Here is a 57,671-nt window from a genome sequence, read left to right as displayed (position 1 = left end):
ACACCAAACTGACCAATCAATTGTGAGTCTTTGCTTTGATCTTCAGACAGTTTTGAGAAGAAATCTGCCGTGCCAGATTTCGCAATAGTACCCAGATGCTCGATCACATCATCACGGCTCATGCCGATACCATTGTCAGAAATCGTTAAGGTATTTGCGCTCTCATCAAATGACAGTTTTACGCCAAGGTCAGCGTTACCCTGATACAAATCTGGGTTAGATAGCGCCTGAAATCGCAATTTGTCTGATGCATCTGATGCGTTAGAAATCAGCTCACGCAAAAAGATCTCTTTGTTGGAATAAAGAGAATGGATCATTAAATGCAGTAGTTGTTTTACTTCTGATTGAAAACCACGAGTTTCTTTATTTTGAGATACAGTTTCGCTCATGTTTGCTCCATAACATCTAATCTAACAAACCATCTCAGGGAGAAAAGTAAACACCTCAACTCCATGAAATAGCGTTTCTAATATGTCATGTAACATGTGGCTGACAAATGTAAATTCAAGGTCAATCCAACTAAAAACAGTGTTTTTTTACAAAAATTTAATTATCCTACCCGGCTAAAAGCATCTAAAACGTCGTGCATATCCTACGCGCATAGCATGAATTTGTGATATAAATCACCATAATTTCAACATCATCCATCTAAGAAGAACTAAATGACTAGCATTGGCACCAAATTTCTACTTGCTCAAAGGTTTACTTTTGACCCAAATAGTAATTCGCTTGCTGACCAACAAAACGACAACGACGTTGTACGTTTAGGAAGCAACGAAAGTCGCATTCTCCTGATGTTGGCAGAAAGACCCAACGAAGTGTTAACCCGTAACGAACTCCACGAGTTTGTCTGGCGTGAGCAAGGTTTTGAGGTGGATGACTCAAGCCTTACTCAAGCGATCTCTACCCTGCGTAAGATGTTGAAGGACTCAACAAAATCTCCAGAGTATGTAAAAACCGTACCAAAGCGTGGCTACCAGTTAATCTGTTCTGTAGAACGATTGAATCCGCTTTCCTCTGTTGTTAACTCAGACTCTGAAGAGCTAGCTTCAGACGTTGAGACAGATAAAGCAAAAAGCACGGATATTTCTGACGAGCCACCAGCAGAGCCGATCTCCGAAACAAAAGTAGAGCACGAGTTTCGTAGTGAACAAGCTCAGGTTCAGCCTCAAAAGAAACCAAATATGTGGTTGCCACGGCTGATTTTATTGGTAGCTATATTGTTTCCAGTTGGCGTACTGCTATTCACGAATCCCGCGGAGTCCCAATTCCGTCAGGTAGATATTTATCAAAATGTACCTGTGCTAACGCCTGTGAATCACCCGCAAATTAATGACTGGTTGCCGTCTATCAAGCAATGTGTGGAACGCTACGTTGACCATCACACAAAAGATTCATTGCCTGTGCAGGTCATCGCAACCGGTGGCCAGAACAACCAACTGGTGCTGAACTATATCCATGACATCGACCACTCTTATGAGAATGTCACTTTGCGTATAGTTTCTGGTCAAAGTGACCCAGCCGATATCTGTAAATAAGGGGAGGCCATTATGAAGATAAAATTTGCATCTGCGGTTTTGGCCGTATCCATGCTTTTCAGTGGCTGGTTATACTGGGGCAGCGACCTCAAAATTGAACAGGTTCTGACTGCAAACGAGTGGCAATCTGCCATGGTGACACTCATTACTGATAAGTTGCCGAATGACACGGTAGGTCCGCTGCGTAAAGTCAATGTCGAGTCCAACGTGAAATATTTGCCTAATGGCGAATACATCCGTGTAGCGAACATTAAGCTGTTCGCCCAAGGTTCTACGGCGGAATCAACCATCAACATATCAGAGAAAGGTCGCTGGGAAGTGAGCGATAATTACCTGCTCGTTTCACCGTCTGAATTCAAAGATATTTCATCTTTTCAGTCGAGAGACTTCTCTGAAGAACAGCTTCGCTTGATCACTCAAATATTCAGGCTGGATGCCGAGCAAAGCCGCCGTATTGATGTGGTTAACGAGAAAACGCTGTTATTAACTAGCCTGAATCACGGTTCTACGGTACTGTTTAGAAACTGATTTTCTGATTAAAGGGGGCTAAATGTCCCCTTTGTTGTGCACATGGACTGGCTAGATACCCTCACGCTCTTTTTGGGCTCTCTTATCGCAAACACGTTAGCGTCACTTTCTGGTGGCGGCGCAGGTTTGTTGCAATTCCCCCTACTGATTTTTTTAGGTTTGCCTTTTTCTGTTGCTCTTGGCACTCATAAAGTCGCGTCCGTTGCCTTAGGTTTAGGCGCAGCCAGTACGCATTTAAAAGCTGGCACAATAAAACTTCCCGTAGCGCTGTATTTAATACTGGTCGGCAGTATTGGGGTCATTATTGGTGCCAATATCATCGTTCATATTCCTGATGGTATTGCTGAGAAGATGTTGGGCTCCATGATCCTTGCCCTAGGCATTTACTCACGGCTTAAAAAGCAGTTAGGACAATCCGAGGTAATGATGCATCGCGATCGAGCCGGTTGGATCGTTGGTGGTTTTGGCATCATGCTGATTGGAATCATTAATGGTTCACTCACCGCTGGTTCTGGACTGCTGGTTACTCTATTTTTGGTTCGCTGGTTTGGGTTTGATTATAAACAGGCGGTCGCTTACACCATGATTTGCGTCGGGTTGTTTTGGAATGGCATTGGAGGCGTCGCTGTCGTTCAAGCCGGTGCCCCTATTCACTGGGCATGGTTACCCGTATTGCTGTTAAGTTCATTTTTAGGCGGAAGCTTGGGCGCTTGGGCAGCCACCCGATATAGTAACCGCGTGATAAAAATTGCGTTTGAAATTCTCACCTTTGCCGTTGGGTTTAAACTACTGGTTTAATGCCAAGCTTAAGAATTAACGGGCTATTCTAGTTAAAAGGAAAATAAAATGGAAAAAGCTGTGATTAACATCTACTACTGTCGTCAGTGCAATTGGATGTTACGCTCAACCTGGCTTTCGCAAGAGCTGCTGCATACGTTCAGCGAAGAAATCGAATCTGTTACCTTGCATCCTGATACCGGTGGTCGATTCGAAATCTTCTGTAATGGACAGCAAATCTGGGAGCGTAAAAAAGATGGCGGTTTTCCGGAAGCAAAGGTATTGAAACAGAAAGTCAGAGACATTATTGCACCGGACAGAGATTTGGGACATTCGGATTCAAAATAAGGGAGTGCTGTACTCCCCTAATCATGTAAACAAAACCATTCTCTCAGTCGGATCTCAAATACTATATCTCTGTCTGAGCCAACACTTCGCCCTCTGGCGTCTGTACTGTCAGTGTCTTGCCATTCATCAAGCCGTAGCTTCGAGGTAAGTCATTGCGCGGAAACGTCATAGAACCAGGGTTGAAGATAGTAATCCCATCTTGTGACTCTGCGACAGGTATGTGAGTGTGACCATGGGCGATCACATCCCCTTCTTTCAGCTCTGGGCGATGGCTACTGTTGTATATATGACCATGAGTTAAAAACAGACGCTGACCGGACTCAAGCAACACCCAAGCATAATCCATCATCATCGGAAAGGTTAGTAGCATCTGATCCACTTCACTATCGCAGTTACCTCGAACCGCAATAATCTGCTTGCTGTACTGATTTAAAAGCTCAGCCACTTGTGCTGGGTTATAACCTTCTGGAATCGGGTTTCTTGGTCCGTGGTAGAGAATGTCCCCCAACAGAACCAAATGATCCGCTCCAGACTTAAAAAACAAATCGATGGTTTCTCTCGTCGCAGGTAAAGAGCCATGCAAATCTGAGGCAAAAAATAGTTTCAAAGCATTATCTCCTCATAAAAACAGAGGCTATTCTACGCCATTCTGACTACAGCTCAACTTACTGGTTACGAACAAAATCGATCAGCATTGGCAGTAAATAAACCCACGCAGCGTAACCAGCCCCAACAAGTATCACCAACCAAAAAACCATTGAGATAAACTTTGACTTTGCTAAATGATTCAGCGGATCCGGCTCCCCACACCCAGGGCAGGTATGAGCTCGTTTAGAAATCTGTTTCTCACAGACCGGACAAGCAACTAAAGGCATGATAAAAATCCTCGACTATAAGCGTAAGGCACAAAGGATAAGTGCCAACGGACACATATGCAACATCACAAGTAATCAATGCATTATAGATGGATAACTGTCGCCGATCTGAGAGAAGTAAAGCTGAGCCTCGATTTACCTTTCGACTTAATCTCTTACCATGCCATTGATTACGATATTGTTGTAACTGACCATACCAATCACCTCGCCGTCTTCAATAACCGGAGCACGACTAATACCAAACCGTTCAAACAATCTGGCGCAATATTTCACGTTCATGTCCGGCCCAACACACAGAGCTGGCTTGGTCATAATCTCATAAATATTGGTTCGTTGAGGTGCACGGTTATTCGCCAGCACTTTTTTGGCAATATCATTCATTAATACTATGCCGAATTCATCATTGTCATCGCGCTTTTTAACCACCAGCGCTTTCACTTGATATTTTTTGGCTAGTGTAATCCCTTCGTACACCGTCATCAGCCCATCTACCATAACGTAAGTTGCAGCCATGACGTCTCGAACCCGTACTATTGCCTGATTACTCATAACTCGTCCTCTACAACCTTAGCCAATGTCTCTACCTGATGGGCGACGCCGACCGCATCTTCAATATCAATTTGAATCGCAATGCCCTGTCCGGATTCCTTGTCAAATTCACCGACATCGCTGATGGTTTCTAAAATGTGTCGAGAGAGATGCTCCTCGACCACAAACAGCAGAACATCTTTTTGTACTTCCAAGGTCAATCCAAAAAAAGTTCGCTTCTGGTTTAACCCTTGCCCTCGAGCATTATTAATTACCGTAGCACCCGTTGCTCCAGCATCCCGAGCAGCATCAAGTACCTTATCTGTTCTGGCATCCTCAACAAACGCAAGTATCAATTTAAAGCGCATTTTCTTCGTCCTCCGAGGTGTCTTTATTAAGCCATTGAGTAATTTGCGCATATCCCATGACGGATATCATCGGAAACAAACTGGCAAAGGCAATCAAACCAAAGCCATCTATCATAGGGTTTCTCCCGGGCACAGTAGACGCCAGGCCTAATCCCAGAGCGGTCACGAGCGGTACAGTAACAGTCGATGTCGTCACACCGCCAGAGTCATAAGCCAAAGGGACGATCATCTGAGGGGCATAAAAGGTCTGGGCGACGACTACGATGTAACCAGCCATGATGTAATAGTGAATAGGGTCCCCGACAACAATCCGGTAACTGCCCAATGCAATACCAATCGCCACACCTAATGCAACCGCGACACGCAGACCATTCACGCTAATACTGCCACCGGAAACTTGATTCGCCTTGATTGCCACCGCAATTAATGACGGCTCTGCAATCGTTGTACTGAAACCAATAAAAAATGCGAAGGTGTACACCCAATAATAGTCGATCCACTCCAGTTGCTGCCCTACTGATACTTTGAACTCTCTGACAAAATCCGGAGTAGTAAGTTGTACCGCCATGGTTTCGCCAAGCGGAAACAATGCCATTTCCAACCCGAGCAAGAACAGGGACAAACCCAAAATGACGTAGGCAAAACCAAACAGCACTTTTCTGAGGTTATTCACCGGACGGCGAAGTACCGCGAGTTGAAAACCAAAAATGATGGCAGCAATTGGGATAACATCGCGAATGGTGGATAGAAGCGTGTCAAAAAAGTGCTCGAACGAAATCATGCCACGACCATCCCATAAACCATGACAAACATCATTGGCAGCAACGAGGCAAAAGCAATCAATCCAAATCCATCGACCATGGGGTTACGTCCTTTAATTGCTGAAGCGAGACCGACTCCGAGCGCGGTCACCAATGGAACGGTGATCGTCGATGTCGTTACTCCTCCCGAGTCGTATGCCACGCCAATAATCGACTCAGGTGCAAACCAAGTTAACACTACGACGCCCACATACCCACCTATGATCATGTAATGGATAGGCCAGCCTTTCAGAATCCGAAGTACACCAACCACAATAGCGATGCCGACAGACAACGCCACAGTTACCCGAAGCCCAGTACCATACTCCTGGATCGCCAACTCCGAGTTGTTAATCATTCCTCCCTCGGCCGCCACCCGAGCAGCTTTATCTGCAACGGCAGTCAGTGCAGGCTCGGCAATTGTGGTGCCAAACCCTAAACAAAACGCAAAAACTAAAAGCCAAAAAACGCTGCCTTTTTTCGCAAACGCCTGAGCCATGCTCTCGCCTATCGGAAAAAGACCAAGCTCTAATCCAAAAATAAAAAACGTCAATCCTAGTACGACAAGCAGTAAACCAAAAAGAATAGAGACTAGGTTAGGCAAAGGTTCCTGTAATACCACCAGCTGAAAAAAGGTGATGACTAGGACAATGGGCATCAGATCGCGCGCACTATTAAGGAGGGCTCGAAAAAGAGCAATAAATGCTTCCATATCTTCTCCTTATTGAATGCTTTTGAATAATCTAGCGATAATTAACTGAAATGATTTAACCGACTCATATCAGTCTGACATAAAATTCTTGATGCAAATGTGAAGGAACCAATGTCACCAATAACAACTAGTTACAATTTTTCAATATGTGAAGTTGGTGCGGAGCAAAAGCTTTCTAATCGAATGGAGATTTACGGCGAATACACGGGAGAATATGATCATGCAGCAAACAAAGTGACTATAATGTTTTCATGTTTTTGTCATTCAATGAGACGCCATGAAGATATTATTAACAGGCGGAACAGGATTTATTGGCTCTGAGTTGCTCAAGCTACTCACCACTCATCACGTGGTGCTATTAACGCGTTCACCACAAAAAGCGAAACAGCATCTTCAGCATGCTGATGTCGGTAATATTGAATATATAGACTCTCTTGACCAACTTGCCGATCTTAATCATATTGACGCGATCATCAATCTCGCGGGCGAACCAATCGCAGATAAGCGTTGGACTCAAAAACAGAAGGACAAAATTTGTAAAAGTCGCTGGAAAATAACCGAACAAATTGTCGAGCTTATCCATGCGAGCACAAAGCCACCATCCGTGTTCATTAGTGGATCGGCTGTGGGCTATTATGGCGACCAACAAGAGCACCCTTTTGATGAATGCCTTCATGTTAACAGTGAAGCGTTTACGCACCTTGTTTGCGAAAAATGGGAACAGATTGCTAAACGTGCAGAATCCGAGGATACACGGGTGTGTTTATTGCGGACTGGCGTGGTTCTCGGCCCTAACGGTGGCGCTTTGGCAAAAATGTTACTCCCTTATAAGCTAGGATTAGGCGGACCACTTGGAAACGGCAACCAATACCTGCCCTGGATTCATATCCTGGACATGGTGCGTGCCATCATGTATTTACTGAATACCCCTCATGCCCATGGCGCATTTAACATGTGTGCCCCGCATCCAGTAAGCAATCGCATTTTCAGTGCGACATTAGCAAAAACCCTGAAACGACCGCACATACTGTTCACACCTCAGTGGCTCATGGAGTTGGTGATGGGAGAATCAGCTTGTCTGTTGTTTGACAGCATTAGAGCAAAACCGAAAAAACTGACAGAATTGGATTTCCAGTTCAGCTATTCGAGAATTGAACCCGCACTTAAGCACTTGCTTCATGAGCGAAGCTGTTGAATGATAAACGTTAATATACGTTTATTCTGAGCTTAATTTATGAACAAGTCGATTCTTATCACTGGTTGCTCAACCGGTATTGGTTATGTGTGCGCTCATGCCCTGAAAGCACAAGGCTTTAATGTTATTGCCTCATGCAGAAACCCTGACGATGTCCAGCGACTGCAGGCCGAGGGCTTAACCTGCATACAACTCGACCTCAATGACCCCATCAGCATCACGCAAGGCGCTGAGCAGGCGATAAGTTTAGCTCAGGGGAAACTGTACGCTTTGTTTAACAACGGCGCATACGGTCAGCCAGGAGCGTTAGAAGACCTTCCAACCGAAGCGCTCAAAGCTCAATTCCAAACCAACTTTTTCGGCTGGCATCAACTGGTACAAGAGATTCTTCCACACATGCGCGCCCATGGCGAAGGCCGCATCATTCAAAACAGCTCAGTACTTGGCTTTGCCGCAATGAAATATCGCGGGGCTTATAATGCGTCAAAGTTTGCTCTGGAAGGTTGGACAGACACCTTAAGACTTGAACTGGCCGACACCAATATCAAAGTTGCGCTTATAGAGCCGGGCCCTATAGAAACTCAATTTAGACAAAATGCGCTTGCCGCCTTCGAAAAGTGGATCGACACAGAATCCAGTCCACATCGCGTCGCCTATGAAGCTCAGAAACAGCGCCTGGATAATGACAAATCAAACAATAAGTTTGTGCTACCAGCAGAAGCATGTATTGACCCGGTACTACATGCACTCACCAGCGATTCACCCAAAATCCGTTACCGTATTACCACACCAACCAAGCTGTTCGCAGTGTTGAAGCGGGTGTTACCAGCTCGACTGCTCGATAAAATTTTGCGACAAGCAGCATAAAATTCTTTTGTCGTAGTGTAATTTCATCGTAACAATGTGATGTCATTATGAACATGTAGGTTAAAAAAACCTCACCTGTTCGAATCAATATCTAGGCAAACCTCACGCCAAAATGAACGCATTTTGTGTACAGGTTTGATTAGATTTGGTATCGCCACCCGATCTGTTTTGTAGCAATACTTTGTTCCAATGCGAGACAATAATGACATTAAATCAGCTTAACTGGCTTAGTGTGGGTGTAGTGGTGACCTTGTTCATCCTATTCTGATACCACACCCTGCATAATAAAAACGATAATCACAGTGCAGGAATCGCCACTTTAATACGCTATTAGGACAGCGCTGCTTGGGCAGCGTTTTTCCTTTCTACGCAATCTAAATCTCACCAATTCATACATCTCGATGTTATTTAGCGATACTGCTTGATTTTCCACTAAATCAACTCCATATCTACAAGCAACGACAAGAAACAAAAGCAAGGATACTCTGATGCAATCCCCATTTATCGTTGAGATCACAGAACAGAACTTTCGCGAAACGCTTGAAGGATCAATGAACACGCCCGTTCTGATCCACTTTTGGGCTAATGCTCAGCCAGAAAGCGCACAAATACTCCCTGAGTTACAAACTCTTGCTCAACAGTACAATGGTGCTTTTACCCTTGCTCTACTTAACTGTGAAGACCAGCCAGCCTTAGCGTCTCAGTTTGGCGTTCAGGTACTTCCGACGATTGCATTGTTTATTAATGGTCAAGCTGTCGATGGATTAGGTGGTCCTCAACCGATAGACGCCATCGCAGCCATGCTTCAAAAGCACCTGCCAAGCCCAGATGAGCAACTACTTAAACAAGTTACTGAACTATTGGCACAAGGTAAGCACGCAGAGGCTCTGAGTATCATCCACACACTGCCTGCAGAGCTGCAATCTCGTGGCGATGTCAAACTTGCTACGGCAGATTGCTTGTTGGAAACGAAACAGTTTGATGTTGCTCAAGAGCTATTAGGATCTATTCCACTTGAGTATCAGGATAATTACTACAAGGGCTTAATCGCTAAGCTAGAATTGCATCTTCAAGCGGCTGACAGCCCAGAACTTCAACGCTTAGAACAAGAGTACGCAGCAAATGCAGACAACCTGGAATTGGCGTGTGAGTTAGCCGTTCAGTACAACCAAGTTGGTCGTGATGAAGAAGCATTAGAACTCCTTTGGAACATTCTTAAGGTGAACTTAGGTGCTCAGGATGGCGAAGTGAAGAAAACCTTTATGGATATTCTTAGCGCGTTAGGTCAAGGAAATGCTTTAGCGGGTAAGTACCGCCGTCAACTGTACTCGATTTTATACTAAGTTCGTCAAAATATAGATTTGAGATAAAGGCCGGAGTATTTCGGCCTTTATTTTGTCTCACATCAAACTACTTCACCTGTTCTCACTTCTTAAATTGTCTAATCGTGATAAATGAGTAAAAATGAATCAGACTTTATGCATTTAAGGGAATATTCCATGCCAATTGATTCGTTGATTACTATCGGTATTTTTGTTGTCCTTGCCATTATTATTCTTTCATCCGCGATAAAAACCGTTCCTCAGGGGAGCAACTGGACCGTTGAGCGATTTGGACGTTATACCCACACACTCAAACCCGGGTTAAATTTAATCATCCCTTTCATCGATCGTGTTGGTCATAAAATAAGTATGATGGAGCGCGTATTAGATATCCCGGCACAAGAGGTTATTAGTAAAGATAACGCCAATGTCACTATTGATGCCGTCTGTTTCGTACAAGTCGTCGATGCCGCAAAAGCTGCCTATGAAGTTAACGACCTGGAGCATGCGATTAGAAACCTCACTCTCACTAATATTCGTACTGTATTAGGCTCAATGGAACTCGATGAGATGCTCAGCCAACGCGATATGATCAACTCAAAGCTCCTGCTCATTGTTGACCAGGCTACCAACCCTTGGGGTGTAAAAGTGACGCGTATTGAGATAAAGGATGTACAGCCACCAGCTGATCTGACCGCCGCGATGAACGCCCAAATGAAAGCCGAGCGGAACAAACGTGCAGAAATCCTGGAAGCGGAGGGCGTTCGTCAAGCCGAGATCCTAAAAGCAGAAGGCCACAAGCAATCACAAATACTGAAAGCTGAAGGCGAAAAGCAGTCTGCTATTCTTCATGCAGAAGCTCGTGAACGCGCTGCTCAGGCAGAAGCCAAAGCGACCTACATGGTTTCTGAAGCAATAGCAAAAGGTGACATGCAAGCTGTGAATTACTTTATCGCTCAGGGCTACACAGACGCAATTAAGAGCATTGGACAAGCTGAAAACGGTAAGATCATCATGCTACCTCTGGAAGCAACGGGGCTAATGGGATCCGTTGCAGGTATTGCTGAAATGTTTAAACAACAAAACAAAGAATAAGACCTGCCTATGGATTTTATAAGCTTACTTGATGGGATCACCTTTTGGCATTGGCTCGCACTGGGGTTTGGTCTACTTGCTGTAGAATTACTCGGAACCGCGGGATATTTTCTCTGGCTTGGTCTGTCTGCCCTGTTGGTTGGTATTTTATTGTCTCTGATGCCGATTAGCTGGCAGCTACAATGGTTGTCTTTTGCCACGTTCAGCCTTGTCACCACTTGGTTGTGGTGGAGACGTCAATGGAAAAACGACGAACAAGATGATTTATCCAGAGATCTAAATCAGAAGTACAAGCAACTGATCGGACAAACTCTCACAATAGACGAAGACTTCTCTGTTGGAGTGAATAGAATCCATGTTGCAGATACCACCTGGTCTGCCCAAAGTGACCAGGCCCTTCCTGCGGGGACTAGAGTAAAAATCGTTGCTGTAAAGGGTATTATTTTAGTCATCGAACCTGTTGATGATTAATTTATGTCAAAATAATGGAGCTTACATGGCTCCATTATTATTCCCCCTCACTACTTCTTTTATTTCATATCTTTATTTAAATTACGAATAAAAATAAAGTCCGATATTACTTTCAATATACTCTCATACGAAAAATAAATGAACATTATAATAAACAATTAATTCAAATAGATATAAACTTAATTATTTTAATCACGAAAACTAATTTTAAATAAAAAATAAACATCTAATAATTATTTTTTGATCTTTTCTAGACTGGATACATACTTAGGTAATAAGCACAGCCGTACGATGCTTATATTTATTTAAGAGGTGGTATTATGAAACGCTTATTCTTATTAGCCGTTTTCGTGTTATTTTCCGCGAATATCTTTGCATCTGTGCAAAGCGGAACTAACGTAGGAAGCTCTGCCACAGGTCCTTTGGTTGAATGTAGCCTGCCTAATGGAGAAACGAAGTACATCCCTATATTAATATGTAAGCATATGGACGGAAATGTTAACTAATTATATGTGAAGCCCCATCTAAAGGGGCTTCACTTAAATATTTACTGATTTATTATCCAGTTAAGTATTTCTGAGCGTTCTTCTTTACTTGCTTCTGAGTACCAGTATTGGAGCATATTATAGCTTTGTGAATCAGATGCTTCTAAACTCTGTACACTTTTTCTATTTTTTACTGCAAATTGAGCGAACAACTCTTGTTCTTGTAGTGACGCCTTTTTGTACCAATAGCGTACCATTTCAATAGACTTACTATCATTTGTTGGATTAATACTTGCCGCGTTAGCAGATGAAGTACTCACCAGGACCGCTGTATTTCCTGCGGCAGTTGCACGCCCTTCTTGCTCAATAGCCTCGAAATACGCTTTTGGAACAACAACCTCAACAGTATTCTTTTTACCAGAAGAAATTGTAAATGTTACATCACTGCCATCAAACTGATTTAGTGTTTGTTCGCTGAACGGAAAGCGAATCCACTGAGTAACAGTACAGTGCTCTGTACATGTTTCGGAAATTGGTCTGAAGTTTTCAAGTGCCTGAACCTTCCCATGCATATCAACCGAGTTAAAGCTGTCATAGTTTTTGAAATAGGTTACCGCCATATCAATATTTGATTGGTTGGAGAGCGGCTTGGCCCCTTTATTATGCACGGATATATAAGTTAGCTCAGATTTAACTAAATCTGCACCAACTAAAGCTTTTGTATCTGGTGTGATTGACTTTGCGTATACCTCTACATAATTGCTTCTTTCTTTAATGCTTTTGACTGCATCAGAATACTCACTTGAGGTGTCGAGTGTACTGCAGCCAACTGTTCCTATTGCAACTGGTAGCAGGAACAGACGTCTTAATATTTTCATATTCTTGATCCTTAATAAAATACGCCAGCAAGTATGCTGGCGTAGAACCTAAAGAAAGGCAATTTATAAAGTGGCTTAGAAACCGTATTCTAAACCAACACGAACAAACATTGTTTTGTCTTTAGCGTTGTATGCGTCATGTTGACCAACGCGAACGTAAGGTACAAAACCATTGTGTACGTACATCAGCTGGCCAGATAGTACTTCATCATCATCACTAAGTTTCACATTATCAACTTCTGATTCGTCGTTAAATGCGTAGCCTACTTTAACACCCCATGGGCCATTCCAGTACTGACCAATCAGAGAGTACTGACCCTGTTCAGCCTCTTGACCTTCATACGCAGCATGCTTTGACTCACCTTCGCTGTACTTATATGCACCAGCTAGACCGAAGCCAGCAGGAAGTGGAAGTTCAAAACCTACAATGTATGCTGTTGAATCAATATCTGAACCACCGTACTTAGAGTTAGACTCTACACCAGCGTGAACAGTAACCACATCAGAGAAGTTGTAGTGCGCTGCTGCACCTACATGGTTTGAGCTCTTAGTACCTGTATCGCCACGACCTACAGAGAAGTTCAACGTCAGTCCGCCAAGCGCTGGAGAGTCATAACGAGCGATATCGCCTTTACGATCGTAATGTGCTTTAACGTCTCCACCCCAGTCAAATACACGACCTAGACCTGGGTTTGAGTAAGGCCAGTCAACGATTTCATATAATGGCGTCAACATACGACCAAAACGTACTTTACCCCAATCACCTTGTAATCCAAGGAATGTGTCGCGAGCACCTAAAGTGGAACCTTTACCGTCCTCACCAACATAACCAGATTCAATCTGCATGAATACGTTTAGATTATCAAACATATCCTTGCTTGCACGGAAGCCGATACGTGATTCGTTTTCGTAATCGTAGCCATTACTGTCTTCTTGATAAAAAGCAGAAATTGCAGCAACACCGTACGCTTGTACGTTGAAATCTGAAAGCACACCAACTTGTGAAGATTCAGAACCACTTGCTACTGCACCAGTTGAAGCTAGAGCTACTGCAGCACCTAATAACGTGCGTTTTAAAATTTTGTCCATGGATAAACTCCTAAAAATAGATATAGCTGTTTTTTTATCTCACCTTTAGTTGGCCGCCGAAGGAGAGAAGTAATTTCGTGGTAAAGCTTCGTTATTTCTAACTGGGCTTTTTTTAGTTCCTGCATACACACCGTGTATAACACGTTATTAAGACTAACTTCGCGACTAAAAACATCCAAATGGAACTTATTTTTTTTCTAAAAAAATATGAGCCACAACAAAGTTCCATATAAGTTATTGATCCAGATCTTACTTTTACAACCCTTACATCAATAAAGGAAAATAATTTTATAAATCAATAATTTAAATAAAACCAAAAAACTCAACATGAAGTGCCTCGCAGAGTATGAAACAAAACAATTTCAATCCGCAAAGGGGAGATCTTGATCACTGAAAAGATTAAATCACTCTAATAATAGAAATATTAGAACTTAATAAGAGGCATTAAAAAGCCCCAGAAGCTTAGCTACTGGGGCTTATTAGAAAGGTATTTAGGTTTTGGATAAACTTAATTCATTAAGTCGAGTAAGTCTTGTTCGGTTTTAATTTCAATTCCCAAGTCTTGCGCTTTTGCTAATTTAGAACCCGCATTTTCACCTGCGAATAAAATATCCGTTTTCTTCGAAACACTGCCGGTAACTTTAGCACCCAGCGCCTGTAGTGCCTCTTTTGCTTCGGATCGCCCTAGTTGAGAAAGAGTACCAGTTAGTACAACCGTTTTGCCTTCTAACGGCAGTTCAACACCTTGCTCAGGAGCACTAATTTCTGGCCAGTGAATACCTTGCTCTAGTAAGTCTTTCACTACTGCTTGGTTTTGCTCTTCACCAAAGAAGGTGGTGATATGCTTGGCAACAATGACGCCAATGTCCTGAACTTCAATCAACTGTTCTTCTGTCGCAACCTGAATCGCTTCTAGCGTTTTGAAATGCTGCGCTAAGTTAGCGGCTGTCGCTTCGCCGACTTCTCGAATGCCTAGTGAGTATAAAAAGCGAGGTAATGTGGTTAACTTCGACTTGTCTAAAGCATTTACAATGTTCTGCGCTGATTTTGGCCCCATACGCTCTAAAACCGTCAAAATGCCTGCAGACAACTTAAACAGATCCGCTGGAGTTTCGACCATTTCTCGATCAACAAGCTGTTCTATCACTTTATCGCCAAGACCATCGACATCTAACGCTTTACGCGACACGAAATGCTTGAGCGCTTGTTTACGCTGCGCTTGGCAAACCAACCCCCCCGTACAGCGAGTCACGGCCTCTCCCTCAATACGTTCGACATGCGAATCGCAAACAGGGCAGAGCGATGGAAACACAATCTCGCGCGCGTTTTCTGGACGACGCTCGCGGATCACAGAGACAACTTGGGGGATCACGTCACCAGCACGGCGGATCACAACTTGATCACCGATTTTCACTTGAAGACGTTCAATTTCATCAGCGTTATGCAGAGTAGCATTACTTACCGTCACACCACCGACAAAAACAGGTTCAAGTTTAGCGACTGGCGTAATCGCACCAGTACGCCCTACCTGAAATTCCACATCATTCAATGTAGTGATTTCTTCCTGCGCCGGGAACTTATAAGCAATAGCCCAGCGAGGAGCTCGAGCAACGAAGCCCAGTCTTTCTTGGATCGCAATATCGTCGATTTTTATAACGACGCCATCAATCTCATATGGCAAAGCATCACGTCGCTGTAAAATATCTTGGTAGTACGCTTTGACATCCGTCAGGCTATCTACACGCTTAGTCTCAGGACACATTGGCAGCCCCCATGACTTAATTTGCAGAAAGCGTTCATAGTGACTCGGCGCTAATTCCGCTCCCTGAACAACGCCCACACTGTAGGCATAGAAACTAAGTGGGCGTGAAGCGGTAACACGTGAATCTAACTGACGTAAGCTACCAGCTGCGGCATTACGAGGGTTAACAAAAACTTTGTCTCCCTTTTGACGAGCCAGTTCGTTGAGTTTTTCAAAACCCGCCTTAGGCATGAAAACTTCACCACGAACTTCAAGACGCTCAGGCCAATCATTGCCTCTTAATTTGAGAGGGATGGCGTTGATGGTACGAACGTTTTCAGTAATGTTTTCACCGGTAGTACCGTCACCACGCGTCGCGGCCTGGACGAGAACACCGTTTTCGTACAATAGGCTTACTGCTAAGCCATCCAGTTTTGGCTCACAACAGTATTGTTTAACACTTTGATTGCCAACTCTGTCTTGTGCTCGTTTGTGGAAGCTGTCCAGCTCACTGTCGTCAAAGGCATTGTCTAATGACAACATCGGAACTTCATGCTTAACTTCGCTAAATTCAGATAAAGGTTTTCCACCAACACGCTGGCTAGGCGAATCTACTGTCACTAGGTCTGGGTGTTGAGCTTCAATATCCAGCAATTCACGCATGAGTCGATCATATTCAGCATCCGGAATCTCTGGGTTATCTTCCACGTAGTAACGAACGGCGTGGTAATGCAACGACTCTTTTAATTCTTCTAGTCGTTGAAGTACTGATTCAGACATATTAAAGCCCCGTGTGTTGTCAATCGATGAGGTTGGGAATCGAAGAAAAAGGGCTCCAACCGGAGCCCTTTTAAAAATTGGTGTTTAGATTATGCGTTCGCCGTCTTAAACTCAACTATTTGACGTCGATAAGCTGCTAATCGGTCAGGAGTCATCAAGTTTCTTTGGTCATCAAGAACATTACCTCCCATGTCGTCAGCAATCTGTTGTGCTGTACGAAGCATCAGGTTGAAGTTCTGTTCCGCTTCACCAAAACAAGGTAGCGTCATAAAGAATGAGATGCCTTTAGTCGTAAACTCCGCAGGGTCTCCATGCTCTAAGGTTCCCGGCTGCATCATATTAGCAACGCTGAACAACACTTTTCCGTTACCCGACAGATCAACGTGTCGATGGAAGATATCCATCTCGCCATAAATAAGGCCATTTTGCTTCATGCTATCAAATAGCTCAGTGCCAACGAATGGTTCTTCGCCCGCACAATGCACATTGAGAACAATCACCTGCATTTCTGGTTCAGGTTTAGGCTCTTCTTGCGGCTCAGAAACTGCTGCAGGTTGCTCTGCGACATGCATTTCAGTCTGCGGTTCTTCAAACGCTGAAGGTACCGTTTCCTCAACTACTGGCTGAACTGGCTCTTGCATCACAGGTTCTTGAACTACGACGTCGTCATCATGACTCTTCTGCGCAACAAATGAAGGGATCTCTTCCGGCTCTTGCTTAAATGGCTTGTCTTCCGGGACACCGCCAAGCAAAGGATCCGCCTCAAACTTCGAATCAAACGCATTGTCCATACCGAAGTCTGGTTCTTTACGGTCTTTACGAATAATTTCAAAATCGTCTTCAGGAGCAGAGGCGAAGCTTCGCTCTTGCTCTACTGAATCTGCATCCCCTTGGTCAACCTCTAATTTACCCAGAGGCTTGTTACCAAATTTCGCTTTGCCTTCCTTCTTACTGCTCCATAAACCATGAAACAGTAATGCCGCAATGGCTAAAACGCCAACAACAATGAGTACGAATCGCAATTCCTGCATTATTTACTCTCAATATACTTGTTTGTACTACTCGCAGTTCCTTGAGCAGCAACCCAAGTGTAATTATTCTGAATGATACGTTTACTTTACCAAAACTATATGGAGGTTTAGAACAACTTAATGCAAGAAGTTCACTTTTTTGTTGTGATTCTTGCCACGATTCCACTTTACGAGAGGCCTTTTGTTAAGGCATTGAAAGAAAAGTCGCGACAGGTACAATGAGTTTTCTTTCTCTCAACACGAAATGGATATGACGCTAAACAATCAGCCAAGAACCGGATTCGGTTATTTCCTGTATGGAATAAAGCTAGCACTATCTCCAAAGATCAGACGCTTTGTTGTATTACCACTATTAGCGAACGTTCTCCTTGTCGGTGGTGCCATTTTTTATCTGTTCTCTCACCTAAATGTATGGATTGAGAACTGGATTGGTCAATTGCCAGAGTTTCTATCCTGGCTAACTTATGTGCTTTGGCCTCTGCTCGCGCTAACCATACTTGCCACGTTCTCGTATTTCTTTAGTACTTTAGCAAACTTTATCGCCGCGCCGTTCAACGGACTGCTGGCTGAGAAAGTAGAAGAATACCTGACCGGACAAAAAATCAATGATGACGGCTTCACTGCTGTGATTAAAGATGTTCCTCGAGTCTTAGCACGAGAGTGGCGTAAACTGCTTTATGTGCTGCCTAAAGCGATTGGTTTATTTTTGCTACTGTTGATACCCGCGCTCGGTCAAACGGTTGGTCCAATCCTTTGGTTCATCTTTACAGCCTGGATGTTAGCTATCCAGTACTGTGATTACCCGTTTGATAACCACAAAATTCCATTCAACGATATGCGTTACAAATTGAAACAAAAACAAGGCAAAGCTTATGGGTTTGGCGTTCTTGTTTCTGTGTTCACCACCATCCCAATTTTGAACCTTATCGTCATGCCCGTTGCGATATGCGGTGCGACTGCAATGTGGGTCGCTGAGTTCAAGCACCAAAGATAAGCTATGCTTTCCCTGAAGCACGGGAAAGGCATCTGCTTTTCCCGGTTCCCTAGCTGAAATCTGGACAACCTAATAAGATATAACTTTTTAATCCTTTTCCCTTTTTTTTAGACCGAATATTCTTCTAACTATATTCACAAAACGTGTAATGAAGGAACATAACTATGAGCAAGATCTACGAAGATAACTCTCTTACTATTGGTAACACTCCCCTAGTTCGCTTAAACAAAGTGAGCAAAGGCAACGTTCTAGCAAAAATCGAAGCGCGTAACCCAAGCTTCAGTGTTAAGTGCCGTATCGGTGCGAACATGATTTGGGATGCAGAAAAGTCAGGCAAACTTAAGCCAGGCGTAGAGCTAGTAGAACCAACCAGTGGTAACACAGGTATCGCATTAGCGTTCGTAGCAGCGGCTCGCGGTTACAAACTGACTTTGACAATGCCTGAATCTATGAGCCTAGAGCGTCGTAAGCTACTTAAAGCACTTGGTGCAAACCTAGAGCTGACTGAAGCGGCAAAAGGCATGAAAGGTGCGATTGCTAAAGCAGAAGAAATCGTTGCTAGCAACCCAGACAAGTACCTACTTCTTCAACAGTTCAACAACCCAGCGAACCCAGAGATTCACGAGAAGACGACTGGCCCAGAAATCTGGGAAGCAACTGACGGTGAAATCGATGTGCTTGTAGCCGGTGTTGGTACTGGCGGTACGATTACAGGTACAAGCCGTTACATCAAAGGCGAAAAAGGCAAAGCGATCACTTCTGTTGCTGTAGAACCTGCAGAATCACCAGTGATTGCACAAGCGCTAGCAGGCGAAGAAATCCAACCAGCACCACATAAAATTCAAGGTATCGGCGCAGGTTTCATCCCAGGCAACCTAGATTTAGAGCTTTTAGACCGTGTTGAGCCAGTGACTTCTGAAGAAGCGATTGAGATGGCTCGCCGTCTAATGGAAGAGGAAGGTATCCTTGCTGGTATCTCTTCTGGTGCGGCAGTAGTAGCAGCGAACCGCATTGCAGAACTTCCTGAATTTGAAGGAAAAACTATCGTAACAATTCTACCAAGCTCTGGTGAACGTTACCTAAGTACAGCACTGTTTGCTGGCATCTTTACGGAAAAAGAGAACGAACAGTAATATGTGTTCAAATCAATTTTTCGTCTAAAAAAGCCCCGTTCAGGGGCTTTTTTGTTGATCCCTGCCCCACCTTTGGTAATATCAGGGCGTTTTATTTCTAGCTTCAAAATAAAGAAGCAGAACACAAAAAGGTTTCAAAGTGATTACGCACGCAAACAGTTGCGCAATCGCAAATCTTTTGACTAGTATCAGAACTAACGCGCTTTGAACTCTCCCGTGCTAGCGCACAAGGTATAAAGCAGTTAAGCTCAAACTAGTCACTACTAACAAAAAAATACATTTATTGGGGTATATCACATGTACGAGAAGCAAGTAGAAATCACAGCAGAAAACGGTCTTCACACTCGTCCAGCTGCACAGTTTGTAAAAGAAGCGAAAGCATTCGATGCAGACATCACTGTGACTTCTAACGGTAAAAGCGCTAGCGCGAAGAGCCTATTCAAACTACAAACACTAGGCCTAGTAAAAGGTACTCAAGTAACTATCTCTGCTGAAGGCCCACAAGCTCAACAAGCAGTTGATCACCTAGTTGCTCTAATGGACCAGCTACACTAATCGGTGTCACCTACTCCAAAAGCCATTTTGTGAAAACAAAATGGCTTTGTTGGAAATAGGCTCAAAACTAAGCTAAAACTATTCGTTAGCACACCCATTATTCTCCCGTTTTATAAAGTTGACCAAACTTAAGGTAAGGCTATGATTTCAGGCATCCTAGCATCTCCTGGTATTGCAATCGGTAAAGCACTACTACTTCAAGAAGATGAAATTGTCCTAAACACAAACACTATTTCTGATGATCAAGTAGAAGCTGAAGTTCAGCGTTTCTTCGACGCTCGTGAAAAATCTTCCGCTCAACTAGAAACTATCAAGCAAAAAGCGCTTGAAACGTTTGGTGAAGAAAAAGAAGCGATCTTTGAAGGTCACATCATGCTTCTTGAAGACGAAGAGCTAGAAGAAGAAATCCTAGCACTAATCAAAAACGACAAGCTGACTGCAGATAACGCTATCCACACCGTTATCGAAGAGCAAGCATGCGCTCTTGAGTCTCTAGACGACGAATACCTGAAAGAACGTGCAACTGACATCCGTGATATCGGTTCTCGTTTTGTTAAGAACGCACTAGGCATCAACATTGTTTCGCTAAGCGACATCAATGAAGAAGTTATCCTGGTTGCTTACGACCTAACTCCATCTGAAACAGCGCAAATTAACCTAGACTACGTTCTTGGTTTTGCTTGTGATATCGGTGGTCGTACTTCGCACACTTCAATCATGGCTCGCTCTCTTGAGCTACCAGCTATCGTTGGTACTAACGACATCACTAAACAAGTTAAGAACGGCGACATGCTGATTCTTGACGCGATGAACAACAAGATTCTTGTTAACCCATCTGAAGCTGAAGTAGAAGAAGCGAAAGCAGTTAAAGCGGCATTCCTAGCTGAAAAAGAAGAGCTAGCTAAACTGAAAGATCTGCACGCAGAAACGACTGACGGTCACCGTGTAGAAGTTTGCGGCAACATCGGTACAGTTAAAGACTGTGACGGCATCATCCGTAACGGTGGTGAAGGCGTTGGTCTGTACCGTACAGAATTCCTATTTATGGACCGTACTGCGCTACCAACTGAAGACGAACAGTACCAAGCGTACAAAGAAGTTGCGGAAGCAATGAACGGTCAAGCTGTGATCATCCGTACTATGGATATCGGCGGCGACAAAGATCTACCATACATGGATCTACCTCAAGAGATGAACCCGTTCCTAGGCTGGCGTGCAGTACGTATCAGCTTGGATCGTCGTGAAATCCTTCGTGACCAGCTACGTGGTATCCTACGTGCATCTGCACACGGCAAACTACGTATCATGTTCCCAATGATCATCTCTGTTGAAGAAATCCGTGAGCTTAAGAAAGCAATCGAAGAGTACAAAGCAGAACTACGTGCTGAAGGTCTTGCTTTCGACGAAAACATCGAAATCGGTGTAATGGTTGAGACTCCAGCAGCAGCTGCAATCGCGCACCACCTAGCGAAAGAAGTGTCATTCTTCTCTATCGGTACTAACGACCTGACTCAGTACACACTAGCGGTTGACCGTGGTAACGAGATGATTTCTCACCTATACAACCCACTATCACCAGCGGTACTAACTGTGATCAAGCAAGTTATTGATGCATCTCACGCTGAAGGTAAATGGACTGGTATGTGTGGTGAGCTTGCAGGTGATGAGCGTGCAACACTGCTACTTCTAGGTATGGGTCTGGATGAGTTCTCTATGAGCGGTATCTCAATCCCTAAAGTGAAGAAAGTTATCCGTAACTCTAACTTCGCAGAAGTGAAAGCAATGGCGGAAGAAGCACTTTCTCTACCAACTGCTGCTGAGATTGAAGCAGTCGTTGAAAAGTTCATTGCTGAGAAAGTTCAGTAATACGTAGTACCAAGTAATTCAATACTTAATGGCCATTAGACGGCGAAAAAAGTCGTCTAATGAGCTATATTGGTATACTATAATTCGACAGAATAAAACTAAACCTTAGGAGCATGACACAATGGGTCTGTTTGACAAACTTAAGAAGCTTGTATCTGATGACAGCGCTGACGCTGGTGCAATCGAAATCATCGCACCACTATCTGGTGAAATCGTAAACATTGAAGATGTGCCAGATGTTGTTTTCGCTGAGAAAATCGTTGGTGACGGTATTGCTATCAAGCCAGCAGGCGACAAAATGGTAGCTCCTGTAAACGGTACTATCGGTAAGATCTTCGAAACTAACCACGCATTCTCTATCGAGTCTGACGACGGTGTTGAGCTTTTCGTTCACTTCGGTATCGATACAGTTGAACTTAAAGGCGAAGGCTTCACACGTATCGCTGAAGAAGGTCAATCAGTTAAAGCTGGCGACACTATCATTGAATTCGATCTAGCTCTTCTTGAAGAGAAAGCGAAATCAACGCTAACTCCAGTTGTTATCTCTAACATGGACGAAATCAAAGAGCTGAACAAGCTTTCTGGTTCTGTAACTGTTGGTGAAACTCCAGTTCTACGTGTAACTAAGTAATTATTACTTAAGTTCAAACACGGATAAACGCTGCCAAATGGCAGCGTTTTTTATTGCCTGCTATTTACGTCAGGTCTGTAACTCCAGACTACTGGAACAGTAAATGGTCAGCTTCTCGCGCTGAGATCAAACTGTAGATATTCATACCCCATAGCCTCCTCCGCAACCAATCACACTACACATTGATATCGCGACTGACAGAGATGTTAACCAGAGAATAGTACGCACTTGTTTTGATTGGACTTAGAAGAGAGGGAAAAGAAAAAGCCCCTTTTCCTTTGAGAGAACTGGGGCTAGGTTGGTTGCCAGAGCCTATGTGGAGATCAAGAGAAATGAACACATTTCCGGCATACCGGGTGCAACTTTACATTGAAAATGATTGGCAGGTGAGAGATGAGAGAGCCGCTCATTCTGTTATAAAGTTGCTTGCCAAAAGCCCGTACTCGTATCCACGTCTGGATATGTTGAATACAGGCTCGATAAACTACTGCAATAGTGTCATTGCAGAGTTTGGCAACTGTTTCGCTTGAGCAAGAATCGATGTACCTGCCTGTTGCAAAATTTGTGCTTTAGTCATTTGCGTGGTTTCTTTCGCAAAATCAGTATCTTTAATTCGGCTGTTTGAAGCGTCAACATTTTCCTGGATGTTCGCCAGGTTATTGATACTGTGGCTCAAACGGTTCTGTTTCGCGCCTAAATCAGCACGTTGCGAGTCGACATACTTCAGCGCAGAATCCAATACAGAAATGGCGTTCTGAGAGCCCTGAACCGTCGTCATATCAATATCTTGTACCGATGTTCTCACTGGTTCGCTGTTTAAGCCTAACTCAGATGCGAGACCACCGGAGATAGAAATATCGCCTTGAACATTTGGATGAGCCACAAAAATCTGTAGCTTGCCATCTTCGCTCACTGACGCGTTAATCATATCAGACTGGCCGTTGATATACGTCGCAAGCTCTTCAATGTCATCACCCGCTTTAGCCGTAATGCTAATGTCTAGATCATCAACATTTCCGTTCTCATCCTTGCCCATACCCGGCAGGGTAATGTTGAGATCTGCTTTAGTCGGATCGACACTCCAATCTTTGCCCTTACCAGATTCAGAGAAGAAGGTTACGCCACCCATACGCGTATCGTCAGCACGGATACTGGTGAGGCCCATGATCATGGCTTCACCCGAGCTAGCACCTATCTGGAATGCCGCGTCACCAAATGAGCCGTTAAGTAGACGACGGCCACCGAAAGAGGTCGTTTCTGCAATTCGGTTTAACTCATCAATCAGAGCTGAAGATTCTTGGTTAATCGCTTGGCGCTCTGCCGGAGAGTTAGTTCCGTTCGATGATTGAATCGCAAGATCGCGCATACGTTGCATCACGGATGAGGCTTCATTCATCGCACCTTCAGCCGTCTGCGCAATCGAAATACCATCGTTCGCGTTACGCATAGCCACATCCAGACCACGAGATTGCGCAGTAAGACGGTTCGAGATCTGTAAACCAGCCGCATCATCTTTCGCACTGTTAATCTTGTGACCTGTAGATAAACGCTCCATCGAAGTATTTAACTCGTCAGTCGCTTTGTTTAAATAACGCTGCGCGGTCATCGCGGAGACGTTAGTACTAACTGTTACAGCCATTTTGCTCTCCTTTTGAGTTCGCAAGCTTTTGCGAAGCGGCCAGCTTTACTCTCATTTGGATAAGCACTGACCGTAAAAATTACCCGCTAAATCTACCTGGATGCAGGGTTTAGAATTTAGAAATCCATACTGACAATCTCAATACAATTTGTATGCCAACTTATAAGTCACATAAAAATTAAACAACAATCCAATTTGAAACAATCAGTTACATCAACAAAGTCGCCTGCTCCATCCACCCAGTAGCGAACACGAGTCACGTATGTTTGCCGCTTTCGGTAACAATATGCCGCTCAAATACCTTAACGCTGATTGGAAATTTCTCGCACTTAAGGCATGGCACATAAGGCATTAAAAACTTTCCAAACCATTCAGATAAAGCTGAGTATCGCACCTAGATATAATTAAATAGCGTTAGGTCTTTGGTTTTACCAAAAGCTTGTTGTGAGGCTTGTAAAGCACGTGAATTCTCACTGAATTCAATCACGGCTTTCGAGTAATCTAAATCTTCAAAATTGCTCTTTGCCTTGGCCAGCGACAGATTAAAGTCTTCGTGGTTTTGCTCCTGAATATCAAGAGTACTTAACCTTGCCCCGACATCGGTGCGCGCCTTGTTGAGATGAATAAACGCCGCCTGAAATTCTTCGGTCATTTGATGTAATTTCGCTGTCGAGGATGTATCCGAAACAGATTGTTCAGACCATGACATGGCTTGCTTAAAGGTGTCGAAAATATTGAAAGATTCACGCTTTTCAATACCAATGCTGTCGCCGGGCGTAATCTGCCCTTTTACCTGCATTTTTAACTCTTTGTACTCAATGCCTTTCTCAGGTGAAAATTCATCCGCTTTAACGACCGAACCATTACGCTCTAACTGATAGCCAAACTTACCGTTATTCATATCAACAAATGTCACCCGGTAAGAAGCCGTATCTTCTGTGTCAGCATTGGTAGCTTTGCCTAACAACAACTCTGAACCGTTCTGCAACTCGTAATTCGGCTGATAATCACCAAACGGGTTAGGGATTTCCATAAACAATTTGCTGCCAGGGTCGTTCATCGGCATCTCAAGCATGCTGGATACTTTCATCTTGCGCTGATAGTCATCACCGGCGTACTGCACACTGCCGTCTTTGTCGCGATAAAAAGGCTGACTTTTCGACTTTGTACCGGCAAATACATAATTCCCCGACTCATCTTGCGCATTCACCAAGCTCAGAAAGTTATTGGCAATTTCTTCCAGTTCACGCTTTTTGGCTTGCCTGTCCTCGACAGAGAGCGCACCGTTAATCATTTCCATCGTGAGACGTTTTGATTCGTCAGCGTAACTCTCTGCGTTGGCGATGTTCACTTCGTGGTTTTCTAGTCGATTACGTACCAAAGTTATCGAGCTTAAATAATGCTGTATTTGCTCTTGCTGCTGACCAATATTCTGAACGTAATGCGCAGCCAAAGGGTCATCACTTGGCTTAAGCAACTTCTTACCCGATGCAAGTTGTTCTTGATTGTGATGAACCTTGTTCTCCTGGCGGCGCAAGTCATTTTGTACGGACTGATAGTTATGGAAACTAGAAATTCGGGTTAACACTTATTTCTTCTCCTTACCTCAGTTGTAAAATGGTGTTGAAGGTATCATTCGCCGCCTGCATCACACGTGACGACGCCATATAAGCCTGCTGAAATTTCATCATGTTGGCGGCTTCTTCATCTAGGTTGACGCCAGAAATGGACGCTACACGTTCTTGTGCGGATTCATGTTCCAGCTGAGCAACCGATGCCAAACGGTTAGCCGTTGCCGATTTCAGCCCCACCTCGGTATTTAGATTGTGGTAAACATCAATCAGAGTGCTCGACTTGCCATCCATCATTTTGTCAGTCTGCAACTGCTGCATTTTCCTCAAGTTGCCATTGCCACCTGGAGACGGTACTAAGTTGGCCGTAAATTTGTCGTTCAGCAGTGCGCCTTCGGTGAGTTCAAAGATCGTTGCATCACCATTTTTATACAACGGATGGTTCTTCGGCACTGAAATTTCGATGATTGGATTGTCTTTATCCAACGGATAGTCGTACTTATCGGACAACAAATTGCCTTTGTTATCGGTAATTTTTAGCCACGCTTTGTCGTGTTTTTCGTCCGCAGGCTGTACCGTCACCTCAAACTCTCTAACGTCACCGGCTTCATGAATTTTGAATTTAGCGCTGCCTTGAGCAAACGTGGTAGACGCTTCATAGCTTTGCGCCGCAATGGATTTTGCGTCGTTGGTTTCCATTTTAATGATGGCGGCACCGCTGCGGGTAGGACGTAAAAGTACACGTTCGCCAGTGGCAAGGCCTTCACCAATTTGAACGTTCATACCGTCCAACACGAATGAAGAATCCGACTGATCGATATCCAGCTTAAGCTGCTCACCCTTAGGGGTCGTGACGCTGTACTGGTCGCCATCATAGCGCAACGTATATTCCCCGCCTTTGAGTGCCGAGATATCATCCACATAAACCGCGACTTCTGCCTGAGAGTCAGGCGCGGCGAACACTCGTGATTGTGCAACCAACTCCGAGTTAATATCGGTAAATACCTCTTTACCAATTTTGCCATTGAGATCCAAACCTTGGGATTGCAACTGATTCACTTTGTATGAAAAACCGGTAGCCAATCGGCCCATCTCATCGAGTAACCGTGGAATGTGCTGGTCACGCATATTGAGTAGAGCGCCCATTTTTCCGTCGATGTCGTCTGATTGAATCGCCTTGATGCCGCCACCTTCCACCATCGCCAAACGTCGCTGGAGAACGTCTGGATATCCATCAATCATTTTTAACTGACTGGCTTCGGTGCCTGAGACTAAAGTGTGGCCATTACCAATGTGGACGTTAAACCCTTCCGCATTTTTGCGCGGGGTAACCGTGACCTTGGTGTATTCAGACAGTTCCTTAATCAGCTTCTCATGTTGGTCCATCAGATCATTGTGCGGCCCCGGAGTACGCATCATTAGACGGTGAGTATCGCGAATCTCCAGCGCGATCTGGTTAATGCGCTCTATCCCCATATCCAACTTCTTGTTGGTTACATCAGACTGTAATCGAACCGTTTCATGGAAATCGTTCAATGTGTCAGAAAAGATCTTTGACTTCTCAAGCACCACTTTACGCGCGCCTAAATCATTTGGAGTGTCAGACATGGTTTTAACCGCATCAAACCATTCATTGAGGTTTTCAGGGATCTTCTTCGAGGCAACCGAGCTCAGCATGCCTGACAGCATGTCGAGATTATCTTGGGTATCGGTTTTGTTGGCATTGTTGGTCGATGCCATATTGAGTTCATTAACGGCAAACTGATCCCAAGAGCGGCGAACATTTTCCACATGCACGCCCATGCCATAAGTGGCTCCGCCAAACTGACGCGGATCGTTAGTGCCTTGAACAACAGACTGACGGCTATAACCCTCTGTATTAACATTAGAAATGTTATGACCAGTGGTATTCAATTGTCTCTGAGCGGTAAGCACACTTTGAGTACCTACATTCAGAAGATCTGACGCCATACATGCCCCCAAAAACGAAAAAATCGGTAAAAGTCCGATTGACTACACAAACAAAGCAAAAGGTATGCCAAGCAAAGAAACAAGTAGGAACTATCGATAAAATAAAGGCTTGCACAATGGCAAGCCTTAAAGATGAGAAAAACAACGAGGGACTACATGCTTTCTATTTTCTGCTGCACTTGCAAAACTTTATCCGCGTAGTCAGGGTCAGTGGCGTAACCAGCATGTTGAATGTCACGAATGAATGATTCGGAATCGCCACGTCTTTGCAGAGCGGCCTCATAACGCGGATTATCGTTTAAGAATCGAACGTAATCGTTGAAGCTGTCTTGGTAGCTTGAGTACGAGCGGAACGCGGCCGTTTCTTTCACTGGCGTATTGTCATGAAACTCTAATGTCTGAGTGGTGACTTTCTCCCCCTGCCAACTGCGATCCGCTTTGATATTAAACAGATTGTTGCTGCTACCATGTGCGTTCTTAACTACTTTTTGTCCCCAGCCTGTTTCTAACGCGGCTTGAGCAAGAAGCAGAGATGGCTCAACCCCTAACGCTTTAGCTGCCTTTTCTGCATAAGGCATCATTGAACTGACAAAAGATTCTGGAGAGTCAAATCGAGTCGGTGCTTGAATGTTAGCTACAGTACGGTTTGGACGTTCTAACTCGCCAGAATCAATCAAACGTTGTTCGGTTTCACGTGCTTTTTTCGGGTCAACACGGCGATACTCCACGGCATTATTTGCCGCATCACGCACAGCGGTTTCATTCTTATCGCTGCCCTGTCCTGCTGTCAGCTGAGCGACAATCATATCTGCGAGCCCCATTGAGCCCGAAGCACTCAGTTCACTTGCCATCTGCTCGTCCAACATCTGACGGTAAAACTTTTCGTTCTGACTGTTCATGAAATTCGACTCGAAACCTTCGTTTGCTTCACGCATCGACTTGAGCATCATTGAAGTAAAAATGGATTCGAACTGACGCGCTGCTGCACGCAAGGCTTCGTGCTCACCATCTTTGCCTTCTTTGACGGCTTTTTGTCTTAGAGTATCAAGTGAGCTGATGTCGTGGATAAAGCCGATATCGTTAGGATTCTTAATCATTGCCGCCTCCTAACGACTTAGATGATGATCAACTGGCCTTCAATCGCACCAGCTTGCTTTAATGCCTGTAAGATAGCCATCAAGTCTGAAGGCGCAGCGCCGACTTCATTGACTGCGCGAACCAAATCGTCCAGCGTCAGACCCGGCTCAAACTTGAACATCTTGCCCTGCTCTTCGTTCACTTCAATGTCAGAATCCGGAACAACTACCGTCTGGCCGCCCGAGAAGGCATTCGGCTGACTCACACTGAGGTTTTCTTTAATGGATACCGTCATACCACCATGTGTTACTGCTGCTGGCTTAAGGCGCACATGCTTGCCGACAACGATGGTACCCGTACGGGAATTTACGATGATTTTTGCGGCACTATCCGCTGGATCGAATTCCAGATTTTCAATCGCAGACAGAAACGCTACGCGCTGGCTCACATCACGCGGCGCGCGCACACGAACAGATGTCGCATCAACCGGACTCGCCATTTGAGGACCAAGGAAATTATTAACCGCATCGGCCATGCGTTGCGCCGTGGTGAAATCAGACTCTAGCAAGTTAAAAGTGATGTAATCGCCACGGCCAAAAGGGTTAGGAATTTCGCGCTCTACCGTCGCACCACTAGAGATAAGACCGACGGTTGGGTTATTACCGACAATCTTTGAGCCATCGGCACCTTCCGCACTGAAGCCACTAACGACCAGATTACCTTGTGCAACGGCATACACCTGGCCATCTAAACCTTTTAAGAAAGTTTGCAGTAAAGTGCCACCACGCAGGCTTTTCGCGCTTCCGATGGATGACACCGTGACGTCGACTTGCTGACCTGGCTTAGAAAAAGGCGGCAATGTTGCCGTTACCATCACAGCGGCAACGTTTTTGATTTTTGGCTTGGTACCCGGCGGCAGTTGAATGCCGAAGTTTTGCAGCATGGCCGCGAAGCTTTGTTCCGTAAACGGGTTAGACTCCCCGGTACCCGGCAAACCTGAAACTAAACCATAACCTACAAGTTGGTTGCTACGTACCCCTGCCACTTGCGCGACGTCTTTGATACGTGCGGCTTGAGCAGCAGTTGAAAACAGCGCAGCGCTCAGTAGGAGTAAAAAGATTTTTTTCATGCTTACCTATCTCTCGCAATTGAATTGCCGCAGTACGACACCTTAAAGCGCTACATTAAAGAATCGTGCCAAGAAGCCAGGCTCTTGCATATCTTGTTGCAATCCGGTGCCTGAATATTGAATGCGGGCATTCGATACCCGGTTAGAAGCAATCGTATTGTCAAAATTAATGTCGTCAGGGCGAATGGTGCCACTTAAGCGAATGTACTCATCGCCCGTATTCAGGGTCATCCACTTCTCGCCACGGATAACCAGATTACCGTTGGCCAGCACTTCAATTACTTCAACAGTAATGTAGCCGCTGATGCTGTTACTCTGTTTCGCTGACGAATCACCCACAAAGCTGTTACTGCTGTTTAAGTCATAAGAAAAGTTGTAATTACCGCCGATTTGCAGCTCTTGCCCACCAACTGATAGCGGATCCATGGTCGAATCATTACTTTTCGACAAATCCGCGTTAGCACTCTTAGTCGCGCTCGTGGTTTCATCTAACGTGACAGTGATGATGTCACCAATACCACGAGGTTTGGAGTCGTCATAAAGATCGGTAATGTGCTCGGGACTGAATAATGACCCGGTTGCCGCAGCATAGTGCTCCGGTTTCTGTTTTGGATGGATTGGAGCCCATGCTGGATCGCCAGCCACCGGATCAGTTCTGCCACGTAAAGTGTCCACAATGCCGCTGCTGTCTTCTGATTTGTCGCCTTCAACGGCATCAACCACCGTCGTTGCTTGAGAGACTTCATCGGTTTCAATTGGCTCTAGCATGGCACAACCAGACATGGTGCTGATAAGTGCAAGCAGGTAAATACGTTTCATCATAAGATCCTTAATCTCGATGCTTAAGCGTTACAGCTGCTGGTTCACGAAGCTCATCATCTTATCGACGGATGAAATCACTTTAGAGTTCATTTCATACACACGCTGCGCTTCGATCATATTGACCAACTCTTCGGTCACGTTAACGTTCGACGCTTCAAGCATGGATTGGCGAATTTCACCCAAACCATCCAGCCCTGGTACCCCTTCTTGTGGGTCACCACTCGCACCAGTTGGCAAATAAAGGTTCTGACCAATTGGCTCTAAACCTCCCGGGTTAACGAAATCGGTAATGGTGAGCTGGCCGACGACTTGGTTGTCTTGCTGACCACGAACACGAACTGACACTTCACCGTCCTTACCAACGGTGATTGAGATTGCGTCTTCAGGAATGACGATTTCTGGCTCTACTGGGTAACCAGAGCCTGATGTCACGAGCGTACCTTCACCATTGAGCGTGAATTGACCATTACGCGTATAGCCGATGTTGCCATCCGGCAAAGTCACCTGAAAGAAACCATCGCCTTCCACCATCATATCCAGCGCATTCGTGGTCGTTTGCGCATTACCGTGAGTGTGCACTTTTTGCGTGGCAACCACTTTAGAACCGGCACCCAACATCAAACCACTTGGTAATTCTGTGTTCTGAGAAGACTGACCGCCTGGCTGGTTAATGTTCTGATAAAACAAGTCTTCAAATACGGCACGGCTTTTTTTGTAGCCAACCGTTGAGGCGTTCGCCAGGTTGTTTGAAATCGTTGCGATGTTGGTTTGTTGGGCGTCTAAACCGGTTTTACTAACCCATAGTGCTGGATGCATTGTGAACCTCTAACTCTGTTAACTCATACGAAGCAGTGAATCTGAAGACTTGTCCATCTCTTCAGCGGTACTCATCATCTTGACTTGCATTTCAAACTGACGCTGAAGGTCAATCAATGCCGTCATTTCACCCACGGCATTGACGTTACTTCCTTCAATAGCACCGGTCTGGATGCCGATGGTTGCGTCTGCTTCGTAAGGCTGGTTTGGAGTTTTATGGCGAAATAAGCCATTGGTGTCTTTAAATAAATTGCGGTCGTCAGTTTTCACAAGCTTGATACGATCAACCACTTGTAATTCTTCTGCTGGAGCACCTTGTGGAAGTACAGAGATGGTGCCATCACGACCGATTTCAATTTTAGAGAGAGGGATAGGTAAAGTAATCGGGGCGTCATTCTCACCCAATACGGCATGGCCACTCGCATTAGTCAGCAAGCCATTTTGATCGACTTTTAAGTTGCCGTTGCGGGTCAACCCTTCTTTGCCCGTGTGGTCTAAAACAGACAACCAACCGCTGCCTTCGATAGTAATATCCAAATCGCGGCCAGTGGTGATCACACTGCCTTGAGCAAAGTTATGTCCCGGACGCTCAGTCATGCTAAAAACACGTGAAGGGAGCCCTTCTCCATACGCTTGCATCGAACGAGCCTGTGCCAAATCCGCACGAAAACCCGTGGTGCTCACGTTGGCCAGGTTGTTGGCACGCAATTGCAGAGCCTGCATGTTTTGCTTGGCGCCGCTCATTGCGAGAAACAGTGCGCGATCCATAAATTACTCCCTAAAGTCCTCTGTACTTGAGAGTAAAAGCAATACTTATGCCAAAATAAAATACACTTAATATTCAACGAGTTGATTTAAAATCGAACCAGATAAAGGAAAATTTTCGAGGATAAATCCGGAAAGAGGCAAGTTTTTGATCCTCTGAGCGGCAACGGCGGCAACGAAGAGATCAAATAATACCTAGCCTAAAGTGAGGTATTTTCGGGCTAAGCATCTGATGAATGTCATAAAGTAATCAAGCGAGCTGCCGAGCAGCGTCACTTGATAAAGCAGATTATCCGGCTCGCGATCTAGCGGATCTGCAGAATATTTTGTTGTAGCTGGTTATGCACTTCTAGCGAACGCGAGTTAGCCTGGAAGTTACGCTGAGCCGAAATCAGATCCACCAGCTCTTGAGTCATATCGATATTAGACTGCTCCAGTACGCCGTTATTAAGGGTACCAAACGAACCTTTATTGGATTCGCCCCAGATTTTGTCACCAGAGAACTGAGTTGAATCCCACTGAGTGCCGCCTTTTTTATCCAGACCTTGTTCGTTAGGAACACGGACGAGCGCAACGCGGCCCAGGGTGACGTTTTCACCGTTTGAGTATGTGCCCAACACGCTGCCGTTTTCATCAAAGTCAACTTTGGTCAGGAAGCCCGTCGTAGCACCATCTTCATCAAACTTGGTCAGTTCAAATGGCGCCGCAAACTGAGTTGATGCATCCAAACCAAAGTTCAGAGTTTGCATCGGATCAGCACCGTTAAGATTGATACCGGCATTTTCTGCCGCCGCACCACCTTCACCAACCGAAGCACCTAACGCCACTGAGCGAATAGGGTTGCCACCGTTTAGGCTCGCCAGAGTACCATCATTGTTGAATCTCATCGTGTGACCAACATGGCCAGATGCGGTTGTTGCATCACCTTGAGCAATGTTAACCGGCTTCTCACCATCTTTGTCCGTTACCGTGTAGTAGGTATTCCAGGTATTCGGCTGAGTCTGGTCTTTCAGGTAGTAAGTGGTCAACTTGTAAGACTGACCCATTGAGTCATAAATGGTTGAGGACGTTGAACGGTTATAAGTATCTGGATCAGAAAAATCAAACTGAGTCGGAGCTTTCAAATCACCATTAGCCGGTAAGTTTACGCCCACTTCAATGTTCGCCGTTTGTTTTGGCTTACCAAACTCAGCTGGAATATTGATTGGCTGTGGCTCGTAAGATGACACCTCACCAGAGTCTGGATTTACCTCATAACCAAGCAGAAACTCATCGTTCGCCGTTACCATGTAGTTGTCTCTGTTCAAATGGAACGCACCGTTACGTGTCATTTCATTTTGCTGCGGCACGAGACGATCTTTCGCCACAGCGAAGAAGCCCGTTCCTGATACACGCAAATCCATCGGGTTATTGGTGTAAACACTTGAACCTTCGTGGAATTGCTGAGCAACCTGGCCAGCCTGAACACCACCACCTGGTGTGGTTTTGGCGTTGGTAAACAAAGAGTTTGAGTAGACATCCGCAAACTCGGCACGAGACTCTTTAAAGCCATACGTATTGGCGTTCGCAATGTTGTTACTGGTGGTGTTTAAATCCAATTGAGCGGCGGACAAACCGCTTAAAGATACATATGACATTCCAAAGTCTCCTGATCTCGCGTGTTATGCGTTACGCTTTGCCGACTTCCAATACTTCTGCAAGTCGAACTGGCGATTCAAAACCCGCCAGATTAAGTAATACGTTTCCGTCACCCTTACCGAGTAATACGCTGTTTACATTGGCATAAGTGGAGACTGGGAACTCTTGCGACGCCCCATCAACTAAGCCAGATGCTTTCACTTTGTATTTACCGGCAGGCAATGGATTCCCGCTTTCATCATTACCGTCCCAGAGCACACGGGTGTCACCAGCTGGTTTCGCCCCGACCTCAAAAGTACGAACCAGTTGGCCAGCCTCGTTTTCGACACGAACAAATAAGTTGTCGATAGACTGCGAAAGCTTAACCATGGCTGCCATTGGGGCTTCGTCTTGCTTCACACCCGCAGCGCCTGGGACCAAAACATCGCGCCCAACCAGAGAAGAAGCCTGTAATGCTTGGTTCGATGTCATCGACGAGTTCAAACTCTCAAACTGAGTGTTCATTTTGCCGATGCCATCAACGGTCGCAAATGACGCCATCTGCGCGATCATCTGGTCATTACTGACTGGCTTAAACGGGTCCTGCTGAGACAATTGCTTGGTGAGCAAAGATAGGAAGTCTTCCTGTTTCAGGTCCTGCTTACCTGTGCTCTCTTCCGCTTTTTTGTTCTCTTGTAGGCTTTTGAGCTGGTCGATGTAGGACAAGCCGCTTTGACCAACGTTGTTAAATCCGGCCATACGCTACCTCCTTATCCTTATTGACCCATCTGCAGCGTACGCAGCAGCATTTGTTTACTTGAGTCGGCAACTTGAACATTGGTTTGATATGCGCGAGAAGCCGAAATCATGTTTGCCATTTCTTCCATTACATTAACGTTTGGCTTGTAGATGTAGCCTTGTTCGTTTGCAAGAGGATGATCAGGGTTGTACTCCGCATTTAGCGGTTTATCACTTTCTACAATTCCCAACACTTTTACTGGCACCGTATTACCGTTACGCATGGCGTTACCTAACTCGGCACCAAATACAGCATGACGCGCTTTGTAAGTGTCTTTCGCAGAGCTGCTGACACTATCCGCATTCGCCAGGTTGCTTGAGGTAGTATTCAGACGAACAGACTCAGCGCTCATTGCGGAACCTGTCACATTGAAAACGTTAAATAAGCTCATCTAAATTAATCCCCTTTGATTGCCTTGGTTAAGTTCTTAAATTTGCCACCTAGAAAGTCGAGTGATGCCTGGTGTCTGATTTGGTTCTGCATAAACAGGTTACGTTCTAAATCCAAATCTACCGTGTTGCCATCACCCGTATCAGGTTGGGTAGGAAGACGATATAGCTTGTCCCCTGTCAATGTTGTAGTGGCAGGAATATGCCGACCATCGGTTCGATTAAGACTAATGCTTGCCCCTGATGTTGCCGCTTGTAATTCCTTTGCAAAGTCTAAACCTCTTGCTTTGTAACCAGGCGTGTTTGCTTGCGCGATGTTGGTGGAAATCACCTCAGCATTACGCTCACGTACGCCCACCGTGTGTTGGTGGATGCCTAGTGCATTGTCAAAAGATATAGCCATGTTTGCCTCTACAATTAGAACTGACCGGTATAAATAACTAAATAGCAATTACTATGCCAAAAACTGGCACACGTTTACGGCTAAAAGTTATCGATGCTTTGAATTGCAATATGTAAGCCAAGGTGATTGATGGAATGTCAGTGTCAATCCGCTCGGCTTAAGCGTAAAGATACCTTTGTTTGAGGGAGTAGGCAAAAATGAAGGGGAAGATCAGGTATTGGGTTAAGAGAGATCCTAGGTCTTGACCCTAGGATCTTTAAACTATTTCAATTTATAAATGATACCCGGATTACAACGCACCATTTCAAAACGATCCGTCAGCCCGGTTAACGACTCAGATGCCCCCAGCAGTAGATAACCACCCGGATTGAGCTGGTTTGCCATTTGATTGAGCACTTTCGATTTCATCTCCGGTGAGAAGTAAATCAGGACATTACGGCAAAAGATAATGTCAAACTTACCCACCAGCGCGTAGCTGTCGAGCAAGTTTTGCGGGCGAAAGCTGACCAGACGTTTTACATTGTCTTTCACTTTCATGCGTCCATCTCCGTTGTCTTCAAAAAAGACTCGACGACGTTCCGGAGATAGGCCACGCCCCAACGCTAAATTGTCATACACGCCAGCGCGACACATCTCCAGCATACTGCTCGAAATGTCGGTTGCGGTGATAGAAACGCTTGGCAACAATCCCGGTTTACGCTGCTGCGTTTCCAAAATCGTCATTGCGATGGAGTACGGTTCTTGACCCGATGAACTGGCGGCTGACCAGATTTTAATTGGGCGTTTGTTTGCCGCGACTTCCGGCAATAATTTCTCAGCTAAAACCGTGAACGGATACGTATCTCGAAACCATAACGTTTCGTTGGTTGTCATCGCATCCACAGCCGCAATACGTAGTTCCCGATTGCGGCCTGAGACCACATCACGCAGTAAATCAGACAACGAAGTGAGCTTAAACTTGGTCACTAACGGACTTAATCGACTGCGCACTAAGTACTGCTTACTATCGCCTAGCACAATGCCACATTGCGCTTCGAGAAAACGGCTAAAGTCACGATACTCTTGATCGCCAATTGTAATAGCAGTCATTCATGTCTCTTTATTGTATTAATGCAGTTTTAACCGCGTTACCCAGTTCGTCTGGATTAAATTTCGCAATGAAGGTGTTCGCTCCCACGCGATCAACCATAGCTTGGTTAAATACGCCACTTAAGGAAGAGTGGAGAATAACATAAAGGTCTTTCAAATCCGCATTTCTGCGAATTTCAGCGGTTAGGGTGTAACCGTCCATCTCTGGCATTTCGATATCAGAAATCACCAAAGAAATTTGCTCGTAGATATCACCTTCTCGAGCCATCTCAAGCAAGGTATTGTATGCCTCTTTACCATCTTTCACCGACAACACTTCGAAACCGATCGAACGGATAGCTCGCTCGAGTTGTTTACGTGCAACAGTAGAGTCATCGGCAATCATAATACGGCGTACAATTGGTTTCACCTGCTCTGCCTGAGCGATTTCTTCACCAATCGAAGCGTCCATTGTTTCATCCACTGGCGCAATTTCAGCCAAAACTTTTTCTACATCGAGAATTTCAACCAGCTCGTTATCAATGTTGGTTACCGCAGTCAGGTAATGTGCTTTACCCGCGCCTTCCGGAGGCGGCAAAATCGCCTCCCAGTGCATGTTTATAATGCGCTCAACCGACGATACTAAGAACGCCTGAATGGAACGGTTGAACTCCGCAATCACCACAAAGCACTTATCAATTTCCGTGGTTGGGCGGCCACCAATTGCCAGGCTTAAATCAATAACGGATACAGTATGGCCACGAATATGAGCAACACCTTTTACTAACGGATGCAGATTTGGCATTACTGTCAGCTTTGGACATTGCAGCACTTCCCGAACTTTAAATACGTTAATGCCATAACGCTGCCGCCCCATCAATCTAAAGGTCAACAATTCCAATCGGTTCTGACCGACGAGTTGCGTACGCTGATTCACTGAGTCAAGAATCCCCGTCATATGCTCATCTCCATCTCAAACTTTTTGTTTTTAAATGATACTCTACCACTGGCAAGCATTGTTCCAGGGAGACCTTATGGCGTATTTCACTATCACTTCGACTACATTGACTAAAACAATATGTAGATCGGTATTCACAAAGTACGCTAAGGCTATCGGCATTTTGCTCAGTATATTTAGCTTTTTTGTTCATTCAGCCACTGATAATCAGCTCGAGCAGATAAAAATGGCAGCAGAACAACATGTTTTAGCCACCGTCGAGCAACCTGCAGGCGGCGAGTTAACCGTCAATGCAGCAAATATCGACTCACGTATTAAAGCTACCGATTGCCCAGAACCTCTCGACACTTCGGCTTCAACCACCAGCAGCACGCGCAGCAATATTAATGTATTGGTTGAATGCTCCGCTGATGACTGGAAAGTCTACGTCCCAGTGCGTATGTCAGTTTCGGTCCCGATGCTTGTCAGTACTCGCCAGCTCGTTCGAGGAGAAATCATCAGTGCTTCTGACGTCACCACATCAATGATTGAGTTACAACGCTTTCGCAAAGATGGCTTTACCGACCATTCTCAAGTCGTGGGCGCGAAATTAAAGCGTAGTGTTCGCCTTGGAGATGTCGTGGAGCGAAATGATGTGTGCGTGGTGTGTCGTAACGAGAGAGTAACAATTCAAGCGGTAAAAGCGGGGATGACGATCTCGACCCAAGGCACTGCATTGCAACACGGCGCAGCAGGTGATCAAGTGAGAGTGAAAAATGATAAGTCACAACGTATAATAGAAGGCATAGTGACTGGCATTGCAGAAATCACCGTCAACTTTTGACCTTCGGCGAACAACAGCACGAGATGAAAATCGATCAATAAAAGTGCACAAAATGATTAAAGTTATTTTGGCGTTGGTCGATAGTCTGAGTACCAGTATTACGATACAAGGCAAAGGTAAAACATGGCAGGTATAGACAATATACGTTCAGGTCAGATAATGACGACTAATAAAAGTCGCGCACCTGCACGTAATGAATCGAATGCGACCAACACAACAGATTCGCATAAAGTGTCAGCGCAACAAGATGCAGTATCTTTGAGCCAACAAAGTAAAGACGTCAATAAACTCCAGAAGGATATGGCAGCTTCACCGGCTTATGACACCGCAAAAGTGGCCGCAATCAAAGAAGCAATCGCAAACGGCTCATACAAAGTTGATCCAGAAAAACTGGCCGACAACATGATTAAGCTTGAAAGCGAATTGCAAGGCAAAATCTAACTGACTTAGGCTCAAGGTAAGTATTCATGGCAGCATTAGTCGATCTCGTAAACTTCCAACTAGAAAATGCAAAAGCACTTTCTGTCGTTTTACGTCAGGAAACACAAGCCATCACTGCGCGTGTTTCTGCTGATATCGAAAGTATTGCCAAACAAAAGATGACACTCATTGATCAATTAAAGACGACTGATCAGCGAATCGCCTCTCACCCGCATGTCAATCAGCTTACCGAAGATGAACACCTAAGTCAGGTGGTAAACCAGATCCAATCTATCGTTATTGATTGCCAACATGTCAATCAAATGAACGGTGAATCGCTCAATCGAGCGCAGCTGAGCTTCACCAAGCTCAATAACATGCTTCAACGCACCCACGGTAAAGTCGGTATGACTTACAACGCCGGTGGGCAAACTCACACCATTTCGACTTTAGGCACCAACATCAAAGCCTGACTTTTCTCTTCGTGATACCCCTATCGTTTATCTACTCTAATTTTTACGCATAAAAAACGACCCATTGTTACCAATGAGCCGCTAAAGAGATTATCTGACGTTATTTAGATATCAGAACAGGGTCTGCTGACGCTTCTCAGGTACCTGCTGAACTTCACCATAGTCTCGTAGCTTATCCATTTTGCGGATATCCAGACGAAGCTCTGTTACATAACTGTCTTCGACCAAGTAGCTTCTCACCACTTCCGCGCCGCGAATAACGCCGTCAACCGCACCGGTTGTGCTTTCCGTCCCTAAACGCTGATCTTGCAGCTCTGCTCGGCCACTGACACGCATACCATAGACCTGCTCTGCCAGTTCACGGTAAGCATCAATTTTCGATGCGCGCATTGCTCGAACACGTTTTTCTTCTACAGTGCGACCAGTTTGTTCACTCACGCTGGCATAACCTACGGCAACGAGCAGCTCATCCTGACGCATCTGCTGTAATGGTTGGCAACCCACCAGCACCAAGGTGGCGATAATAAATAATAATTTTTTCATAGCTCTGTCCTATGGGCGGAGAATCACAGTGTATGGCTGACGAATTGTTGGATCTGAACGAATCAGCACGCCATCTTGAGTACGAATACTGTTGAGCGTATCTAAGTCGCGGCCAATACGATCCGCTGGCAAGAAACCTTGTGCCGTTGCTACAACAATTCGGCTTTGCATCCCAACCACGCGAGCGTTTACAAGCACACCACCTTCTTGGCGTAGCATAGTGCCCGTTAATACGTATTGGATTTCCTGCTCTTGAGCGAGATCGCTCCAGTCTCTGCTCAATGCAAAGTCACCTTGTTGAGTGACCTGAATCGAGCCCGTCGTTTTGAAGTCCACCACTTTAAAGCCACGACGCTGGAACTGATGAATGAATCCTTCAGATACCGAATTACCCAACCAATTGGTCGCATCCATATTCTGTAAATCAACGAATGATGTGATCGCAATCGGTGTACGCGCAGAGACCGCGACGTTAGAAACCATCAACTCTTCCGTCATGCTTTCGATAAAAAAGTCCATCGTATGACGCGGGCTATCCATCAGCATGAACTGACTGCCTGAATAGGGTTCTTTACCATTGTAAATTGGTGAATACGCGCACGATGTCAAAAGCGTCATCATCGATGCGGCAGCAAGCCATTTTTTCATGGATTGATTCTCCAGATAATCTTGGGTGTCACTGTTCCTTATCATTCATGACAAGAAACGAAATCTTGGAACAGTCTTTGCTTTTCTTTTGCCTGTCCAAACTAGAAAGCGCTACCAAACTTCACTGATGTTTGTTTTAGCAATATTTATACCTGAACGGTTACAAGCCATGAAAAAAATATTAATCAGCGTATTATCAATCACTTTCGTTCTGCTTCTGCCTTTTCGTGCAGTCGCCGCATGGTACGAAGTGACAGGCGTTGCCACGATCGTATCTTCGGACGATGCGGCAAGGCTACACGCCTTAGAGGATGCGCTTTTTAAAGCCGTCAACTTTTCGGGGGCAGATATTGGCAGCATCAGTAATTTAATGCCGCTATTGGAAGAAAACCGCAAAGAGTATCAGTTCACTAACCATGAAGTACGCTACATCCTGGTCGAATCTGAGCGAAAGCGAAGTGGTAAGATGGAGATAAAGCTCCGTGTCGACATCTACCCATCGGCAATGGGTTGCCACACGGCTCAATACAAAAAAACCATCCTGGTTGGGAATATTGATGTCGCCTCTCCTCAACAAGCCGTAATGGGACAAATTTATCAAGTTGGTGATGACTTTAGTCACGTTGTGAATCGTCAGCTCGATCAGACCTCGCACAGTTTCGTTTCTGTCGGCACTACCGACTACTCGATTAGCCGCAACTACCCTGCTCGCACTCAGATGATTGCCGAGGACAATGGGGCACAGTACATCATTGGTGGCGTCATTACTGACTTAACCGCGACGATTGAATCTAAAGTACTCAAAGATGACATCATCAACCGGCAGTTTGCCTTAGAGATGAAAGTTTATGATGGTAAAACTGGCCATGAAGTCTTTTATAAGACCTACCGCGAAGTCGCTCGTTGGCCGTTTGCAAAAACCAGTCAGGTCGACACACGAAGCGCGCGATTCTGGGCCTCTACTTATGGTGAAATGATGCTGCGCGTAAGCCGTAACATCATGTTAGATTTGGAATCAGAACTGTCTTGTAAGATAACCTTGCCGGAAGTAGTGGCTGTCTACGGAAACACCGTCACCATGGATTTAGGCCGTATGCACGGTGTTAAAGAGGGCGACAAATTACAATTATGGCACACCGCGTCTTTTATCGATCAAAGTGGTTTACCACGTAACAAAGTATCGCAAAGTGAAGTGACCTTAACCGTGTCGCGTGTTTATGAACACGAAGCAGAACTGAGCATCGATCAACCCAACCTGTCATCAAGCGTTCAAATTGGCGATGTAATGAACAAGATACTCTAAAAGACAACATTAGCCCTTGAGATATGCGTACTTTTGAATATTATAGATGACGCATCTTATTTGATTATACCAACTGCAGTAGCTGGTATTACGCCCTCATGGCACAGCTGGATAGCGCAGTCCCCTCCTAAGGGACAGGTCGTAGGTTCGAATCCTACTGGGGGCGCCATTTATCAAAAGGGCTAGCTAGTCAGTAACTACTAGCCTTTTCTTTTCTTAACTAAAAACGGTCACGTTACAAGTCATGTAACGACTCACCCACTCTATTCAAACAAGTTTAAACCCATCTCTCATCGCTACACTTAAACTCAAGCTTTAATAAAGTCATTGGCAGGATGATTTCGATGATGCAATCAAAAGTCATCCGGAACTAACATTACAAGCTTTCAACTAATTAAATATTTTACGCTTTTTTTACGCGAAGCTATTTTATGCATCTGGTAGAGTTTCTAACATGAATATTGTCTTGATTTGATTGATATGACAAACCTTAGGCTTGGAAACCACTACGTTATCCCTGTATTTGTATTTTTTATCGCCCTCATTGCCTCTTTAGGACTTGACCATTGGCTAGGGTCAACCATCGCCGTATTACTCATACTTCAGCTTTCTATTGTTATCATCGCCTTTCAATGCAACGCGAAGATGGCGTATACCGCAGCGCTTGCCGAAGCGCTAAGTTTTAATTTTCTCTTTACTACACCCCGTTATTCACTGCGGATGTTTCATCCAGATGACATCATTAATCTGCTCGTTTTTTTGGTTGTCGCATTTATAACCAGTCAGCTAGCAGAGCGATATCGTCGTCAGAAAAATACGTTAGAACAAGTTCAACTGCGCCACCAAATTTTGCTCTCAGTTTCACATGACTTGAGAACACCACTGGCTGGTGTAATTGGTAATCTCACTACTTTCAAAGAATATCAATCTCAGCTAAATGAATCAGAAAAATACGAATTGCTTGATAGTGCCATTAAAGAAAGCCATCGCTTACACCAGTATATTGAGAACCTTCTTCAAGCGACTAAGTTACAACACGGCGTGGTCCGTATTCAAAAACAGCAAGAATCCATATTACATATCCTAAAAAGTGTCATTGGCCGATTCTCTGCGTCTGCACAACTAATAGATATGGAAGTAAAAGGCTCGGTAAAACACGTAGAGGTCAGCCGTTCGTTAATAGAACAAGCACTGTTCAATGTACTTGATAATGCGCTCCGTTATTCTCCGAAGGGTAAACAGGTCAAAGTGACCGTCTATCAGCACCTCAAGCAAGTTTTCATCGACATTTATAACTACGGTAAACCTCTGCAGCCGAGCGAAGTAGAAAAAATGTTCGAGCTTTTTTATTCAGGAACGGAAAAGAAAAATGATGATTCAGGCTCAGGACTTGGACTCAGCGTCACAAAGGGCGTCATTTCTGCTCATCAGGGCAGCATCAAATGCGTTGAGGTACAACAAGGTTGTTTGATTCGGATTTCTCTACCGGCAACACAATAATAGGACGAATACGTGAACTACAAAATACTAGTGGTAGATGACGAGCCTCAAATTCAAACGTTTATCCGCATTTCTTTGGCGGCAGAAGGATTTGACTATATGGGGGCGGATTCTTTAGCTGTGGCACAAGAAGTATACGCCAGTTTCCGGCCTCAAGTTGTAGTGCTTGATCTGGGTTTACCTGATGGTGATGGCATTAGTTTTCTAAATGCAATTCGTAAATCGAGCAAAACACCTGTACTGATACTAACCGCTCGGGATCAGGAAGAAGAGAAGATCCGCTTGCTTGAAGCAGGAGCAAACGACTACCTCAGTAAGCCGTTTGGTATACGCGAACTCATTGTGAGAATCAAAGTGTTGTTAAGAGATTTGGTCACTGACCAAGCCTGCGAGAACACATGCGTATTCGGCGCTCTTACGTTACAAAAGAATACCCATCAATGCTGGATGTCAAAAACGGAAATCGTTTTGACCAAGAAGGAGTTTGCTTTTCTTGAAATGCTCATGATAAATCCAGGACAACTTGTGAAACAAACGGACTTACTACGAAAGATTTGGGGAGCAAGCCATACCGACGACACCCATTATCTAAGAATTTTAGTTAGCCAGTTGCGTAAAAAACTTAATGATAGTGCAGATGACCAACATGTAATCAAAACGGAGTCGGGAATAGGCTACCGTCTAGTCTCTGCAGAAATAGTTCGCGATTAATATCGCGGGAAAGTTTCAACTACTTGCTACCCCAGTTGGGATCATTGCAAGTCAACTTGGCAATGATATTGGCTGAAGTATTTCACCGCGTTATTGCCTGACTTTATGGAAGACAATAAAGGTACTGTCATGGCACATTTTACCGTCATTGGACTAGGACGTTTTGGCATTGCAGCCAGCCTAGAACTCATTCACCTTGGGCATACAGTTACAGGCGTGGATCGCGATCCTAAAACTGTCGAAAAATATGTAGAGGAGTTAACCCAGGCGATTATTTGCGATTCCACCGATGAAAGTACGTTACGTGAGTTAGATTTGGGTAATAGTGAAGCAGTATTAGTCGCGATAGGTGCAGACATGCAATCGAGTTTACTTTGCACCTTAGCGTTAAAAAATTTGGGTGTGAAAGAGATTTGGGTAAAGGCCAGTACCAAAGCTCACCACACGATTGTGTCTAAGCTTGGCGTCCAACGAATTATCCACCCCGAAGAAGAAATGGGAGTACGGGTTGCCCAAGCCCTCAACTACCCTATGGTCAACAACTATCTGCCACTGGGGCATGGTTTGTATTTGGTTGAAATCCATATTCGAGCTTCACTACAAGGCACTTCCATTGCACAAATGCTTGGTGACACTAAATCCAGTATAAAAACAGTTCTCATCAAACGAGATCAAGATGTTGTGAGCCAGATAAATCATGATTTTGTTTTGAAGACAAATGACATCATTTTGCTCAGTGGCACTAGATCTGAACTGAAATACCTCGCCCCAAGGTTGGTGTAAAATGGAATTATGGCACCCTTCTATTACACCGATTGAGCGTAAACCAAAGTCAGGAAAAAAATTAGTCGGAGCGCCACCGTTGATTTTAAGTGGCAGCTTTCTGTTTCTAATCTTACTTGGTTCAGCATTGCTCAAATTACCTATAGCCACAAACGAGCCCATCAGTTGGGTGCAGAGTTTATTTACTGCAACATCTGCAATTACGGTTACAGGACTGGTTGTGGTCGATACTGGTACACAGTTCACACTGTTTGGCCAGATAGTGATTGCTATGCTCATCCAATGCGGTGGACTTGGGTTAATGACCTTCGCGATTGTAACCCTGCTCGCTCTGGGTGGGAAAATCGGTTTTTTAGAGCGCACTGTAGCTCGAGAAGCATTTAATCAAACCGACTCTTCAACATTAATCGCAACCGCAAAATCCGTGATTTTGTTTGCTCTGGTCATCGAACTGTTCGGTATGGCTATACTGACTTGGCATTGGAGTGATGAGCTGGGTTGGCAAACCAGCTTGTTCCACGGTTTTTTCTACACCATCAGTGCGTTTAACAATGCTGGTTTTGCACTGAGTGCCGATAGCTTAATGCCTTATGTTAACGACACTATCGTCAACCTGACTATTACTGGGCTCTTTATTATTGGAGGTTTGGGCTTTTCAGTATGGATGGACTTAAAACGTAACCGCCGATGGTCAAAATTGACGGTTTATAGCCGCATGATGATTTTAGGCACCGTACTCATTAATGGTATTGCCGTCATTGCAATTTACCTGATTGAGCGTGATAACCCGAATACATTAGCGTCATTCGGCGAATCGGGGAAATGGTTAGCCTCATGGTTTCAAGCGGTAACCCCAAGGACGGCAGGCTTCAACACACTCGCGATTGATCAACTTGAAGAAGCGACCACCGCGATTATTCTTATCCTCATGTTTATTGGCGGTGGATCACTGAGTACAGCAAGCGGTATCAAGGTAGTAACGTTTATGGTGTTGATTCTTTCCACTTACGCTTATCTACGCCGTGATCACCAAGTCTATGTTTTTAAGCGTGAAATAGATAAAGACACCATCCGTAAAGCCCTCGCACTCACTATGATTTCTTTTATGGTGACTTGGTTAGCCATCTTTGCGTTGCTATTAAGTGAAGAAGCACCTATGGTTGATGTCGTTTTTGAAGCCGTTTCAGCGTTGGGTACGGTTGGATTGTCTCGCGGCTTAACTGGCGACCTCTCTACATCAGGTGAAATTATAATTATTTTTATGATGTATATGGGCAGATTAGGGCCACTAACTTTAGCGTATTTTTTAGCGAGGCCGCGACAAAAAAAATTGCGATACGCGCAAACCAAGTTAGCCATAGGTTAAGGAAATTGATTCTTACACATGAAAGTCATAACGTGGGGAATGGCTTTCATGTGTCAGCTCTTTGCTATTCCCTATCAACTGATGGTCCATATCACAGACATCATCTTTTTCATTACTCATCAAACCATCAATTCCACCCTGTATGTGCTAACAATGAGCATTACCTTCCAATTTTTGGGGTTCTCGATACCCGCCCTTAGCCGAAATGAATACGCAAATAGCAGATTGCTTCTCCCTTTATATCGGCTACACTCTGCAACCACTCAAAATCAATTTTAAACGCAGCTATTTACAGTTTTATATTTTATGACTTTAATTATTGATGAGTTTTGCTTACCCTTTTTGGCTATTAATAAGAATATTAGTTAGCGCTATGTCTAAGAGCAATTTAATTACAAATACCGGACACCGTTTTATATCCAAAGGCAAAACAGCCTTTAAGATCCACATCCACACCCCAGAGGATACGGTACTTCACCGCTCTGTAGGGTTCGTGCGCATTGGAGAGGAGAAGGGACTAAAGAAAGCCATTAAATTGAGAAATGAATTGGGACAGCAGATGTGGGGCAAGTTTTGGCGGCGCCTTTTGAAAGATCCCTATCTGATGACAAGATTACCGCACAGTGTTGAACCGAAAATCGTTCATAAACCCAATCCAACTCTAGAGAATCCAGACAATCGAGACACTTGTTACATTGCCAAGTGGCGAGAGTTTAACGAACACGGAGAATATAAGTACAAGACGGTTGTGCGCTCAATCAGTAAATACGGCAAGCTTGCCGCATACATGCAAACCAAAAAAGCACTGCTGGAAGCTCACAAGGAAAATCTGGAAATACTTACGTTCATGGGACGCCTAAACAGTATCGATCTTAAATAACCCAATGTACTAAGTCATTTTAGGCTGTTACTGGTTTTTGCATCGACAATAGATATAAAAATGCCCCAAAGCGCTAACGCTTTGGGGCATTTAAATTCAGGACTCTATTTGTTTAAATAGTATCTTATTGCTGAACTTGGTATTCAAATTCAGGAACAATCACTTCTACGCGACGGTTTTGTTGACGACCTTCACGCGTTTCGTTTGATGCGATAGGGTTGTTTTCACCTTCACCACGAGCGTGGATGCGTGATGCATCAATGCCTTTTTCTACTAGCGCGTTAGCAACAGATTCTGCGCGTTTCTCAGAAACTTTTTGGTTGTATGATGCTGCGCCAGAAGCATCTGTGTAGCCTACCACCTCAACATTCGCTTGTGGATGCTCGTTTAGGAAAGCAACCAAGTTGTCTAGTTTTGCTGCGCTTTCAGGTTTTAGTGTTGTGCTGTTTAGATCGAAGCCACCCGTACCGATAGTTTGAGTTTCAAATGTTTTCGTTACAACGACTGGCTCTTCTACAACAACCACTTCTTCAACGATTGGCGCTTCTTCAACAACTGGCTCTTCGCTGCCACCAAACTTGAATGAAACACCTAGGGTCGCTGTATTGCCTGTTGCGCGAACTACATCGTTGTTGATGTCAGTGATAGTTTGGTATTCCGCACGAGCTGTAACATTTTGGCTTAGATTGAACTCAAGACCTGCCGCACCAAGGTAAGAGTAATCGTCTTTACCATCGAACATTACGTAAGCGCCACCCACTTTACCGTAAAGTGCGATGTCTTCAGTGATTGGTAAGCTGAATTTAGGCGCAAGGGTGATAGCTTCTACGTGACCACCGAAAGAGGTGTTATCAAAATCACCAACATTGTCAAAACCTGCTTCAACGGCAATGTAATCATTGAATTCGTAACCAACAAAAGCACCAAGAGTCGAGTCATCTTTATCGCAAGATTGACCTGCTACACAAGCATCTTCCAACCAAGATTTACCCATTTTACCGCCAACATAAACTTCGGCTTGAGCCGCTGATGCCATAAGTAAAGATGCTGAAATTACCGCTGCTAGTTTTTTCATTATTGATTCCTATTAAGAATTACTTTTATTAGATCACGAAATGCGTCGCCGACTGACGTTGTATTCCAATTTGATTCATTCCTTGAGCGTATTACCGAAGCTAACTTCGTGCATATGCATGCAAATTATTTATCAAAAGTTGCTCGGGTATCATTCCTGTACAGTATTCGGGACCGCTATTTGGGTCCCACTGACGAGATGAACTATAACGCTAAGAAATCTCGAGAAAAATCCCAAAACTGTCAATTTAGTGTCATCAAAACCGCAAACATTATGTGACATAGAGCACCAAAAGCCTATCGTGACAACGACGCAAACGTTTGCGTTAAAAGTCACAACAAAGTAACTAATGCAGATATTTGTCTCACTATTGAGATGCTACTTGGGGAACTTTATAGATAGTAGATATTAATCAGAGGGATAGTTTGAAAATCAGCCATTGAATAAGCACTAAAAATCACGATCTTTAATTACAAAAAATGGTTCTTCTCCGCTTAGGTGAGCTTGATATTTGGGTAAAAAGTTGAGTGGGTATCAGGAACCGATGTTTGTCTGATCTTCAACTTAAAATAATCTGTATCTCTTACTCCTCTGGCTCTTCGTCTGAGTAACCCTATAGATACATTGCCAGCCTCAACCCGAGCGTTGGTCAGCTTGTATTTTGCGTAGTTACAGATACCTACTTTTCTTTCTAATATTGAGTCTGCAAAGCTGCTTAGTGACATTATCCGAGTTGACTTTGCTAGACGGCACCAAGCTTCAAGAGCGGCTGTCATGGTCTCGTAACAAGGCTCATCCCATATCGCTTGTAGCTGCTCTTTTAGCATATAAATCACGCACAACGTCTTGTTACTCTCAAGTAAATCGTCGAGTCTGTCAGACTGCTTGTCATCCAATTTCTGTGCATTTTTCAGTAGGAGGAAGAGTGTGCCTTTAAGCATCCTTTTCTCATCGTGCGAGCCAATCCTAAAAGCTTTCGCTCTCTCTTTTCTGATTAAAATGCAGTAGTTTTGCATCACATGGAATCGGTCAAAAACGATGTCTGCATGAGGTAACATTTTTCTTACCGCTGATTGGTAAGCTTGCCCCATATCCATTGATACCGCTTTAATTCCAGCCTTTGTTTCCTCTGATAGTTGCTCGAAAAATGAGATAAGGACTTCTGCTTTTCGTCCATGTTCTACCCAAATTAAATGACCAGAAACAAGGTCGTAAACGACGGTCATATAATCGTGTCGTTTAGCTCTAGCTACTTCATCAACGCCAATGTGGAGTAAGTTCTTTAGTTTCTCGGGTTCTAAAGCTGGCAGGCTTGAACGCAAGTATTCTCTATCGATGTTTTTGACTGTTTCCCACCGAATACCTAAATGCTGAGACACGGCATGTATGCTCATGTGGCGGCATAATCCACTGATAAACTTGCAAAAGCGAGCGGTATAGCGACCTCCTTTAGAGACATAGTCAGTATCTTCAATTAGCCGTCTTCCGTCTTTATCTCTGGTTTTAGCCAGTTCAACTTCTATCGTGCATGGCCGTCCGCTAACAGGCAGATCCTGAAGTCGTCTTTTGACATAGTGGTCTACGGTGCAGGTTGCACCTGTGATTGGATCTTTGACCTTATATCTTCGGTCTCGACGGCAACGAACGAAAACTGATTGGGACACTTCTTCTATTGAACAAGATTCGACACACTGACCTTTAAAGCAAAACAACGAGGAATACAAAGACGACAAAATACACTACAAACTTATAATAAAAATAAGCATTATAAATCATGTGATTATGATAGGTTCATTGATGTTGTTTGACTCATGAAAGCGGAGAAGAGCCCAAAAAATTATCATAAAACAAACATCAACACGCCGACATAGCATGTACATCAGTCAAATCTGTTCACTACTTTCGCTTTTATTACATTCTTTAGACATAAAAAAACCGCGGAAATTACCGCGGTTTTTTGAATATCTATGCAATTTAATTATGCATTAGCTTCACGTTCAGCAATAAACGCTAAGGCCATTTTAATACGAGCAATACAACGCTCTTGACCAATTAGAGCCATAACTGCGTCAACAGATGGAGACTGACCACCGCCTGTTACTGCTACACGTAGCGGCATACCAATTTTACCCATGCCGATTTCTAGCTCTTCGCAAACAGCTGTAATTACACCATCTTTGATGCTTTCAGTTGTCCACTCAGTTAACGCTTCTGCTTTTGCAAGTGCAAGCTCTAGAGGCTCTTTTGCTACACCACGTAGGTGTTTCTTCGCAGCACCCGCTTCAAACTCAGAGAAATCTTCGTAGAAGTAGCGAATCTGCTCAGCCAGTTCAACAAGTGTATTACAACGCTCACCAACCAATTTGATCACTTCAGTGATTGCAGGGCCGTTTGTCACGTCCAGCTTCTGTTGGTCTAGGTGCCATTGTAAGTGCTCTGCAACGTACTCTGGATCAGAGCTCTTGATGTAGTGGTTGTTTAACCACTGCAGCTTATCTGTGTTAAATGCGGACGCTGACTTAGATACTGCGTCCAGACTAAACAGATTAATCATTTCTTCTTGAGTGAAGATTTCTTGGTCACCGTGAGACCAGCCCAGACGAACAAGATAGTTGTTTAGAGCAGCTGGTAGGTAACCCATATCGCGGTACTGCATTACCGATACAGCGCCGTGACGTTTAGACAGTTTCGCACCGTCGTCACCCAGAATCATTGCACAGTGAGCAAATGTAGGTACTGGTGCACCTAGTGCTTCGTAAATGTTGATCTGACGAGGTGTGTTGTTGATGTGATCCTCACCACGAACAACGTGTGTGATGCCCATATCCCAGTCATCAACCACAACACAGAAGTTGTACGTTGGTGAACCATCAGTACGGCGAATGATCAAGTCATCCATCTGCTCGTTACGGATTTCGATACGACCACGGATTTGGTCTTCAAATACAACGCTACCCTCTTTCGGGTTGCGGAAACGAATTACGCAAGGATCACCATCTTTCGCCGCATCGTTTGCCGCTTTGATTTTAGGATGGTTAGCATCGTAGCGAGGCATTTCTTTGTTCACTTCTTGCTCTGCACGAATCTCATCCAGTAGCTCTTTAGATGCGTAACATTTGTATGCTTTGTCTTCAGCAACCAGCTTATCAACCATTTCGTTGTAACGGTCAAAACGTTGAGTTTGGTAGTAAGGACCTTCATCCCACTCCAGACCTAGCCATTCCATACCTTCCAGAATCGCATCAACCGCTTCTTTAGAGTTACGCTCAAGGTCTGTATCTTCGATACGCAGAACGAATTCACCACCTTGGTTTTTAGCATATAGCCAAGAATACAGTGCCGTACGCGCACCACCAACGTGTAGATAGCCAGTTGGGCTAGGAGCAAAACGAGTTTTAACCGTCATTTGAGTTCCTTAGGGTTAATGTTCAACGAGAGGGTTCTCGTTGTATTGTCAAGGATAAAAGTGGCGACATTTTACCATCGTAAGTCAATACTACAATCCTTCCGTGTTCATATACCCAAATAACCTCTCGATGCGGGGTTCAACGAAATTAACTTCATTGATAACAAACCTTGACCTTACCCTTGCAGTAAGGTTTAAGCTCACTATATTACGATTAGTGAGGACAAGTTATGAATCAGTTTGTAGTACCGTTATCAGGGCTTAACTGCATGGGTTGTGCAAGGAAAGTTGAGAAAACTTTACATGCAAACCATAGTGTTGAAATCCTCAACTTGTCCCCGACCTCTGTGGAAGTCAAAACCGATGCCTCTTTAAACGAGATTGTTGATTCTATTGAGTCCTTAGGCTATCAGGCTGGTCACGCCTATGACTTTAACTTGTCCGGATTAAGCTGTGGCGGCTGTGTCAGAAAGCTCTCTACTTTATTAGAGTCAAATGCAGACGTTATCTCATTTGAAGCTTCGACGACGCAATTAAATATCCGAACTCTTCTTTCTGAACAGCAAGTCATCGATCTTGTCGCGAGCTTAGGCTACACCGCAAGTAAAGAAGCCATCACAGGCACCGAAAGTACAGAAGTTAAAAGTGCCAAGCCTGAAGATGAAACCCAACCAGCACAAAGCGAAGCACCAAATAACCCACTGAAAGACATTCCACCAGCCAGCAGCACTCAACTGCAAATGCTAATCCAGGGAATGACCTGCGCAAGTTGCGTTTCTTCAGTCGAAAAAGCATTAACTAAGGTTGAAGGTGTAGAAAAAGCTCAGGTAAATCTTGCTGAACAAAGTGCCTTAGTGTTCGCGACTCAGGATTCTGAAGACCTACACCAAGCGATTGTAGAGTCGGTAAAACAAGCAGGATACCAAGCGGAAATCCTACAAGACGCCGCAACACAACAAGAAAAGCAAGCGCAGCAGCAATTGGCACAGCAAAAACGCTTTAAATTTGATGCCATTGCTGGCTTAGTGGTGGGTGCTCCCTTAATGCTGTGGGGTGTGGCTGGCGGTAACATGATGATTCGCCACACCAGTGATCAGTTCATTTGGGGTGCGGTCGGTCTTTTATGTTTGCTGCTTCTGGCAACTGCTGGTCGCCACTTCTTCAGCAACGCTTGGTTAGCGGCGACTCACAAACGCGCAACCATGGATACACTGGTTGCATTGGGCACAGGTGCTGCTTGGTTCTACTCCATGCTCGTAGTGGTTTTCCCAAACTGGTTCCCGCTCGCATCACGTCACGTCTATTTTGAAGCAAGTGCAATGATCATTGGTTTGATTTCTCTCGGTCACTATATAGAAGCCAAAGCCAAGGCCAACACGACTCGCTCATTACAAGCTTTAATTAACTTGCAACCACAACAAGCGACGGCTATTACAGAGAAAGGCGATCAGACCATCAGCGTTGAGCAAATAACGCTTGGTATGAAATTAAGAATTAAGCCCGGCGAGAAAGTGCCAGTAGATGGCACCGTACGCGAAGGCGAATCCTATATAGACGAGTCAATGCTAACCGGAGAGCCTGTCCCGGTGCTAAAAGGGCTGGATGCAGAAGTCTCTGCTGGTACGCTAAACACCGACGGTAGCTTGGTTATCGCAGCCACTGGCATTGGTGCAAATACGATGCTTGCGCGCATCATTCGTATGGTTAGAACCGCTCAAAGCAGTAAACCTGCCATCGCCAAATTAGCCGACCAAATCTCAGCGGTATTTGTACCTGTCGTGGTTGGTATTGCCTTACTTGCTGCGTTGGTTTGGTTTGCAGTAGGTCCAGAGCCTAAAGCCAGCTACATGCTCGTGGTGACAACAACCGTACTCATCATCGCCTGCCCTTGTGCACTTGGCTTGGCAACACCACTTTCCGTCACAGTTGGCGTAGGCAAAGCCGCCGAGTTGGGCATCTTAATTAAAGACGCTGATGCACTGCAGTTAGCCAGTAAAGTCGATACGGTTGTCTTCGATAAAACCGGTACGTTGACACAAGGAAAACCATCGGTGCAGCAAGTGTTCACTCACGCGACCAGTCAAGATGAACTGCTTGCTATGGCCTATTCGGCAGAGCGTCAGTCTGAGCATCCACTTGCCAAAGCCGTGTGTGATTTTGCGAAACAACAAGACGCCCGAGAAGTCACGTTAGACAAATTCGAAAACGTCCGTGGACGCGGCATCTTAGCGACTTACCAAGGTAAACCATTGCTGATCGGTTCTTTGCAATTTATGCAAGCCGAGAACATTGACACAAGTAACCTAAAACAAGCGATAGAAGAGAGTGCAAAAAACGCTTGGACGCCTGTCGCTGTGGCTCTGGATAACGAGTTAGTCGGACTGATTGCGATTTCTGACCCAATCAAGTCAGACGCTAAAGAAGCACTTTCAGCTTTGAAAGCTCAGGGAGTCAAAACCGTAATGTTGACGGGTGATAACCAGCACGTTGCTGATGCAATCGGTAAAGAGCTAGGTATCGATGAAGTGATTGCCCAAGTGTTACCAGATGAAAAAGCCCAGCACATAGAGCAACTTCAATCTAAAGGCCATATTGTGGCGATGGTAGGAGACGGCATTAACGATGCGCCTGCTCTTGCGCTTGCCAACCTTGGTATTGCAATGGGAAGTGGCAGTGATGTCGCGATAGAAAGTGCGCAAATGACGATTCTCAACACATCACCAATGGCCGTGGTGCACGCAATAGAGTTGTCGCGCGCTACACTTAAAAACATGAAACAAAACTTGTTTGGTGCCTTTGTTTATAACTCGTTGGGTATACCTGTTGCGGCAGGTGTACTTTACCCAGCATTTGGCTTTTTACTCAGTCCCGTAGTTGCAGGAGCAGCGATGGCACTGTCTTCAATTACTGTCGTTAGTAATGCAAACCGACTACGACTGTTTTCAGTAAAATGACGACTTCTTTCTGAGGGTATTATGAAATTGAAACTTGTAACTTTTGCAATGCTTGCGACCGTATCCGCCAATGTATTGGCAGCCGATGTCATTAACCACAAGTCGCCATATTGTGGCTGTTGTGGTGACTGGACAAAACACATGGAAGAGAACGGCTTTACGGTCGAAGAAAAACTGCATGATGATATGAATGCCATCAAACGCGAATTAGGCATGAAAAACCAACAACTCTACTCTTGCCATACGGCAGAAATAAACGGTTATCTGTTTGAAGGACACGTGCCAGCAGCCGATATTAAAGCCTTCTTGGAAAACCCACCGAAGAATGCGAAAGGTCTGACGGTTCCTGGAATGCCTGTAGGCTCCCCAGGTATGGAGTATGGCGATAAAAAGGACAGTTACACCGTTTACGCTTTTAATGAACAAGGACAAGTTTCGGCCTTTAGTCATCACAAAGGTAACGACAAATAAAATAAAGCCCAGCTCTTAAAACAGATGCTGGGCTTTTTCTTAGCAACTTAATGGACAATTAAGACGAAATCGTTAGAAACCGTAAGAAGCACCAAATACAAAGGCGTTGTTCACTAGGCTGTCTCCATTCGCATTTTCTGCGCCATGAGCCTGAGAGCGAAGTTCAAAGTATGGTTGAACACCTTTACGAGTCCATGTCGCACGGAACTCGTGGTCCATTGTATCGGCATCAATCATGTATACATTGTTGTAACTTAGCGTCACATCTTCATTCATCACGTAACCGATGCGGTTATCCATGCGGTAGTCCGTATCTGCATCTGCGTCTGTTGCATCAATGTGTGCACGCGTGCGGTTGCTCAGAGAAATGCCGTTATCGAAGTTGTAACCAATTTTCACCAGTGGACGGTATTGAATGTTTTCGCCCGCTGAGAACAAGTGTTGGTAACCTGCTGCAACCCAAAGACGATCGGTGATGTTAAATGACTGCTCACCCCCTACCGTAATGTAAGGTGTTATGTTCCCTGCGCCACCATTTTTACTTTCTAGTTTGCCAAGTTGAATACCATCAAACTCAGTGTAAACCGTAAAGCCACCAAATGAATTATCGAAAGTATGACCAGCTTCGAGTGTAGAAGTCACGTCCGAGCCGTGAATTCGTCCATCATCGTGAAATTGAACGTTACCTGTTACGTAAGAAGAACCAGCAAATGCGCTAGACGCGAAAGCGAGAGAAAGAGCACTCAGTGCAAAAATGTATTTCATAATTACTGCCTTTATTTATTCACGTTATGTGATGGTTCCAGACTCGTAGGTTCCGTTACATAACAAAATTTGGAATCTGCCTTAGTGGGCGGAGGCAATACTGAAACAATTAATTTTCGATGAAAAATAAATCCTTTAAAAAGGTGATCATGTTCAAAACGGGAAACCAGACAATAAATAAAACCCATAAAATACAGTCAATTACAACTGGACTGAAAAATCTTTCAAAAAATCCATATCCGACCTACATCACAACAAACTACATAAATCAGAACGATTTACCAATTAAGATCACATTATTAATTTAAACTTTCACTCCAATCTTTTTTATCAGAGCGAAATAATTAGATTTCGATCACACTTAATTTACGCATAAAAATAAATAGCACGTCGCAAAATGGTGAGTTTATCGTGACAATTCTATCTGCCCCCTATTAAGCGGCTCGTATACACACGAGTTATTGAAAACGTGTTCTATGCTCAATATGGCATCTTGCTCCAGTTTCGGTATAAAGTGATGTGCAGATGCGCTTTCAAGATGCTGGATACAAAATGTTATCCGGGATTCAGTTCGAGGATAATAATATGTTCCGCATAATGACCTTTGTATCATCGTTTTTCGTTCTTTTTACTTCCTTTTCGTCCAGCGCTGAACCACAACATTGGTTAGCCAAAAAAGGCGAGACAGAATATATGATTATCGGCTCAGTACATGTGGGGGATAAAACCATGTATCCCTTGCCTAAAAACCTACTGGAACACCTTAGCGAAAGTTCGGGGCTGATCATTGAAGCGGACGTAAGAAGTAATGAAGGTGCTGTTTACCCGCCAGTGTCTACGCGAACCAAAAAGATACTGAACAAAACGCAGCGTCAACAACTGATCAAAATAGCAAAAGTTTTGCAGTTACCAGAAACTCAGCTGCTGAATGCCCCACCATGGAATACCGCTCTAACCATCCAACTCGCTTTAGTGAACAAACTGGGGTATGTCTCAACAGAAGGCGTCGATATGCACTTAATTGGCTTGGCCGACAAAAACGGCATTCCTGTCATTTCACTCGAAACCGTACAGTTTCAAATCGATTTAATTACTGGTCAGCCTGATGAAGGTAAAGAAATGCTGCTGTCATCCATCAATGAATATGAAGCAGGAGAAGAGCTCGTCGAATGCCTGATTGAAAGCTGGAAAAGTGGCGATGGTAGCATGTTGGAAGAAGCCTCTTTAACTGACAAAGCAACAGAAGAGTTCAATGAGGCCTTTTTGTATGCACGTAATAAAGACTGGGCAGAAAAGCTCGACATCGGCAGCATACTCCCTCAAAAGCAAGGCCGCTATACCGTTGTGGTTGGTAGCCTGCATCTCGTCGGTAAAGATAACCTAATTGATTTGCTGGCCGAGCGAGGTTTTGAAATTACACCGCTTGGTAATACACGCAAAGCGAAGTGCAATATCCAACAGATGTAAATACAGATAAGCTAAATGCAAAAAGCCGCAACATTTCTGCTGCGGCTTCTTTTAATATGGTCGGTGAAGAGCCATGTTCTAACTTCAGGCGAACTCCACTTGGGTTCGAATCCATCAGTATAAATTTTATAAACCCTAAAACGACGAAAGCCTGCTACAAGAGCAGGCTTTCTTAATATGGTCGGTGAAGAAGGATTCGATCGGACTGGCGTTCCAGCCCACGACCCTATGCTCCAACACGCATTTAAAATGCAAAAAAGGCTCTGTATTTCTACAGAGCCTTTTTTTAGAAAGTGGTCGGTGAAGAGGGATTCGAACCCCCGACCCTCTGGTCCCAAACCAGATGCGCTACCAAGCTGCGCTATTCACCGAGATGTTTAACTGAGGACTTGCCCCCGTCAACGAGGTGGTATATTACGGATTCTGATCCGAGACGCAAGTGCTTTTTCTAA

57 protein-coding genes and 2 tRNA genes (1 of these 59 running past the window's edge) are annotated in these 57,671 nt (G+C 44.6%); 27 read left to right on the top strand and 32 right to left on the bottom strand.

The window, feature by feature from the left end; translation table 11 throughout:
• Positions 1–389, bottom strand: the beginning of a protein-coding gene (htpG, locus tag L9Q40_RS00295; protein ID WP_014231126.1) for a molecular chaperone HtpG. Its footprint begins 1,516 nt before the window's first position; only the first 389 of its 1,905 coding nucleotides appear in the window; its start codon is at positions 387–389; its stop codon lies off the left edge, out of view.
• Positions 390–662: 273 nt separating this feature from the next.
• Between htpG and L9Q40_RS00290 the strand changes: the two genes are divergently transcribed.
• The 4 genes from L9Q40_RS00290 to L9Q40_RS00275 are packed head-to-tail and all read left to right on the top strand — an operon-like array spanning position 663 to position 3,191.
• Positions 663–1,538: a transcriptional regulator gene (locus L9Q40_RS00290; RefSeq protein WP_118117918.1), complete on the top strand. Its 876-nt coding sequence runs from the start codon at positions 663–665 to the stop codon at positions 1,536–1,538.
• A 12-nt stretch (positions 1,539–1,550) separates the two neighbouring features.
• Positions 1,551–2,066, top strand: a complete 516-nt coding sequence (locus tag L9Q40_RS00285) for a regulatory protein ToxS (protein ID WP_498791634.1) — start codon at positions 1,551–1,553, stop codon at positions 2,064–2,066.
• 42 nt (positions 2,067–2,108) lie between these two features.
• Positions 2,109–2,864, top strand: a complete 756-nt coding sequence (locus L9Q40_RS00280; protein WP_263838200.1) for a sulfite exporter TauE/SafE family protein — start codon at positions 2,109–2,111, stop codon at positions 2,862–2,864.
• A gap of 48 nt (positions 2,865–2,912) precedes the next feature.
• Positions 2,913–3,191 (top strand): Rdx family protein, encoded by a 279-nt coding sequence (locus tag L9Q40_RS00275; protein ID WP_317590961.1) that lies wholly within the window; start codon positions 2,913–2,915, stop codon positions 3,189–3,191.
• Positions 3,192–3,252: 61 nt separating this feature from the next.
• On the opposite strand, the gene yfcE is transcribed toward L9Q40_RS00275, so the two are convergent.
• From yfcE to L9Q40_RS00245, 6 genes are all read right to left on the bottom strand, one after another.
• Complete coding sequence (yfcE, locus tag L9Q40_RS00270; protein ID WP_498791633.1) at positions 3,253–3,798, bottom strand: phosphodiesterase; 546 nt, start codon at positions 3,796–3,798, stop codon at positions 3,253–3,255.
• A gap of 58 nt (positions 3,799–3,856) precedes the next feature.
• Complete coding sequence (locus L9Q40_RS00265) at positions 3,857–4,066, bottom strand: hypothetical protein (protein ID WP_498791632.1); 210 nt, start codon at positions 4,064–4,066, stop codon at positions 3,857–3,859.
• 147 nt (positions 4,067–4,213) lie between these two features.
• Positions 4,214–4,615 carry a CBS domain-containing protein gene (locus tag L9Q40_RS00260; protein WP_014231119.1) on the bottom strand — a complete coding sequence of 134 codons (402 nt, stop codon included), beginning with the start codon at positions 4,613–4,615 and terminating at the stop codon, positions 4,214–4,216.
• Entirely contained in the window at positions 4,612–4,962 is a 351-nt protein-coding gene (locus L9Q40_RS00255) for a P-II family nitrogen regulator (protein ID WP_014231118.1), read from the bottom strand. The genes L9Q40_RS00260 and L9Q40_RS00255 overlap by 4 nt, the downstream gene beginning before the upstream one ends.
• Positions 4,952–5,743: a DUF1538 domain-containing protein gene (locus L9Q40_RS00250; RefSeq protein ID WP_014231117.1), complete on the bottom strand. Its 792-nt coding sequence runs from the start codon at positions 5,741–5,743 to the stop codon at positions 4,952–4,954. The genes L9Q40_RS00255 and L9Q40_RS00250 overlap by 11 nt, the downstream gene beginning before the upstream one ends.
• Positions 5,740–6,474 carry a DUF1538 domain-containing protein gene (locus L9Q40_RS00245; RefSeq protein WP_014231116.1) on the bottom strand — a complete coding sequence of 245 codons (735 nt, stop codon included), beginning with the start codon at positions 6,472–6,474 and terminating at the stop codon, positions 5,740–5,742. The genes L9Q40_RS00250 and L9Q40_RS00245 overlap by 4 nt, the downstream gene beginning before the upstream one ends.
• A 277-nt stretch (positions 6,475–6,751) precedes the next feature.
• Here L9Q40_RS00245 and L9Q40_RS00240 point away from each other — a divergent pair, with 277 nt between their 5' ends.
• From L9Q40_RS00240 to L9Q40_RS00220, 5 genes are all read left to right on the top strand, one after another.
• Positions 6,752–7,669 carry a TIGR01777 family oxidoreductase gene (locus tag L9Q40_RS00240; protein ID WP_434172002.1) on the top strand — a complete coding sequence of 306 codons (918 nt, stop codon included), beginning with the start codon at positions 6,752–6,754 and terminating at the stop codon, positions 7,667–7,669.
• 39 nt (positions 7,670–7,708) lie between these two features.
• Positions 7,709–8,536, top strand: coding sequence for an SDR family oxidoreductase (locus tag L9Q40_RS00235; protein WP_239949881.1), 828 nt, complete (start codon positions 7,709–7,711; stop codon positions 8,534–8,536).
• A 488-nt stretch (positions 8,537–9,024) separates the two neighbouring features.
• The gene (locus tag L9Q40_RS00230) at positions 9,025–9,879 is read left to right on the top strand and encodes a co-chaperone YbbN (protein WP_330471256.1); all 855 of its coding nucleotides are present in this window, start codon (positions 9,025–9,027) and stop codon (positions 9,877–9,879) included.
• Between the two features lie 156 nt (positions 9,880–10,035).
• Positions 10,036–10,953 carry an SPFH domain-containing protein gene (locus L9Q40_RS00225; RefSeq protein ID WP_014231112.1) on the top strand — a complete coding sequence of 306 codons (918 nt, stop codon included), beginning with the start codon at positions 10,036–10,038 and terminating at the stop codon, positions 10,951–10,953.
• Between the two features lie 9 nt (positions 10,954–10,962).
• A complete protein-coding gene (locus tag L9Q40_RS00220; RefSeq protein WP_065299246.1) occupies positions 10,963–11,424 on the top strand; it encodes an NfeD family protein in 462 nt (153 codons plus the stop codon).
• Between the two features lie 547 nt (positions 11,425–11,971).
• Here L9Q40_RS00220 and L9Q40_RS00215 read toward each other — a convergent pair.
• The 4 genes from L9Q40_RS00215 to zipA all read right to left on the bottom strand — a co-directional run bounded on the left by L9Q40_RS00215 (position 11,972) and on the right by zipA (position 17,428).
• On the bottom strand, positions 11,972–12,787 hold the full coding sequence (locus L9Q40_RS00215; RefSeq protein ID WP_498791631.1) for a hypothetical protein: 816 nt from the start codon (positions 12,785–12,787) through the stop codon (positions 11,972–11,974).
• A 75-nt stretch (positions 12,788–12,862) separates the two neighbouring features.
• Positions 12,863–13,876 (bottom strand): porin, encoded by a 1,014-nt coding sequence (locus tag L9Q40_RS00210; RefSeq protein ID WP_498791630.1) that lies wholly within the window; start codon positions 13,874–13,876, stop codon positions 12,863–12,865.
• A 508-nt stretch (positions 13,877–14,384) separates the two neighbouring features.
• Positions 14,385–16,397: an NAD-dependent DNA ligase LigA gene (gene ligA, locus L9Q40_RS00205; RefSeq protein WP_498791629.1), complete on the bottom strand. Its 2,013-nt coding sequence runs from the start codon at positions 16,395–16,397 to the stop codon at positions 14,385–14,387.
• An 89-nt stretch (positions 16,398–16,486) separates the two neighbouring features.
• Positions 16,487–17,428: a cell division protein ZipA gene (gene zipA / locus L9Q40_RS00200; RefSeq protein ID WP_498791628.1), complete on the bottom strand. Its 942-nt coding sequence runs from the start codon at positions 17,426–17,428 to the stop codon at positions 16,487–16,489.
• Positions 17,429–17,678: 250 nt separating this feature from the next.
• On the opposite strand from zipA, the gene cysZ reads away from it, so the two are divergent.
• The 5 genes from cysZ (at position 17,679) to crr (ending at position 22,607) form a co-directional block, all read left to right on the top strand.
• Complete coding sequence (gene cysZ, locus L9Q40_RS00195; RefSeq protein ID WP_118119745.1) at positions 17,679–18,422, top strand: sulfate transporter CysZ; 744 nt, start codon at positions 17,679–17,681, stop codon at positions 18,420–18,422.
• Between the two features lie 164 nt (positions 18,423–18,586).
• Positions 18,587–19,555 carry a cysteine synthase A gene (gene cysK, locus L9Q40_RS00190; protein ID WP_061778637.1) on the top strand — a complete coding sequence of 323 codons (969 nt, stop codon included), beginning with the start codon at positions 18,587–18,589 and terminating at the stop codon, positions 19,553–19,555.
• Positions 19,556–19,852: 297 nt separating this feature from the next.
• Entirely contained in the window at positions 19,853–20,110 is a 258-nt protein-coding gene (locus tag L9Q40_RS00185; RefSeq protein ID WP_005382043.1) for an HPr family phosphocarrier protein, read from the top strand.
• 141 nt (positions 20,111–20,251) lie between these two features.
• Positions 20,252–21,976 carry a phosphoenolpyruvate-protein phosphotransferase PtsI gene (ptsI, locus tag L9Q40_RS00180; RefSeq protein ID WP_498791627.1) on the top strand — a complete coding sequence of 575 codons (1,725 nt, stop codon included), beginning with the start codon at positions 20,252–20,254 and terminating at the stop codon, positions 21,974–21,976.
• A 121-nt stretch (positions 21,977–22,097) separates the two neighbouring features.
• Positions 22,098–22,607, top strand: a complete 510-nt coding sequence (gene crr / locus L9Q40_RS00175) for a PTS glucose transporter subunit IIA (RefSeq protein WP_014231102.1) — start codon at positions 22,098–22,100, stop codon at positions 22,605–22,607.
• Between the two features lie 484 nt (positions 22,608–23,091).
• Here the strand turns inward: crr and L9Q40_RS00170 are convergent, their stop codons facing one another.
• The 14 genes from L9Q40_RS00170 to L9Q40_RS00105 all read right to left on the bottom strand — a co-directional run bounded on the left by L9Q40_RS00170 (position 23,092) and on the right by L9Q40_RS00105 (position 37,631).
• Positions 23,092–24,246 (bottom strand): flagellin, encoded by a 1,155-nt coding sequence (locus tag L9Q40_RS00170; protein ID WP_065296460.1) that lies wholly within the window; start codon positions 24,244–24,246, stop codon positions 23,092–23,094.
• Between the two features lie 394 nt (positions 24,247–24,640).
• Positions 24,641–25,834 carry a flagellar hook-associated protein FlgL gene (flgL, locus tag L9Q40_RS00165; RefSeq protein WP_498791626.1) on the bottom strand — a complete coding sequence of 398 codons (1,194 nt, stop codon included), beginning with the start codon at positions 25,832–25,834 and terminating at the stop codon, positions 24,641–24,643.
• A gap of 13 nt (positions 25,835–25,847) precedes the next feature.
• Entirely contained in the window at positions 25,848–27,788 is a 1,941-nt protein-coding gene (gene flgK, locus L9Q40_RS00160; protein ID WP_498791625.1) for a flagellar hook-associated protein FlgK, read from the bottom strand.
• Positions 27,789–27,940: 152 nt separating this feature from the next.
• Positions 27,941–28,885, bottom strand: coding sequence for a flagellar assembly peptidoglycan hydrolase FlgJ (gene flgJ, locus L9Q40_RS00155; RefSeq protein WP_498791624.1), 945 nt, complete (start codon positions 28,883–28,885; stop codon positions 27,941–27,943).
• A 17-nt stretch (positions 28,886–28,902) separates the two neighbouring features.
• Entirely contained in the window at positions 28,903–29,994 is a 1,092-nt protein-coding gene (locus L9Q40_RS00150) for a flagellar basal body P-ring protein FlgI (RefSeq protein ID WP_020333342.1), read from the bottom strand.
• A gap of 42 nt (positions 29,995–30,036) precedes the next feature.
• Positions 30,037–30,813, bottom strand: coding sequence for a flagellar basal body L-ring protein FlgH (gene flgH / locus L9Q40_RS00145; protein WP_014231096.1), 777 nt, complete (start codon positions 30,811–30,813; stop codon positions 30,037–30,039).
• Positions 30,814–30,843: 30 nt separating this feature from the next.
• Complete coding sequence (flgG, locus tag L9Q40_RS00140) at positions 30,844–31,632, bottom strand: flagellar basal-body rod protein FlgG (RefSeq protein ID WP_498791621.1); 789 nt, start codon at positions 31,630–31,632, stop codon at positions 30,844–30,846.
• 18 nt (positions 31,633–31,650) lie between these two features.
• Complete coding sequence (locus L9Q40_RS00135; RefSeq protein ID WP_014231095.1) at positions 31,651–32,400, bottom strand: flagellar basal body rod protein FlgF; 750 nt, start codon at positions 32,398–32,400, stop codon at positions 31,651–31,653.
• 302 nt (positions 32,401–32,702) lie between these two features.
• On the bottom strand, positions 32,703–34,034 hold the full coding sequence (flgE, locus tag L9Q40_RS00130; RefSeq protein ID WP_498791619.1) for a flagellar hook protein FlgE: 1,332 nt from the start codon (positions 34,032–34,034) through the stop codon (positions 32,703–32,705).
• 31 nt (positions 34,035–34,065) lie between these two features.
• Positions 34,066–34,773 carry a flagellar hook assembly protein FlgD gene (gene flgD / locus L9Q40_RS00125; RefSeq protein WP_014231093.1) on the bottom strand — a complete coding sequence of 236 codons (708 nt, stop codon included), beginning with the start codon at positions 34,771–34,773 and terminating at the stop codon, positions 34,066–34,068.
• 17 nt (positions 34,774–34,790) lie between these two features.
• Positions 34,791–35,204, bottom strand: coding sequence for a flagellar basal body rod protein FlgC (gene flgC, locus L9Q40_RS00120; protein WP_014231092.1), 414 nt, complete (start codon positions 35,202–35,204; stop codon positions 34,791–34,793).
• A 5-nt stretch (positions 35,205–35,209) separates the two neighbouring features.
• Positions 35,210–35,605 (bottom strand): flagellar basal body rod protein FlgB, encoded by a 396-nt coding sequence (flgB, locus tag L9Q40_RS00115; RefSeq protein WP_014231091.1) that lies wholly within the window; start codon positions 35,603–35,605, stop codon positions 35,210–35,212.
• 261 nt (positions 35,606–35,866) lie between these two features.
• A complete protein-coding gene (locus L9Q40_RS00110; protein WP_498791616.1) occupies positions 35,867–36,694 on the bottom strand; it encodes a protein-glutamate O-methyltransferase in 828 nt (275 codons plus the stop codon).
• 10 nt (positions 36,695–36,704) lie between these two features.
• Positions 36,705–37,631 (bottom strand): chemotaxis protein, encoded by a 927-nt coding sequence (locus L9Q40_RS00105; RefSeq protein ID WP_014231089.1) that lies wholly within the window; start codon positions 37,629–37,631, stop codon positions 36,705–36,707.
• Positions 37,632–37,707: 76 nt separating this feature from the next.
• Between L9Q40_RS00105 and flgA the strand changes: the two genes are divergently transcribed.
• The 3 genes from flgA to L9Q40_RS00090 all read left to right on the top strand — a co-directional run bounded on the left by flgA (position 37,708) and on the right by L9Q40_RS00090 (position 39,347).
• Positions 37,708–38,454, top strand: a complete 747-nt coding sequence (flgA, locus tag L9Q40_RS00100; RefSeq protein WP_498791614.1) for a flagellar basal body P-ring formation chaperone FlgA — start codon at positions 37,708–37,710, stop codon at positions 38,452–38,454.
• Between the two features lie 123 nt (positions 38,455–38,577).
• On the top strand, positions 38,578–38,895 hold the full coding sequence (flgM, locus tag L9Q40_RS00095; RefSeq protein WP_020333337.1) for a flagellar biosynthesis anti-sigma factor FlgM: 318 nt from the start codon (positions 38,578–38,580) through the stop codon (positions 38,893–38,895).
• Between the two features lie 26 nt (positions 38,896–38,921).
• Complete coding sequence (locus tag L9Q40_RS00090; protein ID WP_498791611.1) at positions 38,922–39,347, top strand: flagella synthesis protein FlgN; 426 nt, start codon at positions 38,922–38,924, stop codon at positions 39,345–39,347.
• A gap of 111 nt (positions 39,348–39,458) precedes the next feature.
• Here L9Q40_RS00090 and flgP read toward each other — a convergent pair whose 3' ends face one another.
• Together flgP and L9Q40_RS00080 are read right to left on the bottom strand one after the other, a co-directional pair.
• Positions 39,459–39,890, bottom strand: coding sequence for a flagellar assembly lipoprotein FlgP (gene flgP, locus L9Q40_RS00085; protein WP_014231085.1), 432 nt, complete (start codon positions 39,888–39,890; stop codon positions 39,459–39,461).
• 9 nt (positions 39,891–39,899) lie between these two features.
• On the bottom strand, positions 39,900–40,538 hold the full coding sequence (locus tag L9Q40_RS00080; RefSeq protein WP_014231084.1) for a FlgO family outer membrane protein: 639 nt from the start codon (positions 40,536–40,538) through the stop codon (positions 39,900–39,902).
• 169 nt (positions 40,539–40,707) lie between these two features.
• Here L9Q40_RS00080 and L9Q40_RS00075 point away from each other — a divergent pair, with 169 nt between their 5' ends.
• From L9Q40_RS00075 to L9Q40_RS00045, 7 genes are all read left to right on the top strand, one after another.
• Positions 40,708–41,841: a flagellar assembly protein FlgT gene (locus L9Q40_RS00075; RefSeq protein ID WP_020333336.1), complete on the top strand. Its 1,134-nt coding sequence runs from the start codon at positions 40,708–40,710 to the stop codon at positions 41,839–41,841.
• A 92-nt stretch (positions 41,842–41,933) separates the two neighbouring features.
• Positions 41,934–42,010 (top strand) — tRNA-Arg (locus L9Q40_RS00070).
• A gap of 311 nt (positions 42,011–42,321) precedes the next feature.
• On the top strand, positions 42,322–43,341 hold the full coding sequence (locus tag L9Q40_RS00065) for a sensor histidine kinase (RefSeq protein WP_498791769.1): 1,020 nt from the start codon (positions 42,322–42,324) through the stop codon (positions 43,339–43,341).
• A 12-nt stretch (positions 43,342–43,353) separates the two neighbouring features.
• The gene (locus L9Q40_RS00060; protein WP_498791608.1) at positions 43,354–44,052 is read left to right on the top strand and encodes a response regulator; all 699 of its coding nucleotides are present in this window, start codon (positions 43,354–43,356) and stop codon (positions 44,050–44,052) included.
• 129 nt (positions 44,053–44,181) lie between these two features.
• Positions 44,182–44,835: a potassium channel family protein gene (locus L9Q40_RS00055; RefSeq protein WP_498791606.1), complete on the top strand. Its 654-nt coding sequence runs from the start codon at positions 44,182–44,184 to the stop codon at positions 44,833–44,835.
• 1 nt (position 44,836) lies between these two features.
• Positions 44,837–46,201, top strand: coding sequence for a TrkH family potassium uptake protein (locus L9Q40_RS00050; protein WP_498791604.1), 1,365 nt, complete (start codon positions 44,837–44,839; stop codon positions 46,199–46,201).
• Positions 46,202–46,574: 373 nt separating this feature from the next.
• Positions 46,575–47,081 carry a hypothetical protein gene (locus tag L9Q40_RS00045; RefSeq protein ID WP_014231082.1) on the top strand — a complete coding sequence of 169 codons (507 nt, stop codon included), beginning with the start codon at positions 46,575–46,577 and terminating at the stop codon, positions 47,079–47,081.
• 124 nt (positions 47,082–47,205) lie between these two features.
• Here the strand turns inward: L9Q40_RS00045 and L9Q40_RS00040 are convergent, their stop codons facing one another.
• The 3 genes from L9Q40_RS00040 to gltX form a co-directional block, all read right to left on the bottom strand.
• On the bottom strand, positions 47,206–48,156 hold the full coding sequence (locus tag L9Q40_RS00040; protein WP_014231081.1) for an OmpA family protein: 951 nt from the start codon (positions 48,154–48,156) through the stop codon (positions 47,206–47,208).
• Positions 48,157–48,650: 494 nt separating this feature from the next.
• Positions 48,651–49,889: an ISL3 family transposase gene (locus L9Q40_RS00035; protein WP_498791601.1), complete on the bottom strand. Its 1,239-nt coding sequence runs from the start codon at positions 49,887–49,889 to the stop codon at positions 48,651–48,653.
• Between the two features lie 245 nt (positions 49,890–50,134).
• Positions 50,135–51,562 (bottom strand): glutamate--tRNA ligase, encoded by a 1,428-nt coding sequence (gltX, locus tag L9Q40_RS00030; protein ID WP_498791599.1) that lies wholly within the window; start codon positions 51,560–51,562, stop codon positions 50,135–50,137.
• Positions 51,563–51,792: 230 nt separating this feature from the next.
• Between gltX and L9Q40_RS00025 the strand changes: the two genes are divergently transcribed.
• Both L9Q40_RS00025 and L9Q40_RS00020 read left to right on the top strand, forming a co-directional pair.
• Positions 51,793–54,516, top strand: a complete 2,724-nt coding sequence (locus L9Q40_RS00025; RefSeq protein ID WP_498791597.1) for a heavy metal translocating P-type ATPase — start codon at positions 51,793–51,795, stop codon at positions 54,514–54,516.
• 21 nt (positions 54,517–54,537) lie between these two features.
• Positions 54,538–54,987 carry a DUF411 domain-containing protein gene (locus L9Q40_RS00020; protein WP_014231078.1) on the top strand — a complete coding sequence of 150 codons (450 nt, stop codon included), beginning with the start codon at positions 54,538–54,540 and terminating at the stop codon, positions 54,985–54,987.
• Positions 54,988–55,059: 72 nt separating this feature from the next.
• Here L9Q40_RS00020 and L9Q40_RS00015 read toward each other — a convergent pair whose 3' ends face one another.
• Entirely contained in the window at positions 55,060–55,752 is a 693-nt protein-coding gene (locus L9Q40_RS00015; RefSeq protein WP_014231077.1) for an oligogalacturonate-specific porin KdgM family protein, read from the bottom strand.
• 585 nt (positions 55,753–56,337) lie between these two features.
• Here L9Q40_RS00015 and L9Q40_RS00010 point away from each other — a divergent pair.
• Positions 56,338–57,219, top strand: a complete 882-nt coding sequence (locus L9Q40_RS00010; protein ID WP_498791595.1) for a TraB/GumN family protein — start codon at positions 56,338–56,340, stop codon at positions 57,217–57,219.
• Positions 57,220–57,513: 294 nt separating this feature from the next.
• On the opposite strand, the gene L9Q40_RS00005 is transcribed toward L9Q40_RS00010, so the two are convergent.
• Positions 57,514–57,590, bottom strand: a tRNA-Pro gene (locus L9Q40_RS00005).
• Positions 57,591–57,671: the final 81 nt, after the last annotated feature.

It is taken from the genome of Allocatenococcus thiocycli (assembly GCF_921292965.1).
GTDB lineage: Bacteria > Pseudomonadota > Gammaproteobacteria > Enterobacterales > Vibrionaceae > Vibrio > Vibrio natriegens.
The sequence above is the reverse complement of the archived record's forward strand: the minus strand, read 5'-3'. Positions and strand labels throughout refer to the sequence as shown.

What these genes read in the sequence shown, in the direction of transcription:
- L9Q40_RS00290 (WP_118117918.1), top strand. Translation starts at nt 663, where the DNA reads ATGACTAGCATTGGCACCAAATTTCTACTTGCTCAAAGGTTTACTTTT.
- L9Q40_RS00285 (WP_498791634.1), top strand. Translation starts at nt 1,551, where the DNA reads ATGAAGATAAAATTTGCATCTGCGGTTTTGGCCGTATCCATGCTTTTC.
- L9Q40_RS00280 (WP_263838200.1), top strand. Translation starts at nt 2,109, where the DNA reads ATGGACTGGCTAGATACCCTCACGCTCTTTTTGGGCTCTCTTATCGCA.
- L9Q40_RS00275 (WP_317590961.1), top strand. Translation starts at nt 2,913, where the DNA reads ATGGAAAAAGCTGTGATTAACATCTACTACTGTCGTCAGTGCAATTGG.
- L9Q40_RS00265 (WP_498791632.1), bottom strand. Translation starts at nt 4,066, where the DNA reads ATGCCTTTAGTTGCTTGTCCGGTCTGTGAGAAACAGATTTCTAAACGA.
- L9Q40_RS00260 (WP_014231119.1), bottom strand. Translation starts at nt 4,615, where the DNA reads ATGAGTAATCAGGCAATAGTACGGGTTCGAGACGTCATGGCTGCAACT.
- L9Q40_RS00255 (WP_014231118.1), bottom strand. Translation starts at nt 4,962, where the DNA reads ATGCGCTTTAAATTGATACTTGCGTTTGTTGAGGATGCCAGAACAGAT.
- L9Q40_RS00250 (WP_014231117.1), bottom strand. Translation starts at nt 5,743, where the DNA reads ATGATTTCGTTCGAGCACTTTTTTGACACGCTTCTATCCACCATTCGC.
- L9Q40_RS00245 (WP_014231116.1), bottom strand. Translation starts at nt 6,474, where the DNA reads ATGGAAGCATTTATTGCTCTTTTTCGAGCCCTCCTTAATAGTGCGCGC.
- L9Q40_RS00240 (WP_434172002.1), top strand. Translation starts at nt 6,752, where the DNA reads ATGAAGATATTATTAACAGGCGGAACAGGATTTATTGGCTCTGAGTTG.
- L9Q40_RS00235 (WP_239949881.1), top strand. Translation starts at nt 7,709, where the DNA reads ATGAACAAGTCGATTCTTATCACTGGTTGCTCAACCGGTATTGGTTAT.
- L9Q40_RS00230 (WP_330471256.1), top strand. Translation starts at nt 9,025, where the DNA reads ATGCAATCCCCATTTATCGTTGAGATCACAGAACAGAACTTTCGCGAA.
- L9Q40_RS00225 (WP_014231112.1), top strand. Translation starts at nt 10,036, where the DNA reads ATGCCAATTGATTCGTTGATTACTATCGGTATTTTTGTTGTCCTTGCC.
- L9Q40_RS00220 (WP_065299246.1), top strand. Translation starts at nt 10,963, where the DNA reads ATGGATTTTATAAGCTTACTTGATGGGATCACCTTTTGGCATTGGCTC.
- L9Q40_RS00215 (WP_498791631.1), bottom strand. Translation starts at nt 12,787, where the DNA reads ATGAAAATATTAAGACGTCTGTTCCTGCTACCAGTTGCAATAGGAACA.
- L9Q40_RS00210 (WP_498791630.1), bottom strand. Translation starts at nt 13,876, where the DNA reads ATGGACAAAATTTTAAAACGCACGTTATTAGGTGCTGCAGTAGCTCTA.
- ligA (WP_498791629.1), bottom strand. Translation starts at nt 16,397, where the DNA reads ATGTCTGAATCAGTACTTCAACGACTAGAAGAATTAAAAGAGTCGTTG.
- zipA (WP_498791628.1), bottom strand. Translation starts at nt 17,428, where the DNA reads ATGCAGGAATTGCGATTCGTACTCATTGTTGTTGGCGTTTTAGCCATT.
- cysZ (WP_118119745.1), top strand. Translation starts at nt 17,679, where the DNA reads ATGACGCTAAACAATCAGCCAAGAACCGGATTCGGTTATTTCCTGTAT.
- cysK (WP_061778637.1), top strand. Translation starts at nt 18,587, where the DNA reads ATGAGCAAGATCTACGAAGATAACTCTCTTACTATTGGTAACACTCCC.
- L9Q40_RS00185 (WP_005382043.1), top strand. Translation starts at nt 19,853, where the DNA reads ATGTACGAGAAGCAAGTAGAAATCACAGCAGAAAACGGTCTTCACACT.
- ptsI (WP_498791627.1), top strand. Translation starts at nt 20,252, where the DNA reads ATGATTTCAGGCATCCTAGCATCTCCTGGTATTGCAATCGGTAAAGCA.
- crr (WP_014231102.1), top strand. Translation starts at nt 22,098, where the DNA reads ATGGGTCTGTTTGACAAACTTAAGAAGCTTGTATCTGATGACAGCGCT.
- L9Q40_RS00170 (WP_065296460.1), bottom strand. Translation starts at nt 24,246, where the DNA reads ATGGCTGTAACAGTTAGTACTAACGTCTCCGCGATGACCGCGCAGCGT.
- flgK (WP_498791625.1), bottom strand. Translation starts at nt 27,788, where the DNA reads ATGGCGTCAGATCTTCTGAATGTAGGTACTCAAAGTGTGCTTACCGCT.
- flgJ (WP_498791624.1), bottom strand. Translation starts at nt 28,885, where the DNA reads ATGATTAAGAATCCTAACGATATCGGCTTTATCCACGACATCAGCTCA.
- L9Q40_RS00150 (WP_020333342.1), bottom strand. Translation starts at nt 29,994, where the DNA reads ATGAAAAAAATCTTTTTACTCCTACTGAGCGCTGCGCTGTTTTCAACT.
- flgH (WP_014231096.1), bottom strand. Translation starts at nt 30,813, where the DNA reads ATGAAACGTATTTACCTGCTTGCACTTATCAGCACCATGTCTGGTTGT.
- flgG (WP_498791621.1), bottom strand. Translation starts at nt 31,632, where the DNA reads ATGCATCCAGCACTATGGGTTAGTAAAACCGGTTTAGACGCCCAACAA.
- L9Q40_RS00135 (WP_014231095.1), bottom strand. Translation starts at nt 32,400, where the DNA reads ATGGATCGCGCACTGTTTCTCGCAATGAGCGGCGCCAAGCAAAACATG.
- flgE (WP_498791619.1), bottom strand. Translation starts at nt 34,034, where the DNA reads ATGTCATATGTATCTTTAAGCGGTTTGTCCGCCGCTCAATTGGATTTA.
- flgD (WP_014231093.1), bottom strand. Translation starts at nt 34,773, where the DNA reads ATGGCCGGATTTAACAACGTTGGTCAAAGCGGCTTGTCCTACATCGAC.
- flgC (WP_014231092.1), bottom strand. Translation starts at nt 35,204, where the DNA reads ATGAGCTTATTTAACGTTTTCAATGTGACAGGTTCCGCAATGAGCGCT.
- flgB (WP_014231091.1), bottom strand. Translation starts at nt 35,605, where the DNA reads ATGGCTATATCTTTTGACAATGCACTAGGCATCCACCAACACACGGTG.
- L9Q40_RS00110 (WP_498791616.1), bottom strand. Translation starts at nt 36,694, where the DNA reads ATGACTGCTATTACAATTGGCGATCAAGAGTATCGTGACTTTAGCCGT.
- L9Q40_RS00105 (WP_014231089.1), bottom strand. Translation starts at nt 37,631, where the DNA reads ATGACGGGGATTCTTGACTCAGTGAATCAGCGTACGCAACTCGTCGGT.
- flgA (WP_498791614.1), top strand. Translation starts at nt 37,708, where the DNA reads ATGGCGTATTTCACTATCACTTCGACTACATTGACTAAAACAATATGT.
- flgM (WP_020333337.1), top strand. Translation starts at nt 38,578, where the DNA reads ATGGCAGGTATAGACAATATACGTTCAGGTCAGATAATGACGACTAAT.
- L9Q40_RS00090 (WP_498791611.1), top strand. Translation starts at nt 38,922, where the DNA reads ATGGCAGCATTAGTCGATCTCGTAAACTTCCAACTAGAAAATGCAAAA.
- flgP (WP_014231085.1), bottom strand. Translation starts at nt 39,890, where the DNA reads ATGAAAAAATTATTATTTATTATCGCCACCTTGGTGCTGGTGGGTTGC.
- L9Q40_RS00080 (WP_014231084.1), bottom strand. Translation starts at nt 40,538, where the DNA reads ATGAAAAAATGGCTTGCTGCCGCATCGATGATGACGCTTTTGACATCG.
- L9Q40_RS00075 (WP_020333336.1), top strand. Translation starts at nt 40,708, where the DNA reads ATGAAAAAAATATTAATCAGCGTATTATCAATCACTTTCGTTCTGCTT.
- L9Q40_RS00065 (WP_498791769.1), top strand. Translation starts at nt 42,322, where the DNA reads ATGACAAACCTTAGGCTTGGAAACCACTACGTTATCCCTGTATTTGTA.
- L9Q40_RS00055 (WP_498791606.1), top strand. Translation starts at nt 44,182, where the DNA reads ATGGCACATTTTACCGTCATTGGACTAGGACGTTTTGGCATTGCAGCC.
- L9Q40_RS00050 (WP_498791604.1), top strand. Translation starts at nt 44,837, where the DNA reads ATGGAATTATGGCACCCTTCTATTACACCGATTGAGCGTAAACCAAAG.
- L9Q40_RS00045 (WP_014231082.1), top strand. Translation starts at nt 46,575, where the DNA reads ATGTCTAAGAGCAATTTAATTACAAATACCGGACACCGTTTTATATCC.
- L9Q40_RS00040 (WP_014231081.1), bottom strand. Translation starts at nt 48,156, where the DNA reads ATGAAAAAACTAGCAGCGGTAATTTCAGCATCTTTACTTATGGCATCA.
- gltX (WP_498791599.1), bottom strand. Translation starts at nt 51,562, where the DNA reads ATGACGGTTAAAACTCGTTTTGCTCCTAGCCCAACTGGCTATCTACAC.
- L9Q40_RS00025 (WP_498791597.1), top strand. Translation starts at nt 51,793, where the DNA reads ATGAATCAGTTTGTAGTACCGTTATCAGGGCTTAACTGCATGGGTTGT.
- L9Q40_RS00020 (WP_014231078.1), top strand. Translation starts at nt 54,538, where the DNA reads ATGAAATTGAAACTTGTAACTTTTGCAATGCTTGCGACCGTATCCGCC.
- L9Q40_RS00015 (WP_014231077.1), bottom strand. Translation starts at nt 55,752, where the DNA reads ATGAAATACATTTTTGCACTGAGTGCTCTTTCTCTCGCTTTCGCGTCT.
- L9Q40_RS00010 (WP_498791595.1), top strand. Translation starts at nt 56,338, where the DNA reads ATGTTCCGCATAATGACCTTTGTATCATCGTTTTTCGTTCTTTTTACT.